66 protein-coding genes and 1 tRNA gene (1 of these 67 cut by a window edge) are annotated in these 53,177 nt (G+C 64.7%); 38 read left to right on the top strand and 29 right to left on the bottom strand.

From position 1 onward, the window contains the following. From ACFR9U_RS01595 to ACFR9U_RS01585, 3 genes are all read right to left on the bottom strand, one after another. On the bottom strand, positions 1 to 29 hold the beginning of the coding sequence (locus ACFR9U_RS01595) for an SDR family NAD(P)-dependent oxidoreductase (protein ID WP_247377364.1). It extends 670 nt beyond the left edge of the window; the window shows 29 of its 699 coding nt (coding positions 1–29); it begins with the start codon at positions 27 to 29; its stop codon lies beyond the left edge, outside the window. Between the two features lie 71 nt (positions 30 to 100). Next, the gene (idi, locus tag ACFR9U_RS01590; RefSeq protein ID WP_247377366.1) at positions 101 to 685 is read right to left on the bottom strand and encodes an isopentenyl-diphosphate Delta-isomerase; all 585 of its coding nucleotides are present in this window, start codon (positions 683 to 685) and stop codon (positions 101 to 103) included. A gap of 67 nt (positions 686 to 752) precedes the next feature. Next, a complete protein-coding gene (locus ACFR9U_RS01585; protein WP_247377369.1) occupies positions 753 to 1,721 on the bottom strand; it encodes a diacylglycerol/lipid kinase family protein in 969 nt (322 codons plus the stop codon). A gap of 55 nt (positions 1,722 to 1,776) precedes the next feature. Here ACFR9U_RS01585 and ACFR9U_RS01580 point away from each other — a divergent pair, with 55 nt between their 5' ends. Next, positions 1,777 to 2,481, top strand: a complete 705-nt coding sequence (locus tag ACFR9U_RS01580; RefSeq protein ID WP_247377371.1) for a PHP-associated domain-containing protein — start codon at positions 1,777 to 1,779, stop codon at positions 2,479 to 2,481. Positions 2,482 to 2,543: 62 nt separating this feature from the next. Here the strand turns inward: ACFR9U_RS01580 and ACFR9U_RS01575 are convergent, their stop codons facing one another. Further along, a complete protein-coding gene (locus tag ACFR9U_RS01575) occupies positions 2,544 to 2,957 on the bottom strand; it encodes an Lrp/AsnC family transcriptional regulator (RefSeq protein ID WP_247377373.1) in 414 nt (137 codons plus the stop codon). A 102-nt stretch (positions 2,958 to 3,059) separates the two neighbouring features. Between ACFR9U_RS01575 and carA the strand changes: the two genes are divergently transcribed. Continuing rightward, positions 3,060 to 4,103 carry a glutamine-hydrolyzing carbamoyl-phosphate synthase small subunit gene (carA, locus tag ACFR9U_RS01570; protein WP_247377375.1) on the top strand — a complete coding sequence of 348 codons (1,044 nt, stop codon included), beginning with the start codon at positions 3,060 to 3,062 and terminating at the stop codon, positions 4,101 to 4,103. Positions 4,104 to 4,106: 3 nt separating this feature from the next. Here carA and ACFR9U_RS01565 read toward each other — a convergent pair whose 3' ends face one another. Both ACFR9U_RS01565 and ACFR9U_RS01560 read right to left on the bottom strand, forming a co-directional pair. Beyond that, positions 4,107 to 4,865 carry an SDR family oxidoreductase gene (locus tag ACFR9U_RS01565; protein ID WP_247377377.1) on the bottom strand — a complete coding sequence of 253 codons (759 nt, stop codon included), beginning with the start codon at positions 4,863 to 4,865 and terminating at the stop codon, positions 4,107 to 4,109. Positions 4,866 to 4,947: 82 nt separating this feature from the next. Then, positions 4,948 to 5,499, bottom strand: coding sequence for an HD domain-containing protein (locus ACFR9U_RS01560; protein ID WP_247377379.1), 552 nt, complete (start codon positions 5,497 to 5,499; stop codon positions 4,948 to 4,950). 155 nt (positions 5,500 to 5,654) lie between these two features. Here ACFR9U_RS01560 and ACFR9U_RS01555 point away from each other — a divergent pair, with 155 nt between their 5' ends. Then, entirely contained in the window at positions 5,655 to 5,933 is a 279-nt protein-coding gene (locus ACFR9U_RS01555; RefSeq protein WP_282594253.1) for a YgaP family membrane protein, read from the top strand. 157 nt (positions 5,934 to 6,090) lie between these two features. Here ACFR9U_RS01555 and carB read toward each other — a convergent pair whose 3' ends face one another. From carB to ACFR9U_RS01510, 9 genes are all read right to left on the bottom strand, one after another. Beyond that, positions 6,091 to 9,297: a carbamoyl-phosphate synthase large subunit gene (gene carB / locus ACFR9U_RS01550; protein WP_247377383.1), complete on the bottom strand. Its 3,207-nt coding sequence runs from the start codon at positions 9,295 to 9,297 to the stop codon at positions 6,091 to 6,093. A 115-nt stretch (positions 9,298 to 9,412) separates the two neighbouring features. After that, complete coding sequence (locus ACFR9U_RS01545; RefSeq protein ID WP_247377385.1) at positions 9,413 to 10,207, bottom strand: phosphatase PAP2 family protein; 795 nt, start codon at positions 10,205 to 10,207, stop codon at positions 9,413 to 9,415. Positions 10,208 to 10,210: 3 nt separating this feature from the next. Next, complete coding sequence (locus tag ACFR9U_RS01540) at positions 10,211 to 12,004, bottom strand: ABC transporter substrate-binding protein (protein ID WP_247377387.1); 1,794 nt, start codon at positions 12,002 to 12,004, stop codon at positions 10,211 to 10,213. Between the two features lie 392 nt (positions 12,005 to 12,396). Next, the gene (locus tag ACFR9U_RS01535; protein WP_247377389.1) at positions 12,397 to 12,624 is read right to left on the bottom strand and encodes a hypothetical protein; all 228 of its coding nucleotides are present in this window, start codon (positions 12,622 to 12,624) and stop codon (positions 12,397 to 12,399) included. A gap of 112 nt (positions 12,625 to 12,736) precedes the next feature. Then, positions 12,737 to 13,270: a DUF5815 family protein gene (locus ACFR9U_RS01530; protein ID WP_247377391.1), complete on the bottom strand. Its 534-nt coding sequence runs from the start codon at positions 13,268 to 13,270 to the stop codon at positions 12,737 to 12,739. Positions 13,271 to 13,333: 63 nt separating this feature from the next. Next, entirely contained in the window at positions 13,334 to 13,594 is a 261-nt protein-coding gene (locus ACFR9U_RS01525) for a hypothetical protein (protein ID WP_247377393.1), read from the bottom strand. 44 nt (positions 13,595 to 13,638) lie between these two features. Then, on the bottom strand, positions 13,639 to 14,460 hold the full coding sequence (locus ACFR9U_RS01520) for a DUF7847 domain-containing protein (RefSeq protein ID WP_247377395.1): 822 nt from the start codon (positions 14,458 to 14,460) through the stop codon (positions 13,639 to 13,641). 58 nt (positions 14,461 to 14,518) lie between these two features. Further along, positions 14,519 to 14,932 carry a DUF7124 domain-containing protein gene (locus ACFR9U_RS01515; RefSeq protein ID WP_247377397.1) on the bottom strand — a complete coding sequence of 138 codons (414 nt, stop codon included), beginning with the start codon at positions 14,930 to 14,932 and terminating at the stop codon, positions 14,519 to 14,521. Positions 14,933 to 15,089: 157 nt separating this feature from the next. Continuing rightward, a complete protein-coding gene (locus tag ACFR9U_RS01510) occupies positions 15,090 to 16,340 on the bottom strand; it encodes an NAD(P)/FAD-dependent oxidoreductase (protein WP_247377399.1) in 1,251 nt (416 codons plus the stop codon). A gap of 148 nt (positions 16,341 to 16,488) precedes the next feature. Here ACFR9U_RS01510 and ACFR9U_RS01505 point away from each other — a divergent pair, with 148 nt between their 5' ends. Continuing rightward, positions 16,489 to 17,082: a DUF6149 family protein gene (locus ACFR9U_RS01505; protein ID WP_247377401.1), complete on the top strand. Its 594-nt coding sequence runs from the start codon at positions 16,489 to 16,491 to the stop codon at positions 17,080 to 17,082. A 14-nt stretch (positions 17,083 to 17,096) separates the two neighbouring features. On the opposite strand, the gene ACFR9U_RS01500 is transcribed toward ACFR9U_RS01505, so the two are convergent. The 4 genes from ACFR9U_RS01500 to ACFR9U_RS01485 form a co-directional block, all read right to left on the bottom strand. Continuing rightward, the gene (locus ACFR9U_RS01500) at positions 17,097 to 17,771 is read right to left on the bottom strand and encodes a hypothetical protein (protein ID WP_247377403.1); all 675 of its coding nucleotides are present in this window, start codon (positions 17,769 to 17,771) and stop codon (positions 17,097 to 17,099) included. A gap of 87 nt (positions 17,772 to 17,858) precedes the next feature. Continuing rightward, entirely contained in the window at positions 17,859 to 18,653 is a 795-nt protein-coding gene (locus ACFR9U_RS01495; protein ID WP_247377405.1) for an enoyl-CoA hydratase/isomerase family protein, read from the bottom strand. A gap of 69 nt (positions 18,654 to 18,722) precedes the next feature. Next, the gene (locus ACFR9U_RS01490) at positions 18,723 to 20,078 is read right to left on the bottom strand and encodes an NAD(P)/FAD-dependent oxidoreductase (RefSeq protein WP_247377407.1); all 1,356 of its coding nucleotides are present in this window, start codon (positions 20,076 to 20,078) and stop codon (positions 18,723 to 18,725) included. A 99-nt stretch (positions 20,079 to 20,177) separates the two neighbouring features. Then, on the bottom strand, positions 20,178 to 20,999 hold the full coding sequence (locus ACFR9U_RS01485; RefSeq protein ID WP_247377409.1) for a formate/nitrite transporter family protein: 822 nt from the start codon (positions 20,997 to 20,999) through the stop codon (positions 20,178 to 20,180). 158 nt (positions 21,000 to 21,157) lie between these two features. Here ACFR9U_RS01485 and ACFR9U_RS01480 point away from each other — a divergent pair, with 158 nt between their 5' ends. Next, a complete protein-coding gene (locus ACFR9U_RS01480; protein WP_247377411.1) occupies positions 21,158 to 21,604 on the top strand; it encodes an inovirus Gp2 family protein in 447 nt (148 codons plus the stop codon). A 454-nt stretch (positions 21,605 to 22,058) separates the two neighbouring features. Here ACFR9U_RS01480 and ACFR9U_RS01475 read toward each other — a convergent pair. The 3 genes from ACFR9U_RS01475 to ACFR9U_RS01465 form a co-directional block, all read right to left on the bottom strand. Next, positions 22,059 to 22,129: transfer RNA gene (locus tag ACFR9U_RS01475), tRNA-Gly, on the bottom strand. 101 nt (positions 22,130 to 22,230) lie between these two features. Next, complete coding sequence (locus ACFR9U_RS01470) at positions 22,231 to 22,647, bottom strand: hotdog family protein (RefSeq protein ID WP_247377414.1); 417 nt, start codon at positions 22,645 to 22,647, stop codon at positions 22,231 to 22,233. A gap of 139 nt (positions 22,648 to 22,786) precedes the next feature. Further along, positions 22,787 to 23,158, bottom strand: coding sequence for a sensory rhodopsin transducer (locus tag ACFR9U_RS01465; RefSeq protein ID WP_345893367.1), 372 nt, complete (start codon positions 23,156 to 23,158; stop codon positions 22,787 to 22,789). 187 nt (positions 23,159 to 23,345) lie between these two features. Here ACFR9U_RS01465 and ACFR9U_RS01460 point away from each other — a divergent pair, with 187 nt between their 5' ends. After that, entirely contained in the window at positions 23,346 to 23,867 is a 522-nt protein-coding gene (locus ACFR9U_RS01460; RefSeq protein WP_247377418.1) for a hypothetical protein, read from the top strand. Positions 23,868 to 24,001: 134 nt separating this feature from the next. Here the strand turns inward: ACFR9U_RS01460 and ACFR9U_RS01455 are convergent, their stop codons facing one another. Next, positions 24,002 to 24,979 (bottom strand): alpha/beta fold hydrolase, encoded by a 978-nt coding sequence (locus tag ACFR9U_RS01455; protein ID WP_247377421.1) that lies wholly within the window; start codon positions 24,977 to 24,979, stop codon positions 24,002 to 24,004. A gap of 373 nt (positions 24,980 to 25,352) precedes the next feature. On the opposite strand from ACFR9U_RS01455, the gene ACFR9U_RS01450 reads away from it, so the two are divergent. The 28 genes from ACFR9U_RS01450 (at position 25,353) to ACFR9U_RS01315 (ending at position 41,120) form a co-directional block, all read left to right on the top strand. Then, the gene (locus ACFR9U_RS01450; RefSeq protein ID WP_247377423.1) at positions 25,353 to 26,240 is read left to right on the top strand and encodes an RNA methyltransferase; all 888 of its coding nucleotides are present in this window, start codon (positions 25,353 to 25,355) and stop codon (positions 26,238 to 26,240) included. Between the two features lie 7 nt (positions 26,241 to 26,247). Next, positions 26,248 to 27,261: a 50S ribosomal protein L3 gene (locus tag ACFR9U_RS01445; protein WP_247377425.1), complete on the top strand. Its 1,014-nt coding sequence runs from the start codon at positions 26,248 to 26,250 to the stop codon at positions 27,259 to 27,261. Then, positions 27,258 to 28,001, top strand: a complete 744-nt coding sequence (gene rpl4p / locus ACFR9U_RS01440) for a 50S ribosomal protein L4 (protein WP_247377427.1) — start codon at positions 27,258 to 27,260, stop codon at positions 27,999 to 28,001. Before ACFR9U_RS01445 ends, rpl4p begins: the two co-directional genes overlap by 4 nt. Further along, a complete protein-coding gene (locus ACFR9U_RS01435) occupies positions 27,998 to 28,249 on the top strand; it encodes a 50S ribosomal protein L23 (RefSeq protein WP_247377430.1) in 252 nt (83 codons plus the stop codon). The genes rpl4p and ACFR9U_RS01435 overlap by 4 nt, the downstream gene beginning before the upstream one ends. A 2-nt stretch (positions 28,250 to 28,251) precedes the next feature. Further along, positions 28,252 to 28,983 carry a 50S ribosomal protein L2 gene (locus tag ACFR9U_RS01430; RefSeq protein WP_247377432.1) on the top strand — a complete coding sequence of 244 codons (732 nt, stop codon included), beginning with the start codon at positions 28,252 to 28,254 and terminating at the stop codon, positions 28,981 to 28,983. Further along, on the top strand, positions 28,980 to 29,402 hold the full coding sequence (locus tag ACFR9U_RS01425) for a 30S ribosomal protein S19 (protein WP_247377434.1): 423 nt from the start codon (positions 28,980 to 28,982) through the stop codon (positions 29,400 to 29,402). The genes ACFR9U_RS01430 and ACFR9U_RS01425 overlap by 4 nt, the downstream gene beginning before the upstream one ends. Positions 29,403 to 29,405: 3 nt before the next feature. Beyond that, the gene (locus ACFR9U_RS01420) at positions 29,406 to 29,867 is read left to right on the top strand and encodes a 50S ribosomal protein L22 (RefSeq protein ID WP_247377437.1); all 462 of its coding nucleotides are present in this window, start codon (positions 29,406 to 29,408) and stop codon (positions 29,865 to 29,867) included. Next, a complete protein-coding gene (locus ACFR9U_RS01415; RefSeq protein WP_247377439.1) occupies positions 29,867 to 30,841 on the top strand; it encodes a 30S ribosomal protein S3 in 975 nt (324 codons plus the stop codon). The genes ACFR9U_RS01420 and ACFR9U_RS01415 overlap by 1 nt, the downstream gene beginning before the upstream one ends. Further along, entirely contained in the window at positions 30,838 to 31,056 is a 219-nt protein-coding gene (gene rpmC / locus ACFR9U_RS01410; protein ID WP_247377441.1) for a 50S ribosomal protein L29, read from the top strand. Before ACFR9U_RS01415 ends, rpmC begins: the two co-directional genes overlap by 4 nt. 4 nt (positions 31,057 to 31,060) lie before the next feature. After that, entirely contained in the window at positions 31,061 to 31,408 is a 348-nt protein-coding gene (locus ACFR9U_RS01405; protein WP_247377442.1) for a ribonuclease P protein component 1, read from the top strand. Further along, positions 31,399 to 31,758: a 30S ribosomal protein S17 gene (locus ACFR9U_RS01400; RefSeq protein WP_247377444.1), complete on the top strand. Its 360-nt coding sequence runs from the start codon at positions 31,399 to 31,401 to the stop codon at positions 31,756 to 31,758. Before ACFR9U_RS01405 ends, ACFR9U_RS01400 begins: the two co-directional genes overlap by 10 nt. After that, positions 31,758 to 32,156 carry a 50S ribosomal protein L14 gene (locus ACFR9U_RS01395; protein WP_247377446.1) on the top strand — a complete coding sequence of 133 codons (399 nt, stop codon included), beginning with the start codon at positions 31,758 to 31,760 and terminating at the stop codon, positions 32,154 to 32,156. The genes ACFR9U_RS01400 and ACFR9U_RS01395 overlap by 1 nt, the downstream gene beginning before the upstream one ends. Before the next feature lies 1 nt (position 32,157). Next, the gene (rplX, locus tag ACFR9U_RS01390) at positions 32,158 to 32,520 is read left to right on the top strand and encodes a 50S ribosomal protein L24 (protein ID WP_247377448.1); all 363 of its coding nucleotides are present in this window, start codon (positions 32,158 to 32,160) and stop codon (positions 32,518 to 32,520) included. Further along, positions 32,517 to 33,221 (top strand): 30S ribosomal protein S4e, encoded by a 705-nt coding sequence (locus ACFR9U_RS01385; RefSeq protein ID WP_247377451.1) that lies wholly within the window; start codon positions 32,517 to 32,519, stop codon positions 33,219 to 33,221. Before rplX ends, ACFR9U_RS01385 begins: the two co-directional genes overlap by 4 nt. Next, positions 33,218 to 33,751, top strand: a complete 534-nt coding sequence (locus ACFR9U_RS01380) for a 50S ribosomal protein L5 (RefSeq protein WP_247377453.1) — start codon at positions 33,218 to 33,220, stop codon at positions 33,749 to 33,751. The genes ACFR9U_RS01385 and ACFR9U_RS01380 overlap by 4 nt, the downstream gene beginning before the upstream one ends. Continuing rightward, a complete protein-coding gene (locus ACFR9U_RS01375) occupies positions 33,748 to 33,966 on the top strand; it encodes a 30S ribosomal protein S14 (RefSeq protein WP_247377455.1) in 219 nt (72 codons plus the stop codon). Before ACFR9U_RS01380 ends, ACFR9U_RS01375 begins: the two co-directional genes overlap by 4 nt. Then, positions 33,963 to 34,355 carry a 30S ribosomal protein S8 gene (locus ACFR9U_RS01370; protein WP_247377457.1) on the top strand — a complete coding sequence of 131 codons (393 nt, stop codon included), beginning with the start codon at positions 33,963 to 33,965 and terminating at the stop codon, positions 34,353 to 34,355. Before ACFR9U_RS01375 ends, ACFR9U_RS01370 begins: the two co-directional genes overlap by 4 nt. Before the next feature lie 2 nt (positions 34,356 to 34,357). After that, the gene (locus ACFR9U_RS01365) at positions 34,358 to 34,894 is read left to right on the top strand and encodes a 50S ribosomal protein L6 (RefSeq protein ID WP_247377459.1); all 537 of its coding nucleotides are present in this window, start codon (positions 34,358 to 34,360) and stop codon (positions 34,892 to 34,894) included. Further along, positions 34,894 to 35,610: a 50S ribosomal protein L32e gene (locus ACFR9U_RS01360; RefSeq protein WP_247377462.1), complete on the top strand. Its 717-nt coding sequence runs from the start codon at positions 34,894 to 34,896 to the stop codon at positions 35,608 to 35,610. Before ACFR9U_RS01365 ends, ACFR9U_RS01360 begins: the two co-directional genes overlap by 1 nt. After that, positions 35,607 to 36,056 carry a 50S ribosomal protein L19e gene (locus ACFR9U_RS01355; protein ID WP_247377464.1) on the top strand — a complete coding sequence of 150 codons (450 nt, stop codon included), beginning with the start codon at positions 35,607 to 35,609 and terminating at the stop codon, positions 36,054 to 36,056. Before ACFR9U_RS01360 ends, ACFR9U_RS01355 begins: the two co-directional genes overlap by 4 nt. A gap of 2 nt (positions 36,057 to 36,058) precedes the next feature. Then, a complete protein-coding gene (locus ACFR9U_RS01350; RefSeq protein ID WP_247377466.1) occupies positions 36,059 to 36,616 on the top strand; it encodes a 50S ribosomal protein L18 in 558 nt (185 codons plus the stop codon). Next, a complete protein-coding gene (locus tag ACFR9U_RS01345) occupies positions 36,613 to 37,248 on the top strand; it encodes a 30S ribosomal protein S5 (RefSeq protein WP_247377469.1) in 636 nt (211 codons plus the stop codon). The genes ACFR9U_RS01350 and ACFR9U_RS01345 overlap by 4 nt, the downstream gene beginning before the upstream one ends. Then, a complete protein-coding gene (gene rpmD, locus ACFR9U_RS01340) occupies positions 37,248 to 37,712 on the top strand; it encodes a 50S ribosomal protein L30 (protein ID WP_247377471.1) in 465 nt (154 codons plus the stop codon). The genes ACFR9U_RS01345 and rpmD overlap by 1 nt, the downstream gene beginning before the upstream one ends. Before the next feature lie 2 nt (positions 37,713 to 37,714). After that, positions 37,715 to 38,221, top strand: coding sequence for an uL15m family ribosomal protein (locus ACFR9U_RS01335; RefSeq protein WP_247377473.1), 507 nt, complete (start codon positions 37,715 to 37,717; stop codon positions 38,219 to 38,221). Between the two features lies 1 nt (position 38,222). Continuing rightward, complete coding sequence (secY, locus tag ACFR9U_RS01330) at positions 38,223 to 39,698, top strand: preprotein translocase subunit SecY (protein WP_247377475.1); 1,476 nt, start codon at positions 38,223 to 38,225, stop codon at positions 39,696 to 39,698. Between the two features lie 159 nt (positions 39,699 to 39,857). Then, complete coding sequence (locus ACFR9U_RS01325; RefSeq protein ID WP_247377477.1) at positions 39,858 to 40,130, top strand: AbrB/MazE/SpoVT family DNA-binding domain-containing protein; 273 nt, start codon at positions 39,858 to 39,860, stop codon at positions 40,128 to 40,130. Beyond that, the gene (locus ACFR9U_RS01320) at positions 40,131 to 40,562 is read left to right on the top strand and encodes a type II toxin-antitoxin system VapC family toxin (RefSeq protein WP_247377479.1); all 432 of its coding nucleotides are present in this window, start codon (positions 40,131 to 40,133) and stop codon (positions 40,560 to 40,562) included. A gap of 198 nt (positions 40,563 to 40,760) precedes the next feature. Then, positions 40,761 to 41,120, top strand: coding sequence for a hypothetical protein (locus tag ACFR9U_RS01315; protein WP_247377481.1), 360 nt, complete (start codon positions 40,761 to 40,763; stop codon positions 41,118 to 41,120). A gap of 65 nt (positions 41,121 to 41,185) precedes the next feature. Here ACFR9U_RS01315 and ACFR9U_RS01310 read toward each other — a convergent pair whose 3' ends face one another. Continuing rightward, positions 41,186 to 43,513 (bottom strand): amino acid permease, encoded by a 2,328-nt coding sequence (locus tag ACFR9U_RS01310; RefSeq protein ID WP_247377483.1) that lies wholly within the window; start codon positions 43,511 to 43,513, stop codon positions 41,186 to 41,188. Next, positions 43,510 to 43,932: a universal stress protein gene (locus tag ACFR9U_RS01305; RefSeq protein WP_247377485.1), complete on the bottom strand. Its 423-nt coding sequence runs from the start codon at positions 43,930 to 43,932 to the stop codon at positions 43,510 to 43,512. The genes ACFR9U_RS01310 and ACFR9U_RS01305 overlap by 4 nt, the downstream gene beginning before the upstream one ends. A 217-nt stretch (positions 43,933 to 44,149) precedes the next feature. Between ACFR9U_RS01305 and trkA the strand changes: the two genes are divergently transcribed. Genes trkA through ACFR9U_RS01290 form a run of 3 tightly spaced genes read left to right on the top strand, consistent with a single transcriptional unit; the run spans position 44,150 to position 49,480 of the window. Next, on the top strand, positions 44,150 to 45,481 hold the full coding sequence (gene trkA / locus ACFR9U_RS01300) for a Trk system potassium transporter TrkA (RefSeq protein WP_247377487.1): 1,332 nt from the start codon (positions 44,150 to 44,152) through the stop codon (positions 45,479 to 45,481). Between the two features lie 2 nt (positions 45,482 to 45,483). Then, positions 45,484 to 47,034, top strand: a complete 1,551-nt coding sequence (locus ACFR9U_RS01295) for a TrkH family potassium uptake protein (protein WP_247377489.1) — start codon at positions 45,484 to 45,486, stop codon at positions 47,032 to 47,034. A 58-nt stretch (positions 47,035 to 47,092) separates the two neighbouring features. Next, positions 47,093 to 49,480, top strand: coding sequence for an amino acid permease (locus ACFR9U_RS01290; RefSeq protein WP_247377491.1), 2,388 nt, complete (start codon positions 47,093 to 47,095; stop codon positions 49,478 to 49,480). Between the two features lie 53 nt (positions 49,481 to 49,533). On the opposite strand, the gene ACFR9U_RS01285 is transcribed toward ACFR9U_RS01290, so the two are convergent. Beyond that, positions 49,534 to 51,225 (bottom strand): potassium transporter TrkG, encoded by a 1,692-nt coding sequence (locus tag ACFR9U_RS01285; protein ID WP_247377493.1) that lies wholly within the window; start codon positions 51,223 to 51,225, stop codon positions 49,534 to 49,536. A gap of 1 nt (position 51,226) precedes the next feature. After that, positions 51,227 to 51,910, bottom strand: coding sequence for a potassium channel family protein (locus tag ACFR9U_RS01280; RefSeq protein WP_247377496.1), 684 nt, complete (start codon positions 51,908 to 51,910; stop codon positions 51,227 to 51,229). 93 nt (positions 51,911 to 52,003) lie between these two features. On the opposite strand from ACFR9U_RS01280, the gene ACFR9U_RS01275 reads away from it, so the two are divergent. Further along, a complete protein-coding gene (locus tag ACFR9U_RS01275) occupies positions 52,004 to 52,231 on the top strand; it encodes a DUF7860 family protein (RefSeq protein ID WP_247377498.1) in 228 nt (75 codons plus the stop codon). Here the strand turns inward: ACFR9U_RS01275 and ACFR9U_RS01270 are convergent, their stop codons facing one another. Together ACFR9U_RS01270 and ACFR9U_RS01265 are read right to left on the bottom strand one after the other, a co-directional pair. Then, a complete protein-coding gene (locus tag ACFR9U_RS01270; protein WP_247377500.1) occupies positions 52,232 to 52,609 on the bottom strand; it encodes a hypothetical protein in 378 nt (125 codons plus the stop codon). A gap of 64 nt (positions 52,610 to 52,673) precedes the next feature. Continuing rightward, positions 52,674 to 53,177: hypothetical protein (locus ACFR9U_RS01265; RefSeq protein WP_379813618.1), on the bottom strand; the 504-nt coding region annotated here is incomplete at its 5' end.

Raw genomic sequence — 53,177 nt, 5'->3', positions numbered from 1 at the left:
CCGAGCGACTCGTACGTCTCGACGTCCATGTGGAAATTCCCTGCGTCAGGGGGCAAAAACCCGACCCGCCAGTTACCAGGGATGAAAATCAGGCTCGGTGTCAGTCCTGGAAGTCGCGCCGCATCGCGATCTCGAACCAGGGACACAGGCGCAGTTGCCGATACCAGCGCGGGTGTTCGTGCAGGCGCTCGTAGGGGACCCACATGACGCCGGCGACCTCTTCGGGATCGGGATCGAGCGTCGTGTCGACCAGCGTCGCCTTCAGCACCGCACAGACCTCGTGTTCGACGCCCTCGTTCTGGTAGTACCGTTTGTACTCGAAGCGGTCGGTCACCCGGAGATTGTCGTACTGGTCGGGCGTGACCCCGAGTTCCTCTTCGAGTCGCTGTCGGGTGGCATCTTCCTGGCTCTGGCCCTCGACGGGGTGGGAGGCGACGGTGCCGTCCCAGTGGGTGTCCCAGAGGCGCTTGTCGGGGCTGCGCTGGGCCAGCAGGATGTTGTCGTCCTGGTCGAACAGCAGGCTCGTGAAGGCGCGGTGTCGGATGCCGTCACCGGTGTGTGCGTCCAGTCGGTTGACGGTCCCCAGTGCGTTGTCGTCGGCGTCGACCTTGATGACGTCCTGCCCAGCGTTCTCGTGCTGGAGGTCGTCACCGAGACCGTCCCCGGACGTGTCGTCGGAACTCATGCCTGTTTCATTGACGACGGGGTTCAAACACCCTTCGCTTCATGCCGTCGGACACGTGGTGACTCGGTCACCCCTCCGGATGTGGCTCGTATCCCTCGCCCACCCGGAGTCGAAGCGAGGCCGGGCTGACCTCGATGGCCAGTTCCCGTGCGGTCACCTCCTCGCCGTCGAGACTGAACGTCGTCGGATCGTCGTCCAGGACGCGCACGGTCAGCCCAGCCGTTTTCACCCGAGTGACGTGGTCGGCGTCAGCGCCGAGGAGCCGTTCGCGCGCCGTCGATCTGGCGAGTCCCGCGAGGTTCGACCCCGGTTTCTTCTCGATGATGGCCACGTCGAGCAGGCCGTCTTCCACGTCGGCCTGCGTCTGTCCCCGCGACGGAAACCGACGGCCGTTCCCGACGAGCAACAGGACGGCCGTCCCCTGCCAGGCCCGCTCGGCAGTCTCGTCCGTCTCGATGCGCAGTCTCGTCCCCTCGAAGTCCACGGCCGTTCGGAACATCGTGAGGACGTAGGCGACGACGCCGAGGTCCGCTTTGAGTTCCGACGTCGTCTCGCTGCTCGCCTGGGCGGTCAGGCCACCGATGCAGGAGTTCAAGAACGGACGATCACCGGCGAACCCGAGATCGATGTCCCGTTCGGTTCCATCCTCGATGACGTCGAACCCGTGTTCGACGCTTTCGATGCCGACGTTTCCGGCGAAGTTGTTGCCTGTTCCCGCGGGGATGACCCCGAACACGACGTCGCCGAGGGCGTCGGCCGCGACGAGACCCCGAACCACTTCGTTCAGCGTGCCGTCGCCACCGGCCGCAGCGACGACTGACGCGCCGTCGCTGGCCGCAGCGGCCGCTAACTCGATCGCCTGGCCTTCGCGCTCGGTCTCCTGCACTGTGAATCCGTGCTGGGCTGCGAGCGTTCGGATGCGCTCGACGTGGGCGCTGGTTCCGCTCGTGGGATTGAGAACGAGTACACGCGTCTCGTCCGGTGCGGTACCGCCGTCCGGACGTCCGTCGCACAGGTCACTCCGCCCGTCGGTCACTACCCGCTAGAGAAGTGGACAGAACCCAAAAGGACTCTTACCGCTTCCTTCCGGTGTGTTCGCCGTTGACCTTCACACGCATACCCGCTTTTTCCACGGGTTTCCCTCGCGACCGACGCCGTTCGATCCCGTCGGCGCGCGGCTGGTGACAGCCGTCGCCCGCGCTCGCGGTCTCGACGGCGTCGCGTTCACGAACCACGACTACTACGAGCCGGTGTCGCCCGTCGACGGCGTCACGACGATCCCCGGCATCGAGGTGTCGAGTACCCGCGGGCACGTCCTCGTCGTCGGCCCGGACCCGCCCACCGTCACGCGCGTCGACGCGCTCGACCCGCTGGCGGTCGTCGAACTCGCTCACGAGCGCGACTGTGCCGCCATCATCGCTCACCCCTACCGGAACAGCAGCGTGCGGGAGGTCGACGCGCCGTTCGACGCTATCGAGATCAACGGCAAGCACCCGCGGACCAGCGAGTGGGTGGAGATCCTGGCCGACGAGCACGACCTGCCGACCGTCGGCGGCAGCGACGCCCACTATCCGTTCGAGGTGGGTCGCGCCTACACTGCCGTGGACGCCGATCGGCTCACGCCCGAAAGCGTCGTCGCCGCCATCCGCGACGGCCGGGTCGAACCGCGCGTCACCGACTGGCTGCCACACCGACTCCTGCGACGAGTCTACCGCTCCGTCCACACCGAGAAAGGCGACCTCGACCGCCCCGACTGGCTCACGCCGGGCGTCGGCCCACCGCCGGGAGAACAGTAACTCTCCAGCGTCGTCCAAAGAGAAACTCCGAGAACCCCTGTGAAAAGATCGCTTCGCGTTACTCAGCCGAGCCGCTCGTCCAAAATGAGACGAGTCTTCGTATTCACGACCTCGTCCAACTCTCGGGCTCTGGTGATGAGTTGGTTGACGCGCTCCGTGTCGGCGGCGTCGACGACGAGCACGATGTCCTGGTCGCCCGACACCTGCCAGACCGAGTCGACTTCTTCCCACTCGATGATGCGGTCCGACACCGCGGACGTGTCGACGTTGACGTCGACGCTGAGTTCGATCATCGACTTGACGTTCCCCGTCGACGTCGCGACGGTAAAGCGCTCGATGATCCCGTCCTCGACCAGTCGCTCGACCCGATTGCGGACCGTTCCCTCGGACGTTCCCACCCGGTCGGCGATCTCCGTGTACGGCGTTCTGGCATCCCGCCGGAGGATGCTCAGAATCTGACGGTCCAGATCGTCCATTGAGATGCGAGAGTTGTCTGTGACTGTACTTGAGGATTGCGAAATTCGTAACTCAGCTTCGAAAGCAACACTTATGAACGGGTGGCGGATACGTATCTCGTAATGTCGGACGCCTATGTGGCCATCGAGGGCGGGCGCGTCATCGAAGCACGCGCTCGCGCTCCGGGCACGACTCGCGGGGAACTGGTGTTTACGACCGCCTACACTGGGTACGAGGAGAGCCTCACTGATCCCTCCTACGAAGAACAGATCCTCACCTTCTCGTATCCGCTGATCGGAAACTACGGCGTCCGAGAGGAGCGATTCGAGTCCGACCGCGTCCACCCGCGCGGCGTCGTCGCTCGCGAACTCACCGACGACGTCGCCGAGTGGCTCGAATCCGAGGACGTACCTGCCGTCGACCACCTCGACACGCGCGAACTCGTCACGGGCATTCGCGACGAGGGAGCCATGAAGTGCGGAATCGCCGCCGGCCCGGACGTCACCGAACAGGACGCGCTCGACCAGCTCGACCAGTGCAAGCACATGTCCGATCACACGGACATCGGTTCGCAGGTCAGCGTCGGTGAGACGACCGTCTACAACGAAGACGGCGACGGTGCGGACGTCGCGCTGGTGGACTGCGGTGCCAAGGGATCGATCGTCGACTCGCTCGTCGAGCGCGACGCGACGGTCCACGTCCTGCCCTACAACGCGACGGCCGACGACGTCGCCGCCGTCGACCCGGACCTCCTCTTCATCTCGAACGGCCCCGGCGACCCGCAGAACTTCGAGCAGGCCGCCGAGGTCGTCGACGAGTACGCCGGTGAGACGCCGCTGGCAGGCATCTGCCTGGGCCAGCAGGTCATCGCCAACGCGCTCGGCGGTTCCACCGAGAAGATGGAGTTCGGCCACCGCGGCGTCAACCAGCCAGTCCGTGACCTCCGCACCGACCAGGTCGTCATGACCACCCAGAACCACGGCTACACCGTCGCCGAACCCGGTGATCTGGAAGTCACGCAGATCAACGTCAACGACGACACGCCCGAGGGCCTGGAGAACGACGACCTCGACATCATCACCCGCCAGTACCACCCCGAGGCCCATCCCGGTCCCCACGACTCGCTGGGCTTTTTCGACGACGTGCTGGCGATGACTGAAAACTGAGGACTACCTGCCGTTCTCTCTCGTTTTCCTGTGACTCCCGTCGGGAGCGACGGCCCTCGCCCCGTCGACCGGCGGCGCCCAGTCGACGTCGACCAGTCCCGTCGCCTCGCCCCGCAGTCCCTTCCGTGTAACCACCTCGAAGGTTCGGTTCTCGGCTTCTGGCGTCCAGAGCGCACTGACCATCAGACGTGCCACGTCGGCGCGGGGAATCATGCCAGTGATCGTGTCGCCGCCCTCGGCCACGAGCACGTCGTTCCTCGGTGGCCCGTCAGTGAGCCCGCCGGGGCGGATGATCGTGTGTGGCGGCCCTGTGATCGCGAGGTACTGCTCGGCACGCCCCTTCGCTTTCAGGACGCGATAGAGCAGCAGCCGGAACGGGAGCGGGACCTCGGACTTTGAGTTGCCGACGCCGATGGAGCTCTCCATGACGAACCGCTCGACGCCCTCCCTGGCGGCGGCCTCGGCCAGATTGATGATGCCCTGCCCGTCGACCAGCGCGGGGCCGAACATCGATCGAAGCGACGACCCCACGGCACAGAGCACGCCGTCACACCCCTGGACGGCGTCCTCGGCGTCGGCAGGGTCGAGCAAATCACCGACGACGACCTCGTCGACGCCGCGCTCGAGGAGTTCGCTGCGGTTCTCGGCTGAGCGCGTGATCGCCTGGACCGTCAGGTCACGGCCGGCCAGCACGTCGAGAACCTCCCGGCCCGTCCGGCCGCTGGCCCCGGCCACGAGGACGCGGTCGTAGTCACTGGGCACGGTTCGTTCTCCACAGCCACGGCGAAGTAACTTGTTGCGCTCGAACTGACTGGTTGGGCCGTGCCGACTGGGTCAGTGCTGCTCACACGGTCCGGAGATCGTCGGTCGCTCGGGACCGGATCGCCGTCGTCGCGATCTCGTCGGCTCGGCGAACGACCGCCGCTTCGAGCGTCGCCGGTTCCACCGTCGTTCGACTCGTGTGCGAGAGAACGATGTGTGCGAGTTCGACCGGCAGTCCCGCCCGTGCGACGACGTGCACGCCGTAGTACGGATGTCCGAGCAGGTCACCGACGGCGGTCGTCTCCATCCCGTCGAACTCGTACAGTTTGCTCACGTCGTGTACCAGCGCACCTGCGATGACGGTGTCCAGCGAGAGGCCGACTTCGCGCCGCTCCAGCAGCGTCTCCGCCAGGGCGACGGCCCCTGCTGTGACGTCTCGGACGTGGTCGACCAGGGACTCGTCGTCGAGACCGAGGGCACGCTGCGTCGGTGGGAGCCACGGGACGCTCTCGAGGTTCTCGATGTCGTTGTCCTCGATCGCTGTCTCCCAGGCGGAGACGACTCCGTCCCGGAGGTCAGCGTTCTCGATACTGGCGAGTTCTGGAAAGGCGGCGTCGACGACAGCGTCGGTCATACCTGACGTCGGAGAACCAGTGAGAAAAACGCCAGGACGAGTGGAGAGTGGTGTCGACGCGCTGGATGGGCACCAGCAGCACGGATACTGGACAGGCAGCGACTCGCTAACTTATCTCCTCGCAGCGCGTACTGTCCGAACTGGTGAACCTCATCATGGAGAAAAACGTCGGTGGATACGACCGTCTCGCCCGGTTCGTCGTCGGACCGCTACTGATCGTACTCGGCATCGCGGCCGTCACTGGCCTCGTCAGCCTCGGAACAGGCACGCTCGGCGTGGCCCTTGCAGCGGTTGCACTCCTCCTCGGAGTGGTGTTCACAGCCACAGCCGCGATGCAGACCTGCGTCCTCAACTCGCTCCTGGGCATCGACACGTACGAATCTTCCTCGGGCCGACAATCGTCGTCCGACGAGGCGAAACCGAGCGCCAAGTGACCGGATCTCGCCTATCGGGGCGGAATCCAACGGATGCGACCCGTCTTTTCGACGAATGCTCGTCCTCAGTACGGGCTGTCGACACTCCGTCGTTCAGACAACCGGCCGCAAAACGAAATCGGTCAGCGAACGCGAACGAGGGGGCGAGTCGGACCGCTTAGAACGAGCCCCAGTCGCGACGGTCCTTGGGGCGTGCGGCGACGTCCTGGACGTTCAGCGGCTGGTCGGCCGACTCGATGGCCTCCAGGGCCGCCTCGGCGCTCTCGATGGTCGAGAAGTACGTGATGGTCTCCTCGACGCACACTTCGAGAATCTCGCGGTTGCGCGAGACGACCATGTCGATCTCGCCGTCGCGGAGCTGCTGTTTGATGGCGTCGACGTCCTCGTAGTCGTCGAGGTCCGAGACGTCGAAGTGGTCCTCGAAGCCGATGACCGGCAGGTCGACGATGGCCTTCCCTTCGAGTGGGATCGGCTTGCCGACGGACATCTGGGCCTTCTGGTAGGCCTTCCCGAAGGAGCCGGCGGTGCCCATGACCTCACCCGTGGACTTCATCTCCGGGCCGAGGCGCGGGTCGCTGCCCGGCAGGCGGTCGAACGGCAGGACGACCTCCTTGACCGAGACCTGGTCGGGGATCTGCTCGTCCACGTCCAGTTCCCCGAGGGTCGCGCCGGCCATGACCTTCGCGGCCAGTTTCGCGATCGGGACGCCCGTCGCCTTCGAGACGAACGGGACGGTACGCGAGGAGCGCGGGTTCGCTTCCAGCACGTAGACGGTGCCGTCGCGGACGGCGAGCTGGACGTTCAGCAGGCCCACGGTGTCGAGGGCGGTCGCGATGTCCTCGGCGACCTCGCGCACGCGTTCGAGCGTGTCCTCGGAGAGCGAGCGCGGCGGGATCATACACGCGGAGTCGCCGGAGTGGACGCCGGCGGTCTCGACGTGTTCCATGATGCCGCCGATGAGAACGTCCTCGCCGTCGGCGACGGCGTCCACGTCCAGTTCGACGGCGTCGGCGAGGAAGTCGTCGATGAGGATCGGCTTGTCCGGGGAGACGCGAACGGCCTCCTCGATGTAGGTTTCGAGGTCCTCGTCGTTGTACACCACGTCCATCGCGCGACCGCCGAGCACGTAGCTCGGGCGCACGAGGACCGGGTAGCCGATGTCGCGGGCGATCTCCAGGGCCTCTGCCTCGGAGGTCGCGGTGCCACCTTCGGCCTGGGCGATGCCCAGGTCGTCCATCAGGCGGTTGAACCGGTCGCGGTCCTCGGCGAGGTCCATCGCCTCGACGGACGTGCCCATGATCTCACAATCGAGGTCGCGGCGCTGGATCTCGTCTTCGAGGGGTTCGCCGATGTCGACGGAGGTCTGGCCACCGAACTGGACCATCACGCCGTCGGCGCCGGTCGCCTCGATGACGTCGGCGACCTCTTCGGCGGTGACCGGCTCGAAGAACAGGCCGTCGGAGGTGTCGTAGTCCGTCGAGACGGTCTCGGGGTTGTTGTTGACGACGTGGACCTCGATGCCGGCCTCTTCGAGCGCGCGGACCGCGTGGACCGAACAGTAGTCGAACTCGACGCCCTGTCCGATGCGGATCGGACCGCCGCCGACGACCACGACGCTCTCGACGTCGCGGTCGACCTGCACCTCGTCGCGCCCGAGTCCCGAGATCGGCTCGCGTGCGGAGTAGTAGTACGGCGTCGAGGCGGCGAACTCGCCCGCACAGGTGTCGACCTGTTTGAACGTCCGCGGGGCAGTTTCGTCCTCGACCTGATCGACCGTGATTCCGGAGCCGTCAGCCTCGACCTCGTCGGCGTCGACCTGGTTCGCCTCGTCGCGGTCGGGGAGCCAGGACGCGTGCGTGTCGTTGAACTCGCCGCCGGCGATGGCGGTGATCTCCTGGTCGGTGAAGCCGACGTCACCGGCGGTCTCGAAGTCGCCCTCGGCCGCGGACGCTGCGGCTTCGGCGATGCGCTTGTAGCGTTCGAGGTACCACTCGCGCATCTCGGTCAGTTCGTTGACCTCCTCGACGGTGTAGCCGCGCTCGAACGCCTCGAAGACCGCGTACGTGCGGTCCGGCGTCGGGCGTTCGAGATACTGGCTCTCGAGTTCGTCGTCGCTGACGTCCTGCCAGTCGACGGCAGGGTCGTACTCAGAGGAACGGAGCGCCTTCAGCATCGACTCCTCGAAGGTCCGACCGATGGACATCGCTTCCCCGGTCGACTTCATCGCGGGGCCGAGCGCGAACTCGACGTCGCGGAACTTGTCCTTGGGCCAGCGCGGCACCTTGGTCACGACGTAGTCGATCGCTGGCTCGAAGGCCGCGGTGGTCTGGCCGGTGATCTCGTTTTCGATCTCGTGGAGGCGCTTGCCCATCGCGACCTTGGCGGTGACGCGGGCGATCGGGTAGCCGGTCGCCTTCGAGGCCAGCGCGGAGGAGCGAGAGACGCGCGGGTTGACCTCGACGACGCGGTACTCGCCGCCGGGCGTGCCGTCGTCGCGCCAGGCGAACTGGATGTTACAGCCGCCCTGGATGCCGAGTTCGCGGATCACGTCGAGGGCGGTGTCGCGCATGACCTGGTGGCCCTCGTCGGGGATGACCTGGCTGGGCGTGACGACGATCGACTCGCCGGTGTGGATGCCCATGGGGTCGATGTTCTCCATGTTGCAGATGATGATACAGGAGTCGTCGGCGTCGCGCATCACCTCGTACTCCAGTTCGATCCAGCCGTCGATCGACTCGGTGATCATCACGCGGTTGTCGCGCGAGAGGTTGAGCCCCTTGCGGGTGGCGTCTTTGAGTTCGTCCATGTCGCCGATGACGCCCGACCCCTGGCCACCCAGCGTGTAGGTGGTCCGCATGATGACCGGGAGGCCGCCGACGGCCTCGACCGCGTCCTCGACCTCGTCGATCGATTCGATAGTTTCCGAACGCGGGACGGGCTTGCCGATCTTCTCCATGCGCTGACGGAACATGTCGCGGTCTTCCGTCGCGTAGATGGTGTCGAGCGGGGTGCCCATCACGTCGACGTCGTGTTCCTCGAGGACGCCCTCCTCGGCGAGTTCGGCCGTCACGTTCAGGCCGGTCTGTCCACCCAGGCCAGCGATGACGCCGTCGGGGTTCTCCTTCCGGATGATCTCGGCGATGGCTTCGGTGTTGATCGGCTCGATGTACACCTTGTCTGCCATCTCCGGGTCCGTCATGATGGTCGCCGGATTCGAGTTCACCAGCACGACTCGCGCACCCTCTTCCTGGAGTGCGCGACAGGCCTGTGCACCGGAGTAGTCGAACTCCGCAGCCTGCCCGATCTTGATGGGGCCGCTACCGATGAGCAGAATCGTCTGGTCATCGCCTGATCCGTCTGTCATTACCCATTTGCAGTTCGCACATCGTAATAAACTCGGCGAAAGATTGCGAGCATCGCAATCGAATTTCGAAATTCGTATCCGATGGCTGTCGGTGCGGCGGGGCCCCGAGACGCCGTCAGGACGTCCGTTTGCGGATGCGCTCGGCCGCGTAGACGCTGAAGACGCCGAGTGCGACGCCGGTGACGACGTCGGTGCCCCAGTGGATGCCGAGGTACATGGTCGCGATGACCACGCTCACCGCCATTGGGATCGCCACGACTGGCCACTTCGGATAGTGCTCGCGCGTCCGGTAGGCGAGGAGCGCGACCGTCACCGACAGCGAACTGTGCAGCGACGGAAAGACGTTCGTGTTGCGGTTGACCTGGCTCGTGATGAGTTGGGCCTTCGGCCAGTCCGTGTACAGGAGCGACTGCACCTGGTCGGCGATGAGGTTCCGGGGACCGAAGGAGATGAACAGGACGTAAAACACCAATCCGATGGCGTAGTTCAGCGTGTACGCCATGGTCATCTCCCGGAGGGACTCGGCGCTCTCCAGCGCCAGGTACAGCACGACGGGGAAGATGAGCAGGAACGCGTAGCCGTAGACGTAGATGAACGAGAAGTACTCGGTCAACATGGGCGTCGCCAGCGACTGGACGTCCGCGACGAACGCGCCCTCTACCGAGTGGATGTACCCGGTGATGTTGATGCCGATCATCCACATGAGGTCGCCCCCGGCCTCCCGCACGAGGCTGTTGATCACGAGGACGACCCCCAGGACCCCGATCGAGGGACCGGCCGCGCGGACGCGGTCGCGAAGCGACCGAACGGTCGCCTCGAGTTGGCGCGGCCCGACGATGGCCACGGACGCGACGCCGACGAGACTGAGCACGACCACGAGTGTTTTCGCGGTGAAACTGAGGAGCGCCATGGATTATCGTTTCACGACGTCCCCGGCGTCGTACTGGTAGCCAGCCGTCTCGAGGGCTTTTTCCACTCGTTCCTCGTCCAGCGTTCCGTCCGAGCCATAGAACGGCGTCATGGGGTCGCCGTCGCCCCATTCGAGATCGGTCGGGAGCCAGTCGCTTCCTGCCAGCGGACTCGCTGCCGGCGTCGCGTGCCCCTCGAACACGTTCTCGACGAGATACTCCTTGTCGATGAGCCGCCCGAGGAGGTTGCGGAACCGGGGATTGGTCAGCGGCGAGCGTCGCGCGTTGTAGCCGACGAAGTAGAACGACGGCGACTGCTCGACCAGTTTCTGCGCGTCGTCACTGTCCTCGATCCTGGGCAGCGCCTTCGCACCGAGGGGCGAGACGGCCGCGTCGACGGTGCCGTCCGCGACCGACCCGGCCGCGGTCAGCTCCGAGACGGCCACGCGAACGACGAGCCGATCGAACGCGACGCCGTTTTGCAGCCACGCCGGGCCGTCGAACTGCGCTCCGGTGTGGAGGAAGTGGTCGTCGAACCGCGTGAGGGCGAGTCGTCCCGACGGGTTCCCGTCGAACTGGAGCGGCCCACTCCCGACCGGTGGGGTGTTGTCGGTGACCAGTGCCTCGGTCACCACGTCGCTGACCGTGACGCCGCCGATGGTCGCCGGGTTTCGCCGCTGTCGCCAGACGTGTGCCGGGAGGATCGGCACGGTGAGCGCCCGCATCGCGACCGCCCGCGAGCAGTCCGTGAACGCGATCTCGATCCTGTCGTCGCCGAGGACCCGTACTTCGTCCACGAGGCTCGACTCCCCACGGTACCGCGGGACCGGAATGACGTTGTCGCTGTCACGCGCGCTCGTGTCCGCGAGGAACTCGTAAGTGAACCGAACGTCCTCGGCGGTCAGCGATTTCCCGTCGTGCCAGACGGCGTTCGGCCGCAGTTGCACGTCCAGACGAGGCGTCTCCGAGTTTTCGACGAACTGCCACGACGTGGCGAGCCACGGCTCGATCCCGCCGTTCTCGCCGTACCGCCGGCCCAGCGAATCGTACAGCAGGTCCGTGATCGGCCCCCGGTCGCGGAACTCGACGGCCAGCGGGTTCAGGTTCCCCACCGTTCGCCCCCGCGTCGTCACGACTCGGAGTTCGCCGGGCGTCTCCACCTCACCTTCCGCACGGCTCAGCGCGAGGTAGCCCAGCGGCGACCGCAGGTCGGCGTTTTCCCAGTTCGCGTACCGGTCGGTTCGGACCGCCCGAATGTCGTCGGGAAACCCGACGATGCTGAACGGCTGGGTGCGGGCGAGACTTCGCTGCATGGCGGCCACTGCGTTCCGCCGCTCCTGCCCTGTCGTCCGTCGCTGGGTCTCGAGCAGGTCGTCGACGCCGAGGTTCGCGTAGCCGAACGGGTTCTGCCACCCTGGCGAGGGAACGCCCGTCGAATGCAACAGCGAGTAGAGCGTGTCCGGGCGCGGCTCGGCGTGTGGCATCCGGCCGACGAACACGTCGAACCCGTGTTGCAACAGGACCTGCTGGCGCAACTCCTTCTCTGCGGTCGGCACGACTTGCGTGTTGATCCCTGCAGCCGAGAACCACGCCTTGACCTGCCGGGCGATGCGGAGGGCGTACGGGTCGGTGTCTGCTGGGAGGGTTCCGATCTTGAGACTGACTGACCCGTCGATTTGCCACCCGAAGATAGATCGCAACCGCCCGAGACAGCCGCTGGTGGCTGCTGCGGCTCCGACGCCGGCCGCGGCAAGCACACGTCGTCTCGTCGGGTCGGGGACCTGCCCCCGAGTTGACATCGTACTCGGCGACTGTTTCTCGGTCGCCGATATATCCCTTCTGTCTTCGTTCCGTGTCACGTTCTGATCGACTCCGCTCCCGACCACGGTTGCCAGGGGCGTCGGCGACGAATCTCACGTCGCAGTGGTTGTCAGTGGAGGACGAACAACCGTGGCACCGGGGTAGCTGCGTCTATATCCAGGTTGGCTCCTTCTCATTGATAGCATCATCGCTTTGGAAGCAACGTCGTCACCGCGTCCTCACGGATTCGTTTGAGGCCAGTGAGCGGTCGGGACGCCCGTCGCTCGCGAAATCGATCGTTTTGTCGTCAAAACAGCATCGGGGAGACGCGACCGGACGAGCTGGCGGGGCCTCCGGGACACCGAACTGCCGCTCACACCCTGGCGGCCGATCAGGTCCCGTCCTGGAACCGGTACCGGTAGGGCTGTTCACGAATGACCTCGACGTCATCGGTTTCTGCGCGCCGACCGAGCACCGTCGCGATGCGGTGAGCGCTGTCGAACTCCTCTCCGTGTTCTTCCATCACGTCGAGGATCTCGCGCGCTGTCAGCGGTTCGTCAGCGTCGGTGTCGTCGAGCACGGCCCGGATCCGCTCGAAATCACCCTGACGGAAGCGCATACGCATAGACACGTCGTACTGACACATTAAACGCCGTCAGACACACGTCGGTCGTGAGCACGACACGAACCCCCGGGCGTCACCTCTCGTCCGATCCGGTGAGAAGAGTCGTTCAGATCGCCGTGTCGTATTCGGAGTCGAAGTCACGCTCCTGGCGGTAGCGTTCGACGAACTCCTCGACGTCGAACTCGAGCATCTGGGCCTCGAACTCGGCCATGGCGTCGTCGTCGCCGGCGTGGCTCATCGCGTGTTCCATCAGTTCGACCAGGAGCTCCACGACGATCTCGTGGAGTCGGCGCGAGTCGAAGTCGCTGAGCCACAGCAACGAGTAGCCGACCTGGCCGTCTTCCGAGAGGTCCTCGGCGACGACGGCTTCGGGGAACTCCTCTAAGACCATGCCCATCAGATGGGCAGTGGTGAACTCGTCGAACTCGTCGGCGGGTTCGACGGTGGCCCGCAACACGTCGGCCAGCGACTCCGGAACGAATCGACCCAGGGGGTGGATGTCCATGACGACCGCGTGGCGGTCGCCACAGGCGCAGTCGTACTCGCGCAACCCCATGTCGAGGTCGTGTGGCGTGATCGTTTCGCCACAGGGCAACTCGATACCGTCTCCCCCGCTCCCCGGCACGCGCGGTTCTGCCATGTGGCTCCCTTTGCACTTCGGTCGGTTAAACACCGCGAACTGCGACGGCGGGCCGTCGGGTGGTTAGCTGTCGTCTTCTCCCCCGGCGTCTTCGTCTCCACCGTTCTCGTCGTCCTCGGTATCTTCCTCGTCGAGGTCGACGTACTCGTCGGGAGTGGCCGCTCCCTCCTCTTCGATCTCCACGTCGGCTTCGACCTCGATTTCGAGTCCCTCCCGTTCGAGTTCCGCCTCGAACTCGCGGCTCTCGCCGACTTCGACTTCGAGTTCGTCCGAATCCACCTCGACGTCCACCTCGATTTCGATGTCGATGTCTGGGTCTGCCATCACGTCGATCGTCCACGTGCGGAAAGAAAAACGACGGGTGTCCACTAGGTGCCGGTGTTCCAGTTCCCGTCGGACCCGGTGTCGGTGTCACCGTCGTCGAGTCCCAGTTTCGCGTCGCGCTCCCGACGGAGTTGATCGTAGGCGCGAGTGGCGACGGCGATGCCGAAGACGGTCGTGACCGCGCTGACGAGGATGCTCACAGCCGTGGCCAACGTTCGGTCCAGGTACCCGATGAGCGTGCCCGGGCTGCTCGCGACGAGGTTGATGACGATCACGATGACTGCGAGTCCCAGCAACTCCCAGCGGTTCCCGTCTGTCAGACTCCAGCTATCGGCCAGTGCGTCGATGAAGTTCTTGTCCGCGACGGCGATTTCCTGGCGCACGAAAAACAGCGAGATAGCGACGTAGATCCCCGGCACAACCAGAAAGAGCAGCCCGAGCAGCGTGAGCGTCCCCGCGATGATCCCGCCGACGACGCCGTTGATCGTCGCGAGCCCGATCCGACGCGTCGCCAGGTCTCTCCGTATCGCGTCCGTCTGGTCGCTGGCGAACGCGCGAATCGAGACGACGTGGATCGCCTCCGCGACCAGCACCGACGCGAGCGACAGCAGCGCCAGGACCGACAGCGGAAGCGGGACCGCGAACGGCGTCGGGGTCTGTGCCTCCGGGCCGAACGGGTTCGGTTCCTGCTGGAACGACTGATCGAACGACTGTTCCAGCAGGGTAAACACCTGCGCTGACAGCGACTGTGAGATGACGGCGTTGGCGAACCCGAAGAGCACGAACACCGCGATCAGGATGAGACCGGCGCGTGCGAACGTCCGCTCGAACCCCTCGCGGAGGGCGGTATCGATTTCCAGGGCCATGACGGCATACTCTCCCGTCCGCGTGAAAAAACCGTTCCCTCCGCCGTCACGTCGCCCGTCAGGGCCAGTCGTCGCGTTCGTCGTCCGTCTGCTGGTCGGGCGACTCCGGTTCGCCCAGTTCCCAGTCGGCCGCTTCGGCGGCGTCCTCGACGGGCAGGTACTCCCACTCGACCTCGTCGGCGAGCGCCGCGTCGTCCTCGGAGGTGCCGACGAACACGTGTCGGTCAGTCTCGAACTGCGCTTTGACGTTCGTCAGACTCTCTTCGCGGCCGCGCGGCCCGGAGAAGAAGTCCTGTCGGATGCGATGTTTGCGCGTGAAGTTGGTGACGACGTACGTCGGTTTCTCGGAGACGACGCCGACGTACTCGCTCCATTGGCGCGCGTCGTTGAACACCTCGTCCGGGTAGGCGAGCTGTTTGAGTGCATCGAGCTCGAACGCCAGGGTCATGTCGCTGCTCCCGCCTCCGTCCATACCTGCCGGTCGGCAGTGCCCGGAGAAAACGCTTTGGATACTGCGTCGACCTGTCCGGTGCCCTGTCGGGAACTCTGGACGGGTCGATCACTCGCCGCGGCGTCGCTTTACGACGGCGGTGACGAAAAGAACGGGATGAGCGGCGGAGCGCGGGGGATTACTCGGATTCGACTTCCGCGGAGGCGTCGAGCTTGTCGAGGTCGACGCTCTGTTCGAGGAGGACCTCTTTCTGGTCACCGACTTCGCGCTCTTCGCGGATGAGCTGTTTGAACTTCGACTGCGGGGCCAGATCGCCGATGAGGACGCCGCCGACGACCTTGCCGTCCTTGAACGCGATGCGGCGCCACTCCGAGTCGGAGTACTTGCGCTCTGCGTACTCGTCGCCGATGGTCGGGTGTCCAAAGGAGAGGAACGGGAAGTCGAAGTGGGTGATCGAGTACGAGGAGACCCAGCGGAACTCCTCTTCCTCGGCGTCGGCGACCATGTTCTTCCCAGCGACGGCGCCCTGCTCTTTGGCCGAGCCCCAGGCACCGTTCTGTGCCTGCTCGCCGAGGATGGTGTCGTAGAACCGGGTGATGTCGCCCGCCGCGTACACGTCCTCGACGTTGGTCTGCATGTACTCGTCGGTGACGATACCGTCGTCGAGTTCTAGCCCTGAGCCCTCCAGGAACTCCGTGTTGAAGTTCAGGCCGATGGCGACGCCGACGAACTCGCCGTCGAACTCCTCGCCGTTGGGGTCGACGGCGCCCGTGACGTGGCCGTCGTCGTCGGTCGTGAAGTGGTCCACGCCGGAGTCGAAGACGGGCGTGACGCCGTTCTCTTCGAGCGCCTCGTGGATGATCTCCGCGCCGTCCTCGGTGAGGGCGTAGCGCCACCAGCAGTTGCCCCGCATCAGGTAGTTCGCCTCGACGTCCTGTGCGCCACAGATCGCCGCCAGGTCGATGCCGAGCAGGCCGGCCCCGACGACGATACCGGTGTCGGCTTCCTCGGCGCTCTCGCGGATGGCGCGGGCGTCCTGGAACGTCCAGAAGTGGTGGATGCCCTCGGCGTCTGCGTTGTCGACCGGGAGCTGCGTCGGCGTCCCACCGGTGGCGACCAGGAGCTTGTCGTACTCGTAGGTGTCGCCGTCGTACGTGTGGACTTCCTTGGCGTCCGTGTCGACTTCGGTGACCACCGTGTTGAGTTCGAGGTCGATGTCGCGCTCGGCGTACCAGTCTTCCTCGTGGATCGAGATCGGCGCCTCGGGCAGTTTGCCCTTCGCGAACTCCTTGATGAGAATGCGATTGTACAGTGCCTCACCCTCCTCGGTGATGACCGTAATGTCGGCGTCCGGGTCCTCTTCCCTGATAGTCTCTGCCGCGGAACTCCCCGCGATGCCGTCACCGATGATTACGTGCGACGCGCTCATGTACGGGGAGTTGCATACCGTGCCTAATGTGCATTGCTATCTCCATCATTGTCGCCACCCCCACAACGGCTCCCATGTGTGGCGGTCTCATAGACGGGGTCGCCAGCCGGGACGTTTTAGGGGGTTGCGTCCTTACCGAGACGACGAGATGAAGATCCGCCAGAACGTCCGTCACTGGGCAGCCAAGAAGGCACTCACGATGCCCGTCGTCGGGGACAAGACCAACGACTGGTTGGTGGACCTCCACACCAGCGTCTTCCTGAAACGAGCCGACGACGCGCGCCAGGAGGAGCGTCGCGAGCACCTCGACGCGTTCTTCGAGGGCACGATGGACGTCTATCTCGCCGCGCTCGAAGCCGGCCTCCCCGAGGCCGAAGCCCGCGAGATCACCCACATCCAGGCGAACTTCGACTTCTACAACCACGGCTGGACCGAGATGATGGAGTTCCCGAGCGACGAACTCGAAACCCACTACGAGCGGTATCAGGCGTTCTTCGAGTCCCACGACATCACCATCGCTGATCCCCTGGGCGAGTTCGAGCCGGCCGGTGGGATCCCAGACGCCCCATCGACGCCCGAGCGACTCGACGATCCCGATCACCCCCACGCCGAGGGTGGCTTCGCCGACGACGTGTACGTCGAAACCGGCGAGGGCGACCTCGTCGTCGGCGGTCAGGAGGAACCCGAGGACGTGGACGTCGAGCAAGCGCCCGGCGTGGACGACGAAGTCGACGCCGAGTAATCCGGACGATCCCGTCAGTTCTGTCGTGAGACCTCGAACAGGGCGAGACACTCGACGTGCGTCTTGTCCGTCTCCTGTTCCCCGGCCAGGCCTGTGATCTGGAACGCGTACGTGCCGTCTTGGAGGTCCTGCGTGACGGTCATCGTTCGCTCGGCCATTGCCTGGGTACGTTGTTCGACGCTCAGCTGCCAGGTGTAGCGCTGACCGCTCTCGACGGTGTACCAGGGCTCGATCCACTCCTCCGGCGCGACGTGTTCCCACCCGCTCTCGGTCTGGCGCTTGATCGCCCAGGCGTGGGGGTTGAGCCCGAACGGCGCTCCCGACTCGTTGTGGAGGACGAACGCCATCGTCTCGACGCTGTCGTCGCCGGTCGTCGGCTCGAAGACGGCCGTCGAGGCGTCGAGATAGATCGGCTCCGAGTCCGGGTCGGCCGTCGGCCAGCAGACCGTCCGGTCGACGCCGTCCGCGAAGGAGGGACAGTCCGCGTCCGCGAACGGATCGTCCGGGTCCGATCCCGGCGTCCCGTCGGTCGTCGTCGTTTCGTCGGACGGGTCGCTCCCCGAATCGTCGGTCTCGGTCCCGTCAGCGCTCGTTGTCGCGTCGTTCGAGCGATCGCCGGCGTCGCTGAGACAGCCGGCGGTCGCGACTGTTGCGGTACCGATCGTCGCGAGGACCGTGCGGCGGTTCATGTCTCACCGCACCAGCGACAGCGTAAACTGCCTTCTGTAAAGTCAAACGGCCGTTTGAGATAGCGCTCGCGGCTCGCGAACGACTGCTTACTGGCCTTCGAACTCGGTGTCCCGTCCTTCCATGAACGCGCTGGCTCCCTCGGCGTGGTCCTGGGAGCCGAGTGCGAGCGCCTGCGCGGTCGCCTCGTCGTCGAGCGCTTCGGTGAGCGACTTGGTGGCGTTCTGACGGATGAGACGCTTGGAGATCTTCAGACCGACGGTCGGTCCCTCGGCGATTTCGGCGACCAGTTCGGCCGTCCGCTCCTCGTACTCCTCGTCGGCGTACACGTCAGTGACGACGCCCATCTCTTGAGCCTCCTCTGCGGAGAAGACCTGCCCAGTCAGAACGAGTCGTTTCGCCACGTTCGCGCCGACCAGGCGCGGGAGCATCCAGGACGTTCCCGAGTCAACCGCCAGTCCGACCTTCCGGAAGGCGAAGCTCATGTCGACGTCCTCGTGGACGGCCTGGACGTCACAGGCGATCGCCAGGCTCGCTCCCGCACCGAACGCCTGGCCGTCGATCTTCGCCACGGTCGGCAGCGGACACCGGATGACTCGCTCGATGGCGCGGTGGAGACCGGACATGATCTCCTCGGCCTTTCGCCAGGCCGGGACGTCCCTGGATAGCCCTTCCATCATCGTGTTGATGTCCCCGCCGGCACAGAAGGCGCTGCCCGCCCCCTCGAACACGACGACGCGTGCGTCGGTCCCCTCGATTTCGTCGAGCGCGTCGACGATCCCCGAAGACACCGCCGCCGTCAGGGCGTTGCGCATGTCCGGATTGTTCAACGTCACTGTCGCTATCTGGTCGGAAACCTCGAGTAGAACCGCGTCGTCGCTCATATCTGTCGAACAGGCGGATACACTATAAATATGTGGCCTGTTGTTACGTGTCCGACTCGGCCGTTCGCCTCACTCAGTGACCGCCTCGTGGCCGTCCGTCGTCGAGGCGGTCACTGCGTCGTCCGTGATTCGGTCCGCGGCCGCGAAGCCGGCCTCGATAGCCCCGTTGAGACTCCGCTCGGGGTACTGGGCGCGACTCGCCATGCCGGCGTAGTAGACGCCCTCGGCCACGGCGTCCGAGAGGTCGTACGGAACGACCATGTCGAGGTAGCCGCGCTCGTAGACGGGCGCCGTCCGGGGGTTGCGGGCGGTCTCGACCCAGTTCACACTCTCGGACTCGAACTGCGGGAAGAGGTCCGCGATGCCGTCCATCCACAGCTCCTCGACCTCGCTGTCGTCCATCCGCCAGAGCTCCTCGCTGGGGTCCTGAACGTAGCTGGCGGTGTAGTAGAGGTGTTCGTCGCCGTAGCGCTTGGGCGGGACGAAGTTCGTGTGTTCGATGAACACTCCGAACGGCGCCTCGTCGGCGAGATTGAGCCAGTAGGTGTCGGTGAGCGACTCGTCCATGCTCCACACCGAACACACCGTCCCCTGGAAGTCGATCTCGCAGGGGTACCCGGTGAGGTCTTCCAGGACGTTCGGCATCGCGGCGACGACGGCCGCGTCCACGTCCCGAGTCGTCGTCCCGTCGGCCGTCTCCACGGTCAGCGACCGCACCCGTTCCTCGCTGGTGTCGAGATCGCTCACGCGTGCGCCCGTGGTGATGTTCTCTCTGCCGACGGCGTCGACGAGCGCGCCGATGAGCGGCGCGAACCCGCCCTGGAGATAGCCCAGGATCTCGCCGCGCAGGAGGTCGCGCTCGCCGCGGAACTTCACGCGGCCGAGCAGCCACGCGGCGCTGACGTCCTCCTTCCGGGAGCCGAACTTCGCGTCGAGCAGCGGCTCCCAGAAGTTCTCGTAGACGCTGCGGGTGGTGTGGTCCAGCAGGAACTCTTTGATGGGTACGTCCTCGAAGTCCTGGAGGCTCTCGTAGGTGTCGAACGAAGGGAGCCAGCCGCGCACGTCGATCTCGAGGGTGAGCATCGTGAGCCGGTACTTGTCGTACAGCGAGAGGTGGGGATACGCGGCGATCTCCCAGGGCTTGTCCATCGGGTGGACGACGCCGTCGACGTAGAACGCGTTGCTCATGTACAGCCACTCGAGTCGGTCGCCCAGCCCCAACTCCTCGATGAGGTCGACGATCGTCTCCTCGGACTTCGAGAGGTGGTGATAGAACTTCTCGATGGGGTCGCCGGCCGTCTCGTAGACCCCGGCCAGTCCCCCGAGGTCCTCGCTCGCCTCGAACACTTGCACCTCGCGGCCGCGCTGCTGAAGCCGGTAGGCCGCAGCCAACCCTGCGATGCCACCGCCGACGACGCCGATCATATGCGCACTCGTCGCTCGGGGAACGTGTGCTTTGCCGTTCCGGCACTGGATCTCCACTACGGAACTCGCACCCGAGCGGAGTGCGGGACCGGGACTGTGCTACTCGCTTTGCTCGTCGACGGTCCGCTCGACGGCTTCCTGGTCGGGTTCGTCGCCGGGGACGACCCCGTGGCCGTACTTCAGAAGGGCGACGAACACCGACCCGCCGACGATGTTGCCCAGCGTCGCCCAGAGGAGGAAGGTGGCGTACGCCCGGACCGAGATCGCATCGCTGGCGAACACGCCGAGCAGCACCTCGACGCTCCCGGCGATGGAGTGCGGGAGGTGGGCGTAGCCGATGGCGGTCGCGATGATCCAGACGAAGAAGGCCTCGCTGATGGTGCTCCGGCCTGCGGCGACCAGCCACGCCATCAGTCCCATGAGCCACCCGGCGAACACGCCGCCGAGCAGCGTCACGTCCCAGGGGTACGCCACGAGGCCGTGTGCGATCTCCGTGAAGGCACCTGTCTCGATGGTCTCCAGTGACGGACCCAACCAGACTGCGAGCAGTGCGAACAGCACGGCACCGACGAGGTTTGCGACGTAGATGATGGCCCACAGTCGGCCGAGGTCTCTCACCGTGGCCTCACCGGAGAGCACCGGGACGACTGCGATCGCCGTGTGCTCGGTGAACAGTTCCGACCGACCCAGCACGACGAACACGAACCCGATGGCGTAGGCGTTGGCCACCAAGAGGTTCGTCACTGGTTCGGCGAGTATCCCCTGGCTCTGGGAGAGCGTCACTGCCATGAGAAGCGGTCCGAACCCGATGTCCAGCCCCGCGGACAGCCCGGAGAGGAACAGCCCTGCTCCTGGCCGACGTATCTGGTGTAGTCCTGCCTGTATCTCCTCGACGAGTATGTCCTGATACGACCGTGGCATCGTGGGGAGCCGCGCTATGGCGAGCCATCGAATCAACGCAAGGCCTGCATCTGCAGGGGATACTGCTGCCGTCACTGCGCGCCTGACGGGCCGCTGTTATCTCACGAAACCGACGGACGGAGAGGCTAACCGTCCGCACGATCTAGCGATAGTGTACCATGGACCAGCTCGAACTCGGCGAAGCGACGATCGTCTACGAGGACCCCGACGAGGGCCGCACGGAGATCACAGTCGACAACGAGGAACTGCTGTACGCACAGGACCACTGGGTACTCCCGGTCGGTACCGACGAGGACGGCAACGATCTGATGCGCCACCTCCCGCGCGATCACGTGTACCACGTGGACCGAAACGTCGAGCAGTTCGAAGAGGAGGTCGCGACGGTCCGCCACCGCGTCGAATCGATCGCCAAGGATCTCCAGGACCGGCTCCCCGTCGAGATCCCCCTCGGCGGCGAACAGCGACTCCGAACTCACACAGAGGAACCGCCGTCCACGAGCACGACCGTCCAGATCGACACCGAGGACGTCGAAGAAGAAGCCTCGGAGCCCGACGACGAAGCCAAAGAAGAAGGGACCTACGAGGAACAGGCCGAGGAATCCTGATTTCGTTCTCTGTTCCTTGGCAATTTACCTCCGTCGTCTGCGACACGCACGGCTGTCGCTCGTAGGTCGGCGTTCGGAGAAGTGCGCCGGCCGAGATTTGAACCAGGCGAAGGCAGCCACTCACCGGTTATGACTACGGATTGTACCGAACGCGAGCGAAGCGAGCGTTCGGCTTTTTCGCCCACGTTTTTCGAGGAGGGTTCCCGCAGCGAGCAGAGCGAGGCGCGAAGCGCCTCGACAATGCGAACGGCGTAGCCGTGAGCCAGCGAGCGAGGAAACCTGACGATGAAAAAGGTGGAAGTGCGCCGGCCGAGATTTGAACCAGGCGAAGACGGTCGTCCTCGCTCCGCTCGGACGCTGCGTCTTCTCTCATTCAAATCTCTACTCCGCATACACCAGAAGCAAAGACGCGACGCGATGAAACGCGTCGCTACGTGGATTGCTTCTGTAGAAGTGCGCTGGCCGAGATTTGAACTCGGGTTAGGACCGTGGCAGGGTCCTGTGATACCACTACACCACCAGCGCGCCTTGCCTGCTACACTTCACTCTATTCGGGGTGGGAAGTATAAGGCTTCCGAATCGGAGCCAAAATCGCAGTGCGGCGTGCTATTGTCACCCACTCAGTCTCACCCCATCACGGCTCCCTCAGACCGCCCACGGAGGACCACGTCGCCGGTTTCCGTCTCGCAGACGAACGAGGCGACCATCTCCGTCCGCCCGTCCCGCTCCGTTCCCTCATCGATAGTGGACTCACAGGTGATCTCGACGCCGGTGTAGGCAGGCCTGGGGAATTCGAACTCCATCGTGCGCGCGAGGAAGTCGAGATCACCGCCGAGTTTCGTCGGCATCGTCGCCGTGAGCAACCCGTGGAGGACGACCGTCCCCTCCTCGTCTTCGACCATGTGATGGTAGCCCTGGTCTTTCGACAACGCCGCGAACTGCTGGACCTCCTCGTTCGTGAACGTCCGCGAGTACGTCGACGTATCGCCTTCCGAAACCGCGGTATCTTGTGACGTGGTCCAACCAACAGCGACTGCACTCAAAGATCTTTCTGACAGCTGTGAATTGATGTGGCGTTGGCTCGGATATTGTATACTAGTTCTGGTTACTGGAGCCGATATTGTTTGCTGTCCCACTCTGTGGGGCCGTTCGACCAGGTGAGGGGCGGGTCGGGAGGAGGGCTTACTGCTCTCCCGCGTAGGGTACCGTGGACAGCAGCGCGTTCTCGGCCTGCCTGGAGTCCAGTCGGGTGTGCTGACAGACGATCGGCTGGTCCGACTCGATGGTGCTGGCGAACGCCGTGCCTTGAGGGATCGGTTCGGGGTCCTCGAAGTCGTTGAACTGGACGTGTTCCGTCCGCTGGGCGGGAACGGTCACTTCGTAGGGGCCGACCGGGTCGCGATCCTCGAAGAAGATCGTGATCTCGACGTGTGCGTCCTCGTCACCGGCGTTGAGAAAACAGATCGTTTCGTGGCTGGTCATCTCCGGTTCGGGGCCGTGACTCCCTTCGGGGATGTACCCCTCTGCGATGGCCCACTGAGTACGTCCGATCACGGGTGCATCGTCGTACCACGCGCACTGGCATAAACGCCGGTTCCCGTCCACCGATGCCCACGGGTTGCCTGCCGGCAGCGTCCCGAGCGCGTCCCAGGTGCTGCCGCCGTTGGACGAAACCATCCCGACACCGAACCGGGAGTACGCATACACGACTCGGAGTGGAGGTGTCTGCCAGAGCCCTCGTATGTCCGCGAAGACGAACCCCACTGGCAACGGCGTCGAGGCGAGCAGTCACCAGGAAACACACCGTCCGTCCGAAACGGGACCCGCGTCTCGGACGCTCAGGCTCGGCGTCGAAGGTGGGACGATCGCGACGGCCGTGATGACGCTGTTCCGGATGCCAATCACCGACTCGCTGCCGCCGACGGCACAGTTCTGGGCCACGTACGTCGGAACCGGCGACCCGGACGACTACCCCGTGCAGGCGCTCCTGCTCCACTTCCTCTACGGCATCGGCGCGGCCACTGCGTTCACTGCGGCCGTCGGGTCGCGGCTCCGCGGTTCGGAGGTTCACCAGGAGCGACAGGGAACGCTCTGGGCGACGCTCTACGCACTGGTGCTGTCGGTGTTCGGGACGCAAGTGATCTTTCAGCGGCTGCTCGGGATGAACCTGGATCCGGACGAACGCTGGATCTTCCACGTGAGCCACGCGATCTACGGACTGACTCTGGGTGCGTGGCTCGGCTCGAACGTCGAGTTCGAGTGACCAGAACCAGGACGCTGAGTCACCAGCGGGACTCCGGTTCTGGGCCGTGACTCCTTTCGAGAGCGTCTTTCCTGGCTAGCACAGGAAACTGTACTTGAAAACTACCGGACAATAGGTGCCGTTGATAAGGCTACCTAGAGCTGACCGTCGACTGCCTTGGTGAGCGTCTCCGGTGCACCGTCGGGTTTGTAGTACTCACAGTGGTTCTGGACCTCGGCGCTCACGTCGACGGGACGGAGTTTGTCCGGGTAGTTGGAACAGGTCGGGCCCTCGGCACCGAGTCCTTCGCCGTCCGGCGTGTACCAGAACAGATCGCCCCAGAGTTCGTGCATGGTGCCGACCGCGAAGTCGTCGCTGGAGTAGAACACGTAGACCCGTTCGGCGCCCTGGTCGATGCCGTCGTAGTAGTTGTAGATCCGGTCGCCGGTCTCGTCGTGGTCACAGACGAACCGTGCCATGTCGGCCGCCCCCACCGTGACGACGTTCTCGACTTGCCGTCCGCGTTCTTCGAGTCGGTTCAGCATGTTGAGGGCCGCACGACCGCCGAGTGAGTGGCCGACGACGTTGACTGTCGTATCCGGATTCTGTGCCCACAGCTCGTCGATGATCCATTCGGCGGTCTTCCGACCGTACTCTGCGGCCCGATCCCAGGGGTCGGTGTAGGTCACGTCCGTCGACGGCCACTTCATCGCGACGACGTTATCGGCGTCGAACCCGGTCGACCGCTGGAGCAGCGTCGCTTGCTCCTCGGCGAAGGGTTCGGCAAAGAGACCGTGAATGTACACGAGGACTTCGTCGCCGAGGCTACTGACATCGAAGTCCGGTTCGTAGTCGCCGTTCCACCACCACGGGTCGAGCTGGACCGTTTTGTTGCAGTCGATGCGAAGCCCGTCCTCGACACACTCGAAGACGCCGAGGTCGAGTTCGTCCTCTTCGTTCGAGGTATCCTCTGCTGCGGCAGTCCCTGATACGGCCCCGATCCCTGCTGCTCCGATTGCAGCCGTCGACGACGTTTTGAGTACGTCGCGTCGGGACACTCGTCCCCCGGCGTCTTCGTTCTCGCTTGGTCGTTCCCCCGTGCTGCTGTCACTGCCCCCAATGTCGTTTGTCATCTACACCCAGTATCTCCCCAGTTACTAACTCATTTATGCTGCCGGATATGGGGTGTCCTTTAAGTTAAAATGGCCAAATTTCAACACATACTCTGTGTAATTATCTTGGGTGCGTGGAATGAAAACAAACCACATTTACGCCGGTTGACCAGGGTTGTATACACCAGGGGGACTTTCGGCTACGAACTACGGATTCGGTAGGTGTCCGTTCGACCAGAAGCGTCTCCGATTACTGCTCACGCAAAAACCGCTTTATTGCCGCTCTCTGGCCCGTGTGAACGCGTCTCACCGCGGTCGAGAAACGGTTTCTTTTTAAGATGGGAGTAGAGTAGTTTCGGCACAGTCTAGTGGCGTGGCGTGGAAGCGTCACGGCATGACAGTCAGCGTACTCGTGCCGTCATCGCTGACCCGGGAAGCCGAGGACAAACGCGAGGCAACTCGCAAACTCGGCTACGTCGCCCGCGCGGCGACGGTGTTCCGGGTCGATCGCCTGGTCGTCTTCCCCGATTCCGGGGCGGAGGGCCGGTGGGGTGACGGGTTCGTCGAAACCGTGCTGCGGTACGCCGCGACGCCGCCGTACCTCCGAAAGGAGGCGTGGGGCAAGCGGGACGAACTGGAGTACGTCGGTGTCATGCCGCCGCTCCGCACCGCACCACAGACCGGCTCCGGTTCGGACGAATCGGGGTCGTTAAGACAGGGAATCGTGACCGAGGTCGGATCTGAGGGACGCGTTCGGGTCAATTGCGGACTGCAACACCCGGTCTCCCTGCCCGTTCCGGACGGTATGGAACTGGGCGAGGGGGAACGCGTAACCATCAGGGTCTCTTCGCGACGGCCGGTCCGCGCGAAACTCGTCGATCAGTCCCCACGGGGCTACGACGTGATCGCGTCGGACCTCTCGACGGAACTCTCGCGTGACGACGCCGGCGTTCGCATCGCCACTTCACGGCACGGCGAACAGCTGAGTGTCAGCCGACTCGGCGACATCGTCGCCGACACTGGTGCACGCGGTATGACGGTCGCGTTCGGGTCGCCCGAACGCGGACTGCCGGAGATTCTCGGGTTCGATCCTTCCGAGGTACCCTCGGAGGGAACCGAGAGAGTCGCAGCCGCCGAAGCGACCGACGGAGACGAACTAGATGAACCGGATGGATCCCGGTTCGACCTCTGGCTTGACGCGGTTCCGAATCAGGGCAGCGAGGTCGTGCGAACTGAAGAAGCGATGTTCGCCGTGCTCGCCTGCCTGTCACTCACGGAGTGAACCAACGATGCCACAACCAAGCAGACCACGCAAAGGCTCGCTGGGCTTTGGCCCGCGTAGTCGTGCGGCTGGCGAGGTGCCGCGATTCAACACCTGGCCGGACGACGACGGACAGCCGGGTCTCCAGGGTTTCGCCGGGTACAAGGCCGGCATGACCCACGTCGTGATGATCAACGACGAACCCAACTCCCCGCGCGAGGGGATGGAGGAGACCGTACCCGTCACAGTCGTCGAGACGCCGCCGATGCGCGCGGTCGCCGTGCGAGCATACGAGGATACGCCCTACGGCATGCGCCCGCTCACGGAGGTCTGGACCGACGAGTTCCACCCGGAACTCGACCGGACTCTCGACCTTCCCGAGGACGGCGCTGCCGCAGGTGCAGATGAACTGCAAGACGCTCTTGACGACGGTCGTCTCGCGGACGTGCGCGTCATCACGCACACGGTCCCGAGCGACGTCGAGAGCGTCCCCAAGAAAAAGCCCGACGTGATGGAGACGCGTGTCGGCGGTGGCTCCCTCCAGGAGCGCGTCGACTTCGCCCAGGAACTCGTCGAGGACGGCGGCGAACACGCCATGACGGACGTGTTCCGCGCCGGCGAGTACATGGACGTCTCCGGTGTCACGAAAGGGAAAGGGACACAGGGCCCCGTCAAGCGATGGGGCGTCCAGAAACGCAAAGGCAAGCACGCCCGCCAGGGGTGGCGGCGCCGGATCGGTAACCTCGGCCCGTGGAACCCCTCCCGCGTGCGCTCGACCGTGCCCCAGCAGGGGCAGATGGGCTATCACCAGCGGACCGAACTGAACAAGCGCCTCGTCGATCTCGGCGACGGCGACGACCCGACGGTCGACGGCGGCTTCATCAACTACGGTGAAGTCGACGGTCCGTACGCGCTGGTGAAGGGCTCGCTGCCCGGGCCGGACAAGCGCCTCCTGCGCTTCCGGCCGGCGGTACGGCCGAACGACCAGCCGCGCCTCGATCCCGAGGTGCGCTACGTGTCCACGGAGTCTAACCAAGGATGAACGCGACAGTACACAGCCTGGACGGCGACGGCGAGGGCGACGTCGACCTCCCCGAGGTCTTCGAGACCCCGCTCCGAACGGATCTCATCCGGTCGGCGGTCGTCGCCGCACAGGCGAACCGGAAACAGGACTACGGCGCCGACGAGTACGCCGGTCTCCGCACGCCGGCCGAGTCGTTCGGGTCCGGCCGCGGTATGGCTCACGTCCCCCGTAACGGTGGGAAGGGTCGCCGCGTCCCCCAGACGGTCGGCGGACGACCGGCGCACCCGCCGAAGTCCGAGAAGGATCGCACGCGAAACATCAACGACAAAGAGCGCAAGCTCGCCGTCCGCTCGGCCATCGCGGCCACGACGGACGCCGAACTCGTCGCAGAGCGCGGTCACCAGTTCGACGACGACGCCGAACTGCCGCTGGTCGTCTCCGACGAGTTCGAGGATCTGGTCAAGACCCAGGAGGTCGTCGACGTGCTCGAAGCGCTCGGCATCGCTGCCGACATCGAGCGCGCGGACGACAAGAAGATCAAGGCCGGCCAGGGGAAGACGCGCGGACGCAAGTACCGCCGTCCGTCCTCCATTCTGTTCGTCACGAGCGAGGAACCCTCGCGCGCCGCCCGCAACCTCGCGGGTGCCACCGTGACGACCGCCCGCGAGGTCAACGCGGAAGACCTCGCACCCGGCGGAGAGCCCGGTCGACTCACGGTCTGGACCGAGAGTGCCCTCGAGGAGGTGGCGGACCGATGAGCGTCCTTCGCCACCCCCACGTGACCGAGAAAGCGATGAACAAGATGGACTTCGAGAACAAGCTCGAGTTCATCGTCGACGCGGACGCCTCGAAGGACGCGATCGCCGACGCGATCGAGTCCCAGTTCGAGGTCGGCGTCGTGAACGTGAACACGATGGTCACGATGAAGGGCAACAAGAAGGCGACGGTGAAGCTCTCACCTGACGACGACGCCGAGGAAATCGCGTCCAGGATCGGGGTGTTCTGATCATGGGACGACGAATTCAGGGACAACGACGCGGTCGCGGTGGTCCGACGTTCCGGGCCCCGTCGCACCGCTACAAGGCGGACCTGTCGCATCGCAAAGTCGAAGACGCGGACCTCGTGTCCGGGACGGTCGTGGACATCGAACACGACCCGGCCCGCAGCGCACCCGTCGCGGCCATCGAGTTCGAGGACGGCGACCAGCGCCTCGTGCTCGCTCCCGAAGGGATCGGTCTGGGCGACGAGATCCAGGTCGGTATCTCCGCGGAGATCGCGCCGGGCAACACGATGCCGCTGGCCGAGATTCCGGAAGGGGTCCCGGTCTGTAACGTCGAGGCAAACCCCGGTGACGGTGGGAAGTTTGCCCGTGCGTCGGGCGTCTCTGCCCAGCTGCTCACCCACGACCGCAACGTCGCGGTCGTGAAGCTGCCCTCGGGCGAGATCAAGCGGCTCGATCCGGACTGCCGGGCCACGATCGGCGTGGTCGCCGGTGGCGGTCGGACGGAGAAGCCGATGGTCAAAGCCGGGAACAAGTACCACAAGATGAAAGCCCGCGGGACGAAGTGGCCGAACGTTCGTGGTGTGGCGATGAACGCCGTCGACCACCCGTTCGGTGGTGGCGGCCGCCAGCACCCAGGCAAGCCGAAGTCCATCTCGCGGAACGCGCCGCCGGGCCGGAAGGTCGGGGACATCAGCTCCCGGAAGACCGGCCGCGGCGGGAAGGGTGGTAACGAATGAGTTCGGAGTACCAGATCGGTCACGAGGGTGAGTTCTCCTTCCGTGGCCACACGCTAGACGAGTTGCAGGCGATGGACATCGAGGAAGTCGCGGAACTGCTCCCCGCTCGACAGCGGCGAAGTATCGAGCGCGGCCTGACCGTCGAACAGCAGAAGCTGCTCGAGGAGGCCCGCGAGGCCGGCGAAGAGGAGACGGCCAACGATCCGATCCGCACGCACCTGCGCGACATGCCGGTGCTGCCGGTGATGGTCGATCTCACGTTCGCGGTTCACAACGGCCAGGACTTCGAGCGCGTCAAGGTCGAGCCGGAGATGCTCGGTCACTACCTGGGCGAGTTCCAGCTCACGCGGACGAGCGTCGAACACGGTCAGGCCGGTATCGGTGCGACTCGCTCCTCGAAGTTCGTACCACTCAAGTAACACATGGGAATCAGCTACTCAATCGACCCGGACCCGGACACGACGGCGAAAGCCATGCTTCGGGAACGGCAGATGAGCCACAAGCACAGTAAGGCCATCGCCCGGGAGATCAAGGGCATGACTGCCAGCGACGCAGTCGCGTACCTCGACGACGTCATCGAGGGCAAGCAGTCGGTCCCCTTCAAATCTCACAACTCGGGCGTCGGCCACCGCAAGGACATCGAGGGCTGGGACGCCGGCCGGTTCCCCGAGAAGGCCAGCGAGGCCTTCCAGGACCTGCTCGAGAACGCGATCGGGAACGCCGACAACCAGGGCTTCGACGGCGAATCCATGGAGATTCTGCACGTCGCTGCCCACAAGGTCGGCGAGAGCCCCGGCCGCAAGCCCCGCGCGATGGGGCGGGCGACCGCGTGGAACTCCCCGGAAGTCGACGTCGAACTGATCCTCGAGGAGGCTGAGGAATAATGGCTGACGAACATCAGTTCATCGAGGACGGCCTTCAGCGGACCCAGATCGACGAGTTCTTCGCAGACGAACTCGGTCGCGCGGGCTACGGCGGCATGGACGTCGCCAAGACCCCGATGGGCACCCAGATCGTCCTGAAAGCCGAGAAGCCAGGGATGGTCATCGGCAAGGGCGGGAAGAACATCCGGAAGGTCACGACGGAACTCGAAGAGCGGTTCGACCTCGAAGACCCGCAGATCGACGTGCAGGAAGTCGAAGAGCCGGACCTGAACGCTCGGATCGTCGCCGACCGCCTGGCGAACGCGCTCGAGCGCGGCTGGTACTTCCGCAAAGCCGGTCACACCACGATCGACCGGATCATGGAAGCCGGCGCGCTCGGTGCGGAGATCGTCCTCAGCGGGAAAGTCACGGGCGCACGCTCGCGCGTGGAGAAGTTCAACCGTGGCTACATCAAGCACAACGGTGAGCCCGCAGAGGAGATCGTCGACCACGGCCAGGGCGTCGCGGTCATGAAGCTCGGCACCATCGGCGTCGACGTCAAGATCATCCCGCCGAACGCCCAGCTCCCCGACGACTTCCAGATCTACGAAGACGCCGACGTCGAGGAGTACGTCGCGGACGTCTCCGAGGAAGGCGTCGAGGAACTGCTCGAAGGCGAGCCCGAGGAAGGCGAAGCCGCCGAAGGCGAACCCGAACTCGGTGCCCCGCCGGAAGGCGAGGCGGCCGAGGCAGCCGACGAGGCTGACGAGGACGTCGTCGAAGAGGAGATCGTCGAGGAGGAAGACGTCGAGGTTCCGGACGAGGAGCCCGAGGACGTCGACATCGACGAACTCGACGAGGCCATCGAGTCGGAAGTCGACGAGGAGACCGAGGCGGAAGCCGAGGAACTCGTCGAGGAGATGGAAAGCGCGGACGAGGAGTCCGCGGAATCGAGCGGCGACGAGCCGCGAGACGAGGAGGGTGACGACGAATGACGATCCTCCACACTGAGGAAATCCGAGACATGACGCCGCCCGAACGGGAGGCAGAACTGGAGGACCTCGAGACGGAGCTGCTGAACGCCAACGCCGTTCAGGCCGCAGGTGGCGCGCCGGAGAATCCGGGGCGCATCAAGGAGATCCGCAAAGCGATCGCCCGAATCAAGACGATTCAGAACGAGGAAGGCGACTTCGCGGACGCAGAGGAATAGAACAATGCCACTGACATCCGCAACACTGCCGCGACACGAACTCATCGGCCTCCCGGTTCGGGTGGCCGCCGCGTCGAATCCGGACCTCGTCGGCGTCGCCGGCGAGGTCGTCATGGAGACGACGCGGACGCTTTCGATAGCGGCGACTGTGTCCGGCGTGGAGCGGGTGTGGCAGGTGCCGAAGGCCGACGCGACGTTCGAGTTCAGTACGCCTGACGGGCAGAGCGAGGCGCGAAGCGCCTCGACACAGTCGAACGGCGAGAGCCGTGAGACAGTGACCGTCGAGGGCGAGCGACTCGTCGCGCGGCCGGCCAGACGCACGGAACGAACAGGTGATTCGAAATGGCGCTAGGACTTAACGTACCAGAGCCGGAGGAAACCTGTTCCGACGAGAACTGTCCGTTCCACGGCACACTCGGTGTGCGCGGACAGACGCTCGAAGGAGAGGTTGCCTCCACAGACATGGACAAGACCGTAATCGTCGAGCGGGAGTACGACGTGAAGGTACCCAAATACAACCGGCTGATGAAACGCCGGTCCCGGGTGCCCGCACACGCTCCCCCTTGCATCGATCTGCAGGAAGGCGACACGGTTCGTATCGCAGAGACACGACCGCTCTCGAAGACGAAAAGCCACGTCGTCGTGGAACAGCTGGCGGAAGCTGACGTCACGACGACTGCCCAGGCCGGAGGTGACGACTGATGGAAGCACTCGGTGCTGACGTCACGCAGGGCCTCGAGAAGGGCTCGCTGCTGACGTGTGCCGACAACACCGGCGCACGCGAGGTGAAGGTCATCTCGATCTCGGGCTACTCCGGGACGAAGAACCGACACCCGAAGGCAGGCCTCGGCGACAAGGTGACCGTCTCGGTCACCAAGGGCACGCCGGAGATGCGCCGCCAGGTGCTCGAAGCCGTGATCATCCGCCAGCGGAAACCGATCCGCCGGCCGGACGGCACGCGCGTCAAATACGAGGACAACGCGGCGGTCATCATCGACGAGAACGAGGAAGCCCGCGGGACCGAGATCAAGGGTCCCATCGCGCGGGAGGTCGCAGAGCGGTTCGGAGCAATCGCAAGCACGGCCACAATGATCGTCTAGTATGACACGACAACCATCCAAACAGCGTACCCAGACCGAGCGCGCCCCGCTTCACGAGAAGCACTCGCAGGTTCGCGCGACGCTGGCCGACGACCTCCGCGAGGAGTACGGCCAGCGCAACGTGCGCGTCAACCAGGGCGACACGGTCGAGGTCATGCGCGGTGACTTCGCTGGCGAGTCCGGCGAAGTGATCGCCGTCGACCTGCGCGAGGGCGTCATCCACGTGGAAGACGTCACGCTGGAGAAAGCGGACGGCGAGGAAGTGCCGCGCCCGCTCGACTCCAGCAACCTTCGCGTGACCGACCTGAACTTAGAGGACGAGGTACGCACGGAACGACTCGAATCTGAGGAGGATAGCGCATGACGAAGCATCAGAAACGACTCTCGGTACCGAAAAGCTGGCCGGTCGAACGCAAGACCGAGACGTTCACCGTCAAAGCCGACGCCGGTCCCCACGGCGAGGCAGGGGTGCCCCTGCTCATCGTCCTCCGGGACGTGCTCGGCTACGTCGACAACCGCAAGGAGGCGCGCTACGCGCTGAACCAGGACAACGTCCTGATCAACGGGAAAGCGGTCTCCGACGAGGAGCGTCCGGTCGGAATGTTCGACATCATGGCCTTCACCGAGCGCGACGAGTACTACCGCGTGTTCCCCGGCGACGGTGGTCGGCTGGCGCTGACCGCCATCGACGCGGACGCGGCCGACTCCAAGCTCGGGAAGATCGTCAACAAACAGCACGTCACCGGTGGCGACGTGCAGCTGACGCTCCACGACGGCGAGACCCTCGTCGTCGAAGACGCCAGCGAGTACGGTGGCAACGACTCCATCGTCGTCGCCAACGAGGGCGACGAGATCGTCGCACACTTCGCCTACGAAGAGGGTGCGCTCGTCACGGCAGTCGACGGGGCACACGCGGGCGAGATCGGCACGATCGAGGAGATCCAGGTCACGCCTGGCAGTTCCTCGAACAACGTGATCGTCGAGCAGGACGACGGCGAGGGCTTCGAGACGGTCGAAGAGTACGTCGTCGTCATCGACGAGAACTTCACGGGTGATGACGAATGAGCTCCGACAGCGACGCCAGTGCTGACTTCCACGAGATGCGCGAACCGCGCATCGAGAAGGTCGTCGTCCACATGGGAATCGGCCAGGGTGGTCGCGAACTGGGGAACGCCGAGGACATCATCGAGGAGATCACCGAACAGCAGTCGGTGCGAACCACGGCCAAGGAGACGGTCGGCGAGTTCAACATCCGCCAGGGTGATCCCATCGGGACGAAGGTCACGCTCCGCGGCGACGACGCCGAGGAGTTCCTCCAGACGGCGCTCCCGCTGGTCGAACTCGACGCCAAGCAGTTCGACGACACGGGCAACTTCAGCTTCGGCGTCGAGGAACACACCGACTTCCCGAGCCAGGAGTACGACCCGAACATCGGAATCTACGGGCTGGACGTCACCGTCAACATGGTGCGTCCCGGCTATCGCGTGGCCAAGCGCGACAAGGCCTCACGGCCGATTCCGTCGAACCATCGACTCAATCCTGACGACGCAGTCGCGTTCGTCGAGTCGACCTTCGACGTGGAGGTGAACGAATGAGCGAAAGTGAACGAGAAGACGCCGACGCCGAGGCAGCCACCGAGGAGGCCGAGCGTGACCCGACCGGAGAGCAGACGGCAAAGCGAACGGAGCAGCTCCGTTCCTGCCAGCGCTGCGGGCGCGAGCAGGGGCTTGTCGGCAAGTACGACATCTTCCTCTGCCGGCAGTGCTTCCGAGAGATTGCACGCGGCATGGGCTTCAAGAAGTACTCATGACAGGGAACGATCCACTGGCCAACGCACTGTCGGGGCTTAACAACGCCGAGAGTGTCGGGCATCTGGAACAGACGGTACAGCCCGCCTCGAACGAGATCGGTAGCGTGCTCGAGGTCTTCTACGACCGCGGGTACATCGACGGCTTCAGCTTCGTCGACGACGGCAAAGCTGGCAAGTTCGAGGTCGAACTGAAAGGAGCGATCAACGAATGTGGTCCGGTCAAGCCCCGCTACAGTGCGGGCGCAGACGAGTTCGAGCAGTGGGAGAAGCGGTTCCTCCCGGCCCGTGACTACGGGACGCTCGTCGTGACCACCAGCCACGGAATCATGAGCCACTACGAGGCCCGCGAGGAGGGCGTCGGTGGCCAGGTGATCGCGTACGTGTACTAACAATGAACCGAGTAGAACTCGACATTCCGGAGGACGTGACAGCCGAAATGGACCATCTCGACCTGTCGGTCGAGGGTCCCAACGGAACGGTTACGCGCCGCCTCTGGTATCCGGACATCGACGTGTCCGTCGCGGACGGGCAGGTCGTCATCGAGAGCGAAGAGACAGACGCCAAAACGAACTCGACCATCGGCACCTTCGAGAGCCACGTCAGGAACATGTTCCACGGCGTGACGGACGGTTGGGAGTACGAGATGGAAGTCTTCTACTCTCACTTCCCGATGAAGGTGCGCGTCGAGGACGGCGACGTCGTCATCGAGAACTTCCTGGGTGAGAAAGCGCCCCGGCGGACCACAATCCACGGGGACACCGAGGTCGACGTCGACGGCGAGGAGATCACCCTGACGGGCTCGGACATCGAGGCCGTCGGGCAGACTGCCGCCGACATCGAACAGCTCACCCGCGTCACGGACAAGGACATCCGGGTGTTCCAGGACGGCGTCTACATCACGCAGAAACCGAACCGAGGTGAGGCCTGATGGCAGACGAAGAACAAGAATTCGAGGACCTGACGGACATCAGCGGTGTCGGTGACTCCAAGGCAGACTCGCTGCGCGAGGCCGGCTACGAGACGGTCGACGACGTGCGCGGTGCGAGCCAGGACGAACTGGCAGAAATCGACGGTGTCGGGAACGCACTGGCGGCCCGTATCAAAGCGGACGTCGGCGGTCTCGAGGTCCAGGAAGAAGCAGAGGCAGAGGTCGAAGAGGAAGCGCCCGAGGAGCCCGAGGCCGAGGAGGCCGAGGAAATCGAAACGGAGCTCCAGGCGCGCGGCCTGACCGAGAAGACGCCGGACCTGTCCGAGGACGAACAGCGGCTCCTCAACGCCCGCAAGGCCGAGGGGAACCCGCAGTTCAACCGCCAGGACTACCACAAGAAAAAGCGCACGCCCACGTCGTGGCGTCGACCACGCGGCGGGCTCTCGAAGCAGCGCCGCGGTGTCAAGGGCAAAGGTCCGAAGGTCGAAGCGGGCTACCGCCGACCGGAAGCCGTGCGCGGCCGTCACCCGAGCGGGTTCGAGGAAGTGCGCGTCCACAACGCGGACGACCTCGACGGCGTCGACGGTGACACGCAGGCGGTACGTATCGCCTCGAAGGTCGGCGCGCGCAAGCGCGAGACCATCGAAGAGCAGGCCGAGGAACAGGACATTCGCGTCCTGAACCCGACCTACGTCGAAGTGGAGGTCGAAGAATGACTGACCTGAGTGCACAGAAGCGACTCGCAGCGGACATCCTCGACGTCGGGAAGAACAAAGTCTGGTTCGACCCCGAGGAGCAGGGCGAAATCGCCGACGCGATCACTCGCGAGGACGTTCGCGAACTGGTCGATCAGGGTGTCATCCGATCGGAGGACGCCAAGGGCAACTCGCGCGGTCGTGCGCGAGAGCGCCAGCAGAAGCGTTCCTACGGGCACCAGAAGGGTGCCGGGACCCGCCGCGGGAAGGCGGGCGGTCGACAGAACAAGAAAGAAGACTGGCAGAGTCGCATCCGCGCCCAGCGGCGGACGCTGCGGGAGATGCGCGACGAGGGCGACCTGTCGAAATCCGAGTACCGCGAACTGTACGATCAGGCCGGCGGTGGCGAGTTCGACAGCGTCGCGGACATGCAACGCTACATCGACGAACAGTACGGAGGTAACTAATCATGGCAACAGGACCACGATACAAGGTGCCGATGCGGCGTCGCCGCGAGGCCCGGACTGATTACCATCAGAGGTTGCGCCTGCTGAAATCCGGGAAACCCCGGCTGGTCGCTCGCAAGAGCAACCAGCATACTACGGCGCAGCTGATCGTCACTGGCCCACAGGGCGACGAGACCGTTGCGAGCGCACATTCGAGCGACCTCGACGAGTTCGGCTGGGAGGCTCCCACCGGGAACATCTCGGCCGCGTATCTCACGGGGCTGCTCGCAGGCAAGCGCGCGCTCGCCGCCGGCCTCGAGGAGGCTGTGCTCGACATCGGGCTCAACACGGCGACACCGGGCAGTAAAGTATTCGCAGTACAGGAAGGCGCAATCGACGCCGGGCTCGAGATCCCCCACAACGACAGCGTGCTGGCAGACTGGGAGCGCACCAGCGGCGAGCACATCGCTGAGTACGCCGAACAGCTCGACGACGAGCTGTATTCGGGCGATTTCGACGCCACAGAGCTACCATCGCACTTCAACGACGTGCGAGAGACACTGATGGAGGCTGAACTATGAGCAACAACGGATGGGAACCGCGCACGCGGCTCGGCCGGAAGGTCCGCGACGGCGAGATCGACTCGATGGAGGAAGCGCTGAACTCCGGCCTGCCGCTGAAGGAACCGGAGGTCGTCGACCAGCTGGTCCCCGACCTCGAAGACGAAGTGCTGGACATCAACATGGTCCAGCGCATGACCGACTCCGGGCGCCGGGTGAAGTTCCGGTGCGTCGTCGTCGTGGGCAACCGCGACGGCCTCGTCGGCTACGCCGAGGGGCGTGACGACCAGGTCGGTGGTGCGATCCAGAAAGCGATCGAAGTCGGCAAACTGAACCTCATCAACGTCTCCCGCGGCTGCGGGTCCTGGGAGTGTGGCTGTGGGCGACCCCACACCGTCGCACTTCGTACGACCGGCAAAGCGGGCAGCGTCGAGGTCGAACTCCAGCCAGCCCCGCGTGGGCTCGGACTGGCGGGCGGAGAGACCGTCCGGCACGTCCTCGAACTCGCTGGGATCGAGGACATCTGGACGCGCAGTTCGGGGAACACCCGGACGACGGTCAACTTCGCGAAGGCGACGTTCAACGCACTCAAACGTACCGCCGAGGCACGCGTGCCAGAGCGGACGATGGAAAAGCGTGAGGTGATCGAGTAATGAAAGCGCTCGTTCAGCTTCGCGGTGACGTCAACATGGCACAGGACGTGCACGACACGCTGAAGATGCTCAACGTCCACGACGTGAACCACTGCACGCTGGTGCCCGATACGGACGCCTACCGCGGGATGATCACGAAGGTCAACGACTACGTCGCACACGGCGAGCCGAGCCAGGCAACGGTGGAGACGCTGCTGCGCACGCGCGCAGAGCCCCTGGAAGGCGACGCCGACGTCGACGACGAGTGGGTCGCCGAGAACACCGAGTTCGACGACATCGAGGCGCTGGCCTTCGGACTGCTTTCCGAAGAGACGACGCTGCGCGAGCAGGGACTCGCACCGGTCCTCCGGCTGCACCCGCCGCGTGGTGGACACGACGGGCTCAAACAGCCGACCCAGGCGGGTGGGCAGCTCGGCAAACACACGACCGAGGAGATCGACGAGCTCCTCACAGCGATGCGATAACAATGACGAGTAAGAAACGACGACAGCGTGGATCACGCACGCACGGTGGCGGCACGCACAAGAACCGACGTGGCGCAGGCCACCGAGGTGGCCGTGGGAACGCTGGTCGGGACAAACACGAGTTCCACAACCACGAACCGCTCGGGAAATCCGGCTTCAAGCGGCCCCAGAAGCTCCAGGAATCGGTTGCGGAGATCGACGTCCGCGAACTCGACGAGGACGCTGCGCTGCTCGCTGCGGACGGCGTCGCCGAGGAGACGGACGGCGGCTACCGCATCGACGCGCGCGACGTCGTCGAGGACGGGCACGCGGTCGACGTCGTGAAGGTCCTCGGTGGCGGCCAGGTACGTAACGAACTGGTCGTCGTCGCCGACGACTTCTCCGACAGCGCCGCGGAACTGCTCGAATCGGCCGGCGGAGAGGCGGAACTGACCGAACGCGGTGAGGAGCGCCAGGCCGAGATGGAAGCCGATACATCTACGGACGAGGAGTCAGAAGAGGCCGCGTAGCATGGGTTGGAAAGAGACCGCTGAACCGGTACTCACCCGGATGCCGTCAGTCCGTCGGCCGGAGGGACACGTCCCCTTCAAGCGCAAGCTAGCCTGGACTGCCGGTATCCTGGTGCTGTATTTCTTCCTGACGAACGTCTACCTGTACGGGCTGGGAACTGGTGGCGCCGGAGACGTCTTCGGACGCTTCCGCTCGATCCTGGCTGGCGGCAGAGGTACCATCCTGCAGCTCGGTATCGGACCGATCGTTACCGCGTCCATCGTGCTGCAGCTGCTGGGTGGCGCGGACCTGCTGGGGCTCGACACCCAGAACAATCCGCGCGATCAGATTCTGTACCAGGGCCTCCAGAAGTTCCTGGTGATCGTGATGATCTGCCTGACCGGCCTGCCGATGGTGTTTGCCGGGAACTTCCTTCCGGCGAGCCCGACGGTCGCCAACCAGCTTGGCATCGGGGCGCTCGGCGTCAAGTGGTTGATGTTCGCGCAGATCTTCGTCGGAGGGATCCTCATCCTGTTCATGGACGAGGTCGTCTCGAAGTGGGGCGTCGGCTCCGGTGTGGGTCTGTTCATCATCGCCGGCATCAGCCAGTCGCTGGTGGGCGGTCTCTTCACGGTTCCGCAGATCGGCGGTCAGACGATCGGGTTCATCCCGGCGTGGATCGCCATCGCCATGGGGGACCTCCAGATCGGGCCGCTGTTCGGCGGTGGCCTCCAGCAGGCGCTGTTCAACTCCCAGTACGGGATCATCTCGCTGTTCACGACGGTCCTCATCTTCGTGGTCGTCGTGTACGCCGAGAGCGTCCGCGTCGAGATTCCGCTCAGCAACTCGCGGGTGAAAGGTGCGCGTGGCCGCTTCCCGGTCAAGCTCATCTACGCCAGCGTCCTGCCGATGATTCTCGTCCGCGCGCTGCAGGCCAACGTCCAGTTCCTGGGACGCATCCTGAACGCCCAGATGGCGAACATGCCGGGCTGGCTCGGCGTGTACTCGAGTGGGCAGCCCGTCGGCGGGTTGTTCTACTTCCTCGCGCCGATCCAGTCACCGGGCCAGTGGATGTGGTGGCTCGGCCAGACGACGGCCGAACCCTGGATGATCGCGATTCGCGTGCTGATCGACCTGACGTTCATGGTCATCGGCGGCGCGATCTTCGCGATCTTCTGGGTCGAAACCACCGACATGGGGCCGGAGGCGACTGCCCAGCAGATTCACGGCTCTGGGATGCAGATCCCGGGCTTCCGGCAGAACCCCGGCGTGATCGAGAAGGTGCTCGAACGGTACATCCCGCAGGTCACCGTCATCGGCGGTGCGCTCGTGGGACTGCTCGCCGTCGCAGCGAACATGCTCGGGACCATCGGCAACGTCGGTGGGACCGGCCTGCTGCTGACAGTCTCGATCACCTACAAGCTCTACGAGGAGATCGCCGAAGAACAGCTCATGGAGATGCACCCCATGATGCGCCAGGTCTTCGGCTCAGATTAAATACAACTTCTCTATTTTTTTGCGGGGCATCGAACCGGTTAGCTGTGCCCATCTGACGTAGCGGATGCGGTGCCAATTATACTATAGTACCAAACTGACCATCACTGGTTGGTTGCATGTGGCGCAACATGTATTGCGCGAGGGCCTATACGTGTGAGTATGGCAACTGAGGACACTCCCGAAGAGACGAAAGTAAGTGAGCGGGGGATGGTCACGATCCCGGCGGCGCTACGTCGACGGCTCGACATCGAGGCGGGCGATAAGCTTCGCTGGGATACCGACGAGGAGGGAAATCTCTCCATTGAAATCGTTCGACAGCGCTACGGTGCGTTCGAAGACGACGATCTGAAGGCTTCGATGGGTGGCGATGGCCTCGAAACGCACGATCTCACCGGGAACGAGGATGATCCGGCGTTCCCTGAGGATGCCTGAATGGCGGTTGCCGTCCTCGATTCCAACGTTCTCATCGACTACAAGGACACGAGTTCGGATGCCCGGCACGAACAGGCGGAAGAAATCGTCTACGCCATCGATAGGGGTGACCTTCCGACCGCCCGCGTCACGAATTACGTGCTTTTGGAATCCTTGAACTGGATTCACGAGCGGCAACGCCACGATATTGCGGTCGACCTCCGCAATCGCCTCTCCGACTCAGCGGGCTTCGAGTTGGTGCATTCAGCACAGAAGGATTTCTACCGTGCCGTGGAACTTTTTGAAACCTACGATGGGTTCGCGTTCGGTGATGCAACCATCGTTGCGTACATGGAGCGAGCAGACATCGAGTATCTCTATTCGTTCGACGATGACTTCGACGTGATCGAAGACATCACCCGACTGGATACGGCGGACAACCCTTTCAGCTGAGTACGGATCATCGGAGCAATCGGGGCAATGTCGATCGACCAGCGCGGTGATTCAACGTGCTGAGCGTTCCACCGAGTGGCGTTGCGTTCGAACACCACGACCAGTACCGATGGTGCGCCAGGTCTTCGGCAGCGACTAACGCGACACACCCGTTTTCATTTCCAACCACCTGATCACGTCTCCCGCGGTCATCAGCACGTGGGCCCGACACGGCGAGCCGTGCTCACGGCTGGGGCAGTCGCCATCTCCCTCGGCGGTCGTCTGCGTGCCCCGTCGTCGGATGGGCCGCCGTACGAAACGTACGAGGTCGACGACGGGCCGGTGTACGGCCCCGGACTCGAAGCCGAGCGGCAGATCGCCTTCGACGCTGGGCTCGTCACCACCGAGGCCGACGGGGGCGCGTTCCAGTCACGACTTACGCCGACGGACAGGCAGTTCATCGACCGAATCGAGTTCCCGACGGACGCACCTCCTGCCACTGCCGACCGGGTGATCACGACGCTGCTCGTCACATGCGAACGCGACGGACGGTTCCAGCGCGGACGCACGTCGAACTGACCCCTGAACGAACGTCACGAGACCCGGTGTGGAGACCGTAGCAAACAGCGACTGCGCGCGACTGGTCACCCGATCAGCCGTTCGAGCAGCGACCGATTGCGTTTCTTCTCGGCGAGCAGCACCGAACACTCGACGTCGTCGATCACGTCGAGGACGAGCGCACCGCGGACGAGTCGCGAGAGCAGCCCTTCCTCGGTCGCGCCGATGATGAGCAGGGAGGCGTCTTCGGCGGCGGTTTCGATCGCCGTCTCGACGTCGCCGGTCTCGACGCGCAGCCGGGCGTCGCCGATACTGTGGTCGGCCGCCCACTGGCTGAGGAACGTCTCGCCTTCCGCCTGGTCGTCGGCGACGTGCAGGAGCGTGACCTCGCTGTCGAACTCGGCCTGGAGCGTCTTGGCGATGGCCGCGCTCAGGTCCGAGTCCGGACCGCCGGCCGTCGGGACGAGGATGTTCGAGGCGTCGAAGCCGCGGTCCTTCAGCACGAGGAAATCGCAGGGGAGGTCGTGTGCGAGTTCGTCGATGGCGGACTCGGCGCGGCCGGGCGACCCGTGGGCGTCGGGACCCCATCCCATGACGACGAGGTCGGCGTCGTGGGTCCGGGCGGCACTGAAGATCTCCTCGAACGAGCGGTGCGAAACGATGGTCTGGGTCTCGACCGGCACGTCGAACGTTTCGGCGTCGTCCTTGGCGGCTGCCAGCAGTTCTTCGGACTGGCCGTCGATCTCGTCGACGTGTTCGGCACCGTACGCCAGCGACGTCTGGTCGGGGACGGTGACGATGTGGGTTGCGAGGACGCTCCCGTTCCGCTCTTTGGCTACGGCACTGGCGAGCGTGATCAGTTCTTTCTCGTTTTCGGGATTCGCCAGCGGGACCATCACGCGGTACGTTCCCCCGTCGGGTTCGACGCCGCTGGCGGCTGCGACGGCCGAATCGGGCATCGTTTCGGAGCGCTCCTGGATGTACTCGCCGAGGATGCCCTGTTTCTCCGCGCGCGAGCGGGCGTACACGAAGTACCACAAGATGGCCGCGCCGACGAGTGCGAACCCGAGCTGGAGGATCGTCGCGTCGATGAAGTAGATCAGGGCAAACGAGGAAATCGCGCCCAGAATGGGGGTGATCGGGTACAGGGGCACCCGGTAGTCTGGTTCGTACTCGCTCGGATCGGCCGTCCGCATCACGATGAGTGCGATATTGAGCAGCCCGTAGATGACCAGGTGCAGGAAACTCGCCGTGCTGGACAGCGAGACGATGGCGTTCCCGCCGATGGCGTTCGCCGCCAGGATGAAAAACAGGATGAGCCCGCCGGTCACCGCGATCGATCGGTACGGCGTCGCGAATCGGGGGTGAATGTTGTTCAGCGCCGGCGTGATGAGCCTGTCGCGGCCCATGGCGAAGTTGATCCGTGAGGACGCGAGGATCGACGCGTTCGCGGAGGACGCCGTCGCCAGCAGTCCGCCGAACAGCATCGAGACGGCACCGATCGGTCCCAGAAGCTCGCTGGCGGCCGAAACGACGACGATGTTCCCGGCAGCCTGTTCAGCCGCGATAAAGCCCTGCTCGACGGCGGCACTCATCGCGACCAGCACGAGCGCGTAGATGGCAGTCACGAGGACGACGCTCCCGATGACCGCCCGGGGAAGGTTCTTCCCGGGGTTTTTGATCTCCTCGGCGACGCTCGTGATCTGGACGAAGCCGAGATACGAGACGAAGATGATCCCGGTCGTCACCATCATCGGCCCGTACCCCTTGGCCGTCGGCAGGTTCGCCGGATCGGCCCGGAGCGCGCCGGCGATGGTGAAGACGGTCAGGATCGCCACCAGGATGACGACGATGACGTTCTGGAGCCGGCCGGTCTCTTTCGCGCCGACGTAGTTGACGGTGATGAAGAACGCACCACCGACGAGGGCCAGCAGCGTCACTGCGTCCATCGCGATGGGGCCGAGGCCGATCGTCTCACCGATGCTCACGATGGTGGCGCCGAGGCCGACCTGCTCTCCGAGGCCGACGACGACAGCGCCGAACCTGATCGTGTCGCCGAGACCGACGATGTCCTGGATGTACTCGCCGAAGCCGACCATGTAGAATGCCGAAGCGAAGGCCAGCCCGAGCCAGTTCGCCCAGCCGGCGATCGAGCCGAACAGGGGGCCGAGCGCGTGGTTGACGTAGTAGTAGGCGCCGCCGGATTTCGGCATGGCGGTCCCGAGTTCGCTGGCCGACAGCGCGGTCAACAGCGCAATCCCGCCGCCGATGAGGAAGGCGATGATGGCGAACGAGCCGGATTTCTGGATGGCGTCGCCGGGCAGCACGAAGATTCCGGCACCGATCATCGTCCCGACGCCGATGGTCAGCGCCGCGAGCGGGCCCAGGTCCTTGGCGAGTTCCTCGTCGCTCATTCCGTATCACCGTCGGGCAGGACGACGACCGGTCGGTCTCGCTTGGTGATGAGGTCGAGTGCGACGTCGCCAGTCAGCAGACGCATCCATCGACTGCCGCCCCGCGGCGTGAAGACGACACTCGTCGCGTTCTCCTCGTCGGCGGCCGCGAAGATCGTCTCGGCCACGTCGGTCCCGTAGTCGATGCGGGTGTCGACGTCGACGGCGTCGTCTAACTCCTCGTGGACGATCTCGAAGATACGTTCGGCTTCCTCCTCGCGTTGCTCGACGGAGGCCTTGTCCGGTGCTCCGCCAGCCTTCTCGACGACGTGGACGGCGACGACGTGCTCGCCGACGTACGGGGCGAGTGCGCGGGCAGTGGAACGGGCGTCGTCGCGGCTGGCGACGGGGAGCAGCACGCGCTCGAACAGGTCAGACATGTGTAGAGACGTATCCGTGTCCGGTCGCTTCGGCCAGTGTTCCGAATCCAGCGACGGCGTGACGATTCATATCCGTCGGTGAGTCCGGACTGAACTTAAGTTCTCGTACATGTCTTCACACAGGTCTGGGTGCAATCGCCGGTCCGCCCGAAGGGAAATTCACTTACCCACCCCGACAGAACCACCGCGATATGAATCCTGTGCCGGGTGATCGTCCGTGCGCGTAATTATCGTCGGTGCAGGCCAGGTCGGGTCGACCATCGCGGCGAGTCTTGCCGACAGTCACGAAGTCGTGGTCGTCGACATCGATCCCGACCGCGTGGAATCGCTGACCTACGCGATCGACGTCCTCGCCGTCGAAGGCGACGGTGCTTCCGTGGATACGCTCAAAGAAGCGGGCATTGAGAAGGCGGACCTGCTCATCGCCAGTACTGACGACGACGAGACGAACATCGTCACCTGCGGGACGGCAAAGACCGTCGGTGATGCCTTTACGATCGCCCGCGTCAAGAGTACGAAGTTCCTGAACACGTGGCAACAGGCCGAAGGTGCCTTCGGCGTCGACCACATGGTCGGCACGAACCTCCTGACCGCGCAGACGGTCGTTCGCGTCATCGGACTCCCGGCCGCCCGAGACGCCGATACGTTCGCGCAGGGAGTCGTCCAGATGGCCGAGTTCACCATCGCGCCCGACAGCCCGGTCGCCAACCAGACGGTGCAAGAGGCTGATCGGTTCGAATCGCTGACGTTCGCGGCCCTGCTCGGCGACGACGAAGTCGTCATCCCTCGCGGTGAGACGGTCATCGAACCGAACAGTGAGGTCGTCGTCATCGGGAGTCCCGAGAGCGTCCGTCAGTTCGGCACTGCTGTCGCGCCTGATGCGGAGGCCGTTACCGACGTGCTCATCGACGGCGGTAGTGACATCGGCTATCACATCGCCCGCCTGCTCGAAGACCAGGGGCTCAAGCCACGCTTGATCGAACAGGACCCGAAACGGGCACGGGAACTCGCCGAGCAGCTCCCGGGGACGACCGTCATGGAGAGCGATGCGACCGACCGTGAGTTCCTCGAACGCGAGCACGTCGACGACGTGGACGTGGTCGTCTCCGCACTGGACAACGACGAAAAGAGCCTGTTGTCCGGACTGCTGGCGAAGCGACTCGGGGCGAACCGCGCAATTTCGGTGGTCGACAACGGTGCGTACGTCGATCTGTTCGAGGAGGTCGGCGTCGACGTCGCGGTCAACCCGCGCGAGGCGACGGCAGAGGAGATCACGCGGTTCACTCGCGAACAGCACGCCGAGAACGTCGCACTCATCGAGTCCGATCGCGCCGAGGTCATGGAGATCGAAGTCGACGGCGAGAGCGTCCTCTCGGGGAAACCGATCCGTGAGTCCGTCGGCGACCTCCCCGACGGCGTCGTGATCGGCGCGATTACGCGGAACGGTGAATTCGTGAAACCACGCGGTGACACTGTCATCGAGGTCGACGACCACGTCGTCGTGTTCGTCGACGCCGACGCGATCGAGGAGGCGACGCCGAAACTGTGACGATGCATCTCCGTGTCGACTGGCGGGCGGCGACGAGTCTCGTCGGCACCGTCATCAAGTACCTCTCGGTCGCACTCCTCCTCCCGCTCGTCACGGCACTCGTTTACCGGGAAGGAGTCGTCGCCTTCGGCATCTCCATCGGGGCCGTCGTCGTGATCGGATACTTCCTCGAACGGCTTGACCCCGACCCCGACCTGGGCGCCCGCGAGGGCTTCCTCATGGTTGCGCTCACGTGGCTGCTCGTGCCGATCATCGCGACGCTTCCGTACCTGCTGTCGGGGTACCTCGGTGAGGACCCCTCGACCCTTAGCTATCCGGTCAACGCGCTGTTCGAGACGATGTCCGGGTTCACGACCACCGGCGCGACCGTCATGGGCGACATCTCGCTGGAGCGCCACTCCCACGCCTTGTTGCTGTGGCGGCAACTCACTCAGTGGCTCGGCGGCATGGGAATCGTCGTTCTCGCCGTCGCCATTCTGCCGGAACTCTCGGTCGGTGGCGCACAGCTCATGGACGCGGAAGCGCCGGGTCCGGGCATCGAGAAGCTGACGCCCCGGATCGCCGAGACGGCGCGGGCGCTCTGGCTTGCGTATGCTGGGTTCACCGTCCTGCAGTTCCTGCTCCTGTACGGTCTCCACCTCGCGGGACTGGCCCCGAACATGGGACTGTACAACGCCATCGCACACCCGTTCACGACGATGCCGACCGGGGGGTTCTCCCCGGAGGCCCGGAGTATCGAGGCGTTCTCGGCGGCCGTTCAGTGGGTCATCATCCCGTTTATGATCGTCGCAGGGACGAACTTCGCGCTGTTCTGGCGAGCGCTCACCGGCGAGCCCGGCGTGCTGTTCGAGGACAGCGAGTTCCGGTTCTACCTGGGCATCATGGGTTCGCTGAGTGCCGTCGGCGCCGTCCTGTTGTTCACCGGTGCAGGACTGGCGATGGTCCCGGAGCTGATCCCGCCGATCGTCAGTGAGTGGGAGCCGGCGCTCCGGCACGCCACGTTCCAGGTCGTCTCGATCGTGACGACGACCGGCTACGCGAGCATGGACTTCAACACCTGGAGCGGCGTGACCCAGTACCTGCTGCTGTTCGGGATGTTCATCGGCGGTTCTGCCGGATCGACCGGCGGTGCCATCAAGATCGTCCGGTGGCTGGTCATCATCAAGTCCATCCGGCGGGAACTGTTCACGACGGTCCACCCGGAAGCCGTTCGACCAGTTCGGCTCGGTGGCCGTGCGCTCGACGAGCAGGCGCTCCGCGGTATCTACGTGTTCACACTGCTGTACCTGGCAATCTTCCTCGTGGCGGTGGTCATCATCCTGATCGACGCTACTCGGGTTTCTGACTTCCACCTCACGGCGTTCGACGCGATGAGTGCGGTCGCGGCGACGCTTGGGAACGTCGGGCCGGGCTTCGGCGTGGTCGGCCCGATGAACTCCTATCTCGATTTTCCTCGGACCTCGAAGCTGTTCATGGTGTTTCTGATGTGGATCGGTCGCCTGGAGATCATCCCGGTGCTAGTCTTGCTGACAAGTGCCTACTGGCGGTCCTGACACGGCTACGACGAGCTGCGGCCGACCACTTTTGCGTGTGCGTGGCGTGTGCTAGCTAATGGTCGAGCACACGCGAACACTGGGATTCAAGATCGCCTTTGCAATCGGCCTCGGAACGATGATCGCGGCGGGCATCTTTTCCCTGTCTGGCACTGCCGTGGCAGAGATCGGTAGCAGCGCCGTCATCGCGTTCGTCATCGCGGCCGTCGTCGCCGGCATCACAGCGGCCTCCTACTCCGAGTTCGCCTCGATCTACTCGGAGAACGGTGGTGGGTACCTCTTCTCGTCGCGAACCTTCGAACACGAGACGCTGGTGTACACCATCGGCGCCATGCTGTTCCTGGGGTACACCGGCACGACGGCCTTCTACCTGGCCACGATGGACGAGTGGTTCTTCCGGTTTATCGTCCCTGAGTCGCTCCACTGGCTTCCACACGGCACGACAGGTATCCTGGCCGTCCTCCTCCTCGGGTGGCTGAACGCGAGAGGCACCGAGGAGAGCGGGACCTTCCAACTGCTCGTCACGGGGGCGAAAGTGGCTGTCCTGATCGCGTTCGTCGGCGGCGCGTTCGCGTTCGAGGGGCCGACCACGGCCGTCGGGACCTTCGCCGGTGGGTTCTCCACTGACGCGGTCGGCATCGTCACCATCGCCGCGCTGGCGTTCATCACCTTCTTCGGCTTCTCGGCGATCGCCGCCAGCGCCGGCGAGATCATCGAACCCCGCAAGACCGTCCCGCGAGCCATCGCCGCCAGCATTCTCACCGTGACGGTCCTCTACGCGTTCGTCATCATCGCCATGGTGAACTCGCCGATTCCCGCGGAGATCATCGCCCAGGAAGGCGAGACGGCGATGGGTCGGGTCGCGTCGGCGTTCCTGGGACCGATCGGCCAGTCGCTCATCGTCGCCGGTGCCATCTTCAGCATGGTCAGCGCATCGAATGCGAGCATCCTCGCAGCTACGGGTATCGGGTCGCTGATGGGCCGACAGGGCCAGGCACCCCGGCCGTTCTCCCGCATCCACCGCCGCTACAACACGCCATACTGGAGCGTCACGGCGGCGACCGGCACGATCGTCGTTCTCATCCTGCTGTTCATCGGTGTGTTTCCAGCCGAGGGTGGCGGACTGGTTCCGTTCGATCTGACCGTCCCGTTCCCGCTGTTCGGCGCGCTCACGCTGACCGACCTGGGACTGACGGTGCTCACCGGGTTCGCGACGCTCAACCTCCTGCTCCCGCTGTCACTAGTCAACGTGGCACTCATTTATTCCCGGAGGCGGTATCCGGACATTGAACGGGGATTCCGGGTGCCTGGCGTCCCGTACGTTCCCGTCCTGGGCATCCTGGCCAACGTTGCGCTCATCTACAACTTGCCAGTGAAAGGCGTCATCGTGGGTCTGGTAGTCAACGCCGTCGTCCTCCTCGGATATCTGGTCTGGGGCGGCGCGCCGAACGTAGACGAACTGTTCGAGGAAGTCGTGGCACCGTCACAGCCGGGTGCCGGCCGGGAGACCCAACCGACGGGAGCCGAGCCGGAAACCGAAGATCGCTATCGGATTCTCGTTGCCGTTGCTCGACCGGAGCGTGCCCAACACTATACTCAACTGGCCGCCCTCCTGGGGAATTTGCAGGCCGACGACCCGATCGTACAGGTCTTGAACGTGACGCGGGTTCCCGAACAAACGCCCTTCGAGGCGGTGACGGAGACCGCCGTGGGGCGCACTCGTCGGATTGAAGAACTGCTCGCCGACGTCGACGTCGACGCCGAGTACACAGTGGAAGGCCACACCTGCCAGGACGTCGCGTTCGACATCGTCCAGACTGCTCGAAACACCGACGCCGACCAGATTCTGATGGGGTATCCCGAAGAACACACCGACGTCGCAGAGCAAGTCGAGTACAAAACACCGTGTCCCGTCATGTTTGTCGACGGGTTCACCGACCCGACAAACATCGACGTCGTCAACGTCGGTGCCGGCGGCGGTCCGCATCATCAGGCTGCCCTCCCACTCGTCGAGCGTCTCGGCCTGAGTGGCGTCGAAATAAACGTCATTAACGTCACGCCCCAGGGTGGCGGGGGACGAGCGGAGACGTCGGACGAGACGCTGGCTGCACTGTCCGACGCACCAACGGTCAACGTTCAGAACGTCACTGCGACGACCGTCGCGCAGGGACTGGTCGATACTGCCGTCGAAAACGGTGGGATTCTCCTCATCGGTGCCACACGGACGCGGCGACTCCGCAAGTGGGTATTCGGCAGCACGCCTGATCGCGTGATCGATCTGGCCGATGGGGCCGGTGTCCCAGTAATCGTCTTCGCCGGACCGCGCGGTGTTCACGGTCCTGTCGAGGACTACGTGTATCCCATCTATCGGTCTCTCACCGGCCGGTCGCGTACGACTGACGATTCTGAGGAGCCGACGACTGCCATCCCAGAGGCCGAACAGTAGTTCCGCTTCGGCGGGCTTCTCCGACGCTCAGGTCTCGCTTGGAGACACTCGGATCAGGGTTCCAGCCCGTAGATCGCTGACCGAACGAAGACGAGCACCGGAATGATCTCCAGGCGACCGATCCACATGTTGAGCGTGAACATCGCTTCGGCGAGCGGGTGCATCGTCGGGCCGGTGATGCCCGAGGAGAGGCCGACGTTGCCCTGGGCGCTGGCGACCTCGAACAGCGCGTCGGCGTAGCCGAAGCCTGGCGCGACGTTGGCAAGCACGATACTGCTCGCGATGAGGAGGAGTATCCACAGAATCGTGACGATCGCCGCTTCGCTGAACTCCCGTTCCATCTCCTCGCGGTCGAGCGTGCGGTCCCCGAGGCGGGCGGTGATGACGGCGTTCTTCGGCAGGAACACGCGCGAGAACTGCCAGATGATCCCCCGGGCGATGGTGTACCCGCGGATGATCTTGATGCCGCCGACGGTCGACCCAGCGGCACCGCCGAGCGTCATCGCACCGACGAGCATCACTTTGCCGCCAGCGACCCAGCGACCGATCGGTGCCGACTGGAAGCCAGTACACGAGAGGGCGCTCACCCACTGGAACGTCGAGTCCCGGACCGCGTCGCTCTCCTGGGGACCCAGCACCTGAACCGACTGCGGGAGGAACGACTGGGTCGCGAAGGCGTCGCTGGCGACCGGGACTGACAGCGCGTTCTGGAGCGAGAGGCCGACGACGCCGAGCGCGAGCAGGACGAACAGCCACCGCGTCTGGAGGTCTTCGCGGAGTTCAGCGAACTGTCTGTCGTGAACGAGGAGGTAGTGAACGGGAAACGCGATGGCTCCCAGAATCATGATCGGGAGCAGAACCGTCTCGACCAGCGGCGAGTTGTAGGTCGCGATGGAGTTGTCCGTGACCGAGAACCCGCCCGTGGTCAGGCCGGTCATGGCGTGGTTGAGCGCCTGCCAGGCGGCCTCCCACAGCGGGAGCGACTGGGCGTACGCGCTGTCGCTCGCCAGGATCGCGCCGAACAGGAGCACGAACGACAATAGCGTGTACCCGACGACGAGTTTCCAGACCGTCCGCACCGTCGAGACGACGCTGGGATGGATCTTCTCCTCGCGGGCTTCGCTCCGATAGAGCGTGTAACTTCCGCTGCCCGGGCGGGAGAGGATCGAGACTGTGAGCACGATCACGCCGACGCCGCCGACCCACTGGATGAACGAGCGCCACCACTGGATCGAGCGGGGGAGCGACGGCTCGTGAATCGCCATCGTCAGGCCGCTGCCGGTCCAGCCGCTCATGCTCTCGAAGAAGGCGTGCAGCGGGTCCCGGAAGTACGCGAGACTGGACAGCGTCGTCGTGCCGCCGACTTTGATCGGTTCCCACGCGCTCGTGTCCATGCCCGCGGGGACGAACGTGTCCATGACTGCTGGCGGGGTCAGCCAGGCCGTCAGAAAGAACGGGATGGCGCCGAAGGCGGCGGTCATGAACCACCCGCCGGCGGCGATGACCATCCCGTGTTTCATCCGGGGATTCGGCGCGTCCACGAACCCGCGATTGGCCAGTCCGCCGACGGACGCGGTCGCACCCGCCGCGAGGAAAAAAGCCATCGCGGCGTAGAACTCCCGGAACCCGAGGGCGATGGCTGCCGTGATGACCATCAGCCCGGCTTCCATCAACAGGAGCTTCCCGATGTCCCGGGCGATGATCCTGAGGTCGGTCGGGAGCAGGCCGTCGTTCCGTCGCGACATGTCAGCTATGGTCCTCGGTATGGCCGAAGACGTCCGTCACGCCGGGCGTCGCTCCCGTCGCCGAGTAAACCGTTAGCAGGTCGCCGGCGTCTATCCGAACGTTCCCGCGGGGCGTTATCGGCTCGCCCCGGCCGTTGCGCTCGATGGCGACGACCAGCGTCTCGCCCCCGACGAGCCCCTCTTCGTTGGCCTCCTGGAGCGTCTTCCCGACGATAGGTGCGTTCTCCTTGACGCTGATCTCGAACACTTCCGCCTCTTCACCGATGCGCATGAAGTCGACGATGGAGGGGCGCTTGACCGCCCGATACAGGTGCTCGGCGATGAGGCTTTGGGGGTTCTCCATCGTGTTCACGCCGATCTGTCGGAACAGGCTCATGTGCTCGGGATTGTGCACGACGGAGACGACTTCCGGCACGTCCAGTTCCTGTGCGAGCAAACAGACCATGATGTTCGTCGCGTCCTGGTCGGTCGTCGAGATGAGCGCGTCTGCCCGGTCGGAACCGGCGTCTTTCAGCGTCTCTTTGACCGTCGCGTCGTCGTTGATGACGAGACAGTCGTACTGTCTCGACGCTCGTTCGGCCCGCTCGGCATCGCGTTCGATGACGACGACTTCGTTGCCGCCGGCCGTCGCGATCTCGATGAGCGGCGTCCCGATGTCACCCGCCCCGACGATGACGATATACATCTGTCGCGGTGTTGAAAACCGACCGATGAAAACCTACCGTTCTCGGCGCACCTCCCAAAAAGGTTAAACGAACGGTCGTCCCGATACCCGATAATGGCACGCACACGATCGATCGACTATCCCACGTGGACCAAGCGCAGCTTCCTGATCGGCATCTCGCTGTTCGTGGCCGGCCTGCTGGCCGACGTGATCGGGAGCACGTACTTCGGCCCGCTTCCCGGGTGGGAACACACGCTCTTCGTCGACATGGAGTTCCTCGGCATCTTCGTCGCGCTCCTGGCGCCCATCGTCTTCGGTATCGTTCTGCCCCTGCTCGAATAGCTACGGTTCGACGATCGCCAGCGCGTAGCTCTCCTCGAAGTCGTAGACGTCCAGAAACAGCCGGTCGACGAAGTCCGCGGTGTGTTTCGGGTCCGCCAGCGCGGAAATGTGTATCTCGCCAGCGGGGGCTTTCCGGGTCGCCGGCTGGGCGATCTTGAACACGTGGAAGTCCGCGAGCAGCGCGTCCAACCGGTCGCGCTCGGCGTCGCCGACCTCGACGGTGATCTCGCGGTCGACGTACTCGACGACCGGCGACTCGTCGTCGGTTTCGGCACCGAAGTACACTGCCGATTGGCTGCCCGCCCGCCGATGAGCCGTGATGGCTTCGGCTAACTTCGCCCGACGTGTGGCGGCGTCTTCGCGCTCCGGACCTGCCATACCGGTACCTTCTCCGTCGACGGGCAAAAGCGCGATGCCACGCTCCTGTCTGCTTCCCGGGGTACTATAGGAGATACCACGCCAGCAGGACCAGGACGAGCACTTTCTTGACAAGGATGACGCCGATGATCGTCTGCTGTGTCGTCGCCGTCCGGAGCGCGCGGATGGCGCGGCGCGGCAGGTTCGGCAGTCGCGCGAGTTCCCGCGCCAGCAGGCGCAGTTCGGTCCTGAACGTCTCGGCCGCCGAGCCACTCCCCTCGACGTGGGCGGCGTGCGCCGACGGCACCCACTCGCCGCCGGTGTAGGTGACCTCGACGGTCTCGCCCTCGAGGAACTCGACCTGCTCGAACGCGAACCCTGCGGACTCGGCGAGCGATTCGAGCTGGAGGACGTCCCGGTCGTCGTTCAGCTCGTAGCGAAACCGGACCGCCTCGGCACGCCAGTCGAACCGGGCCGTGAGGACCACCGTCCGGGTCCCGACGGCGACGTCCGTCACCTGCGCCAGCTCCGTGTTCCCCTGTCGCTGGCGCTTTTTCGTCGTCAGGTGTTCGTACTCGCTGACGGGTTC

The sequence above is a fragment of the Halorientalis brevis genome (genome assembly GCF_042678165.1).
GTDB lineage: Archaea > Halobacteriota > Halobacteria > Halobacteriales > Haloarculaceae > Halorientalis > Halorientalis brevis.
This window is presented reverse-complemented; position numbering and strand designations above follow the sequence as displayed.

Excerpts from the sequence above, each read along its gene's own strand:
- idi (WP_247377366.1), bottom strand. The coding sequence starts at position 685 with ATGAGTTCCGACGACACGTCCGGGGACGGTCTCGGTGACGACCTCCAG.
- ACFR9U_RS01575 (WP_247377373.1), bottom strand. The coding sequence starts at position 2,957 with ATGGACGATCTGGACCGTCAGATTCTGAGCATCCTCCGGCGGGATGCC.
- carA (WP_247377375.1), top strand. The coding sequence starts at position 3,060 with ATGTCGGACGCCTATGTGGCCATCGAGGGCGGGCGCGTCATCGAAGCA.
- ACFR9U_RS01560 (WP_247377379.1), bottom strand. The coding sequence starts at position 5,499 with ATGACCGACGCTGTCGTCGACGCCGCCTTTCCAGAACTCGCCAGTATC.
- ACFR9U_RS01555 (WP_282594253.1), top strand. The coding sequence starts at position 5,655 with ATGGAGAAAAACGTCGGTGGATACGACCGTCTCGCCCGGTTCGTCGTC.
- carB (WP_247377383.1), bottom strand. The coding sequence starts at position 9,297 with ATGACAGACGGATCAGGCGATGACCAGACGATTCTGCTCATCGGTAGC.
- ACFR9U_RS01545 (WP_247377385.1), bottom strand. The coding sequence starts at position 10,207 with ATGGCGCTCCTCAGTTTCACCGCGAAAACACTCGTGGTCGTGCTCAGT.
- ACFR9U_RS01540 (WP_247377387.1), bottom strand. The coding sequence starts at position 12,004 with ATGTCAACTCGGGGGCAGGTCCCCGACCCGACGAGACGACGTGTGCTT.
- ACFR9U_RS01535 (WP_247377389.1), bottom strand. The coding sequence starts at position 12,624 with ATGCGCTTCCGTCAGGGTGATTTCGAGCGGATCCGGGCCGTGCTCGAC.
- ACFR9U_RS01530 (WP_247377391.1), bottom strand. The coding sequence starts at position 13,270 with ATGGCAGAACCGCGCGTGCCGGGGAGCGGGGGAGACGGTATCGAGTTG.
- ACFR9U_RS01525 (WP_247377393.1), bottom strand. The coding sequence starts at position 13,594 with ATGGCAGACCCAGACATCGACATCGAAATCGAGGTGGACGTCGAGGTG.
- ACFR9U_RS01520 (WP_247377395.1), bottom strand. The coding sequence starts at position 14,460 with ATGGCCCTGGAAATCGATACCGCCCTCCGCGAGGGGTTCGAGCGGACG.
- ACFR9U_RS01515 (WP_247377397.1), bottom strand. The coding sequence starts at position 14,932 with ATGGACGGAGGCGGGAGCAGCGACATGACCCTGGCGTTCGAGCTCGAT.
- ACFR9U_RS01510 (WP_247377399.1), bottom strand. The coding sequence starts at position 16,340 with ATGAGCGCGTCGCACGTAATCATCGGTGACGGCATCGCGGGGAGTTCC.
- ACFR9U_RS01505 (WP_247377401.1), top strand. The coding sequence starts at position 16,489 with ATGAAGATCCGCCAGAACGTCCGTCACTGGGCAGCCAAGAAGGCACTC.
- ACFR9U_RS01500 (WP_247377403.1), bottom strand. The coding sequence starts at position 17,771 with ATGAACCGCCGCACGGTCCTCGCGACGATCGGTACCGCAACAGTCGCG.
- ACFR9U_RS01495 (WP_247377405.1), bottom strand. The coding sequence starts at position 18,653 with ATGAGCGACGACGCGGTTCTACTCGAGGTTTCCGACCAGATAGCGACA.
- ACFR9U_RS01490 (WP_247377407.1), bottom strand. The coding sequence starts at position 20,078 with ATGATCGGCGTCGTCGGCGGTGGCATCGCAGGGTTGGCTGCGGCCTAC.
- ACFR9U_RS01485 (WP_247377409.1), bottom strand. The coding sequence starts at position 20,999 with ATGCCACGGTCGTATCAGGACATACTCGTCGAGGAGATACAGGCAGGA.
- ACFR9U_RS01480 (WP_247377411.1), top strand. The coding sequence starts at position 21,158 with ATGGACCAGCTCGAACTCGGCGAAGCGACGATCGTCTACGAGGACCCC.
- ACFR9U_RS01460 (WP_247377418.1), top strand. The coding sequence starts at position 23,346 with ATGTCCGCGAAGACGAACCCCACTGGCAACGGCGTCGAGGCGAGCAGT.
- ACFR9U_RS01455 (WP_247377421.1), bottom strand. The coding sequence starts at position 24,979 with ATGACAAACGACATTGGGGGCAGTGACAGCAGCACGGGGGAACGACCA.
- ACFR9U_RS01450 (WP_247377423.1), top strand. The coding sequence starts at position 25,353 with ATGACAGTCAGCGTACTCGTGCCGTCATCGCTGACCCGGGAAGCCGAG.
- ACFR9U_RS01445 (WP_247377425.1), top strand. The coding sequence starts at position 26,248 with ATGCCACAACCAAGCAGACCACGCAAAGGCTCGCTGGGCTTTGGCCCG.
- rpl4p (WP_247377427.1), top strand. The coding sequence starts at position 27,258 with ATGAACGCGACAGTACACAGCCTGGACGGCGACGGCGAGGGCGACGTC.
- ACFR9U_RS01435 (WP_247377430.1), top strand. The coding sequence starts at position 27,998 with ATGAGCGTCCTTCGCCACCCCCACGTGACCGAGAAAGCGATGAACAAG.
- ACFR9U_RS01430 (WP_247377432.1), top strand. The coding sequence starts at position 28,252 with ATGGGACGACGAATTCAGGGACAACGACGCGGTCGCGGTGGTCCGACG.
- ACFR9U_RS01425 (WP_247377434.1), top strand. The coding sequence starts at position 28,980 with ATGAGTTCGGAGTACCAGATCGGTCACGAGGGTGAGTTCTCCTTCCGT.
- ACFR9U_RS01420 (WP_247377437.1), top strand. The coding sequence starts at position 29,406 with ATGGGAATCAGCTACTCAATCGACCCGGACCCGGACACGACGGCGAAA.
- ACFR9U_RS01415 (WP_247377439.1), top strand. The coding sequence starts at position 29,867 with ATGGCTGACGAACATCAGTTCATCGAGGACGGCCTTCAGCGGACCCAG.
- rpmC (WP_247377441.1), top strand. The coding sequence starts at position 30,838 with ATGACGATCCTCCACACTGAGGAAATCCGAGACATGACGCCGCCCGAA.
- ACFR9U_RS01405 (WP_247377442.1), top strand. The coding sequence starts at position 31,061 with ATGCCACTGACATCCGCAACACTGCCGCGACACGAACTCATCGGCCTC.
- ACFR9U_RS01400 (WP_247377444.1), top strand. The coding sequence starts at position 31,399 with ATGGCGCTAGGACTTAACGTACCAGAGCCGGAGGAAACCTGTTCCGAC.
- ACFR9U_RS01395 (WP_247377446.1), top strand. The coding sequence starts at position 31,758 with ATGGAAGCACTCGGTGCTGACGTCACGCAGGGCCTCGAGAAGGGCTCG.
- rplX (WP_247377448.1), top strand. The coding sequence starts at position 32,158 with ATGACACGACAACCATCCAAACAGCGTACCCAGACCGAGCGCGCCCCG.
- ACFR9U_RS01385 (WP_247377451.1), top strand. The coding sequence starts at position 32,517 with ATGACGAAGCATCAGAAACGACTCTCGGTACCGAAAAGCTGGCCGGTC.
- ACFR9U_RS01380 (WP_247377453.1), top strand. The coding sequence starts at position 33,218 with ATGAGCTCCGACAGCGACGCCAGTGCTGACTTCCACGAGATGCGCGAA.
- ACFR9U_RS01375 (WP_247377455.1), top strand. The coding sequence starts at position 33,748 with ATGAGCGAAAGTGAACGAGAAGACGCCGACGCCGAGGCAGCCACCGAG.
- ACFR9U_RS01370 (WP_247377457.1), top strand. The coding sequence starts at position 33,963 with ATGACAGGGAACGATCCACTGGCCAACGCACTGTCGGGGCTTAACAAC.
- ACFR9U_RS01365 (WP_247377459.1), top strand. The coding sequence starts at position 34,358 with ATGAACCGAGTAGAACTCGACATTCCGGAGGACGTGACAGCCGAAATG.
- ACFR9U_RS01360 (WP_247377462.1), top strand. The coding sequence starts at position 34,894 with ATGGCAGACGAAGAACAAGAATTCGAGGACCTGACGGACATCAGCGGT.
- ACFR9U_RS01355 (WP_247377464.1), top strand. The coding sequence starts at position 35,607 with ATGACTGACCTGAGTGCACAGAAGCGACTCGCAGCGGACATCCTCGAC.
- ACFR9U_RS01350 (WP_247377466.1), top strand. The coding sequence starts at position 36,059 with ATGGCAACAGGACCACGATACAAGGTGCCGATGCGGCGTCGCCGCGAG.
- ACFR9U_RS01345 (WP_247377469.1), top strand. The coding sequence starts at position 36,613 with ATGAGCAACAACGGATGGGAACCGCGCACGCGGCTCGGCCGGAAGGTC.
- rpmD (WP_247377471.1), top strand. The coding sequence starts at position 37,248 with ATGAAAGCGCTCGTTCAGCTTCGCGGTGACGTCAACATGGCACAGGAC.
- ACFR9U_RS01335 (WP_247377473.1), top strand. The coding sequence starts at position 37,715 with ATGACGAGTAAGAAACGACGACAGCGTGGATCACGCACGCACGGTGGC.
- secY (WP_247377475.1), top strand. The coding sequence starts at position 38,223 with ATGGGTTGGAAAGAGACCGCTGAACCGGTACTCACCCGGATGCCGTCA.
- ACFR9U_RS01325 (WP_247377477.1), top strand. The coding sequence starts at position 39,858 with ATGGCAACTGAGGACACTCCCGAAGAGACGAAAGTAAGTGAGCGGGGG.
- ACFR9U_RS01320 (WP_247377479.1), top strand. The coding sequence starts at position 40,131 with ATGGCGGTTGCCGTCCTCGATTCCAACGTTCTCATCGACTACAAGGAC.
- ACFR9U_RS01310 (WP_247377483.1), bottom strand. The coding sequence starts at position 43,513 with ATGAGCGACGAGGAACTCGCCAAGGACCTGGGCCCGCTCGCGGCGCTG.
- ACFR9U_RS01305 (WP_247377485.1), bottom strand. The coding sequence starts at position 43,932 with ATGTCTGACCTGTTCGAGCGCGTGCTGCTCCCCGTCGCCAGCCGCGAC.
- ACFR9U_RS01295 (WP_247377489.1), top strand. The coding sequence starts at position 45,484 with ATGCATCTCCGTGTCGACTGGCGGGCGGCGACGAGTCTCGTCGGCACC.
- ACFR9U_RS01290 (WP_247377491.1), top strand. The coding sequence starts at position 47,093 with ATGGTCGAGCACACGCGAACACTGGGATTCAAGATCGCCTTTGCAATC.
- ACFR9U_RS01285 (WP_247377493.1), bottom strand. The coding sequence starts at position 51,225 with ATGTCGCGACGGAACGACGGCCTGCTCCCGACCGACCTCAGGATCATC.
- ACFR9U_RS01280 (WP_247377496.1), bottom strand. The coding sequence starts at position 51,910 with ATGTATATCGTCATCGTCGGGGCGGGTGACATCGGGACGCCGCTCATC.
- ACFR9U_RS01275 (WP_247377498.1), top strand. The coding sequence starts at position 52,004 with ATGGCACGCACACGATCGATCGACTATCCCACGTGGACCAAGCGCAGC.
- ACFR9U_RS01270 (WP_247377500.1), bottom strand. The coding sequence starts at position 52,609 with ATGGCAGGTCCGGAGCGCGAAGACGCCGCCACACGTCGGGCGAAGTTA.